The 45,587-nt window shown below is 55.9% G+C and carries 44 protein-coding genes and 1 tRNA gene; 28 read left to right on the forward strand and 17 right to left on the reverse strand.

Annotated features, from left to right (window positions below; all coding sequences use genetic code 11):
- The 7 genes from EOC06_RS02745 to EOC06_RS02775 all read left to right on the forward strand — a co-directional run.
- On the forward strand, nucleotides 1–676 hold a 676-nt coding region (locus EOC06_RS02745; RefSeq protein ID WP_128307010.1), incomplete at its 5' end, for a helix-turn-helix domain-containing protein.
- Between the two features lie 319 nt (nucleotides 677–995).
- A tRNA-Phe gene (locus EOC06_RS02750) sits at nucleotides 996–1,071 on the forward strand.
- Between the two features lie 98 nt (nucleotides 1,072–1,169).
- Nucleotides 1,170–2,879 carry a DUF6538 domain-containing protein gene (locus EOC06_RS02755; RefSeq protein ID WP_206631149.1) on the forward strand — a complete coding sequence of 570 codons (1,710 nt, stop codon included), beginning with the start codon at nucleotides 1,170–1,172 and terminating at the stop codon, nucleotides 2,877–2,879.
- A 424-nt stretch (nucleotides 2,880–3,303) separates the two neighbouring features.
- The gene (locus EOC06_RS02760; protein WP_128307012.1) at nucleotides 3,304–4,218 is read left to right on the forward strand and encodes a hypothetical protein; all 915 of its coding nucleotides are present in this window, start codon (nucleotides 3,304–3,306) and stop codon (nucleotides 4,216–4,218) included.
- 205 nt (nucleotides 4,219–4,423) lie between these two features.
- On the forward strand, nucleotides 4,424–4,882 hold the full coding sequence (locus EOC06_RS02765) for a hypothetical protein (protein WP_128307013.1): 459 nt from the start codon (nucleotides 4,424–4,426) through the stop codon (nucleotides 4,880–4,882).
- Nucleotides 4,883–4,968: 86 nt separating this feature from the next.
- Nucleotides 4,969–5,877 carry a hypothetical protein gene (locus tag EOC06_RS02770; RefSeq protein ID WP_128307014.1) on the forward strand — a complete coding sequence of 303 codons (909 nt, stop codon included), beginning with the start codon at nucleotides 4,969–4,971 and terminating at the stop codon, nucleotides 5,875–5,877.
- Nucleotides 5,878–5,931: 54 nt separating this feature from the next.
- A complete protein-coding gene (locus tag EOC06_RS02775; RefSeq protein WP_128307015.1) occupies nucleotides 5,932–7,623 on the forward strand; it encodes a DUF927 domain-containing protein in 1,692 nt (563 codons plus the stop codon).
- A 583-nt stretch (nucleotides 7,624–8,206) separates the two neighbouring features.
- Here the strand turns inward: EOC06_RS02775 and EOC06_RS02780 are convergent.
- Both EOC06_RS02780 and EOC06_RS02785 read right to left on the reverse strand, forming a co-directional pair.
- Nucleotides 8,207–9,238: a DUF4238 domain-containing protein gene (locus EOC06_RS02780; protein ID WP_128307016.1), complete on the reverse strand. Its 1,032-nt coding sequence runs from the start codon at nucleotides 9,236–9,238 to the stop codon at nucleotides 8,207–8,209.
- Between the two features lie 93 nt (nucleotides 9,239–9,331).
- Nucleotides 9,332–9,817: a hypothetical protein gene (locus EOC06_RS02785; protein ID WP_128307017.1), complete on the reverse strand. Its 486-nt coding sequence runs from the start codon at nucleotides 9,815–9,817 to the stop codon at nucleotides 9,332–9,334.
- Between the two features lie 192 nt (nucleotides 9,818–10,009).
- On the opposite strand from EOC06_RS02785, the gene EOC06_RS02790 reads away from it, so the two are divergent.
- The 12 genes from EOC06_RS02790 (at nucleotide 10,010) to EOC06_RS02845 (ending at nucleotide 21,270) form a co-directional block, all read left to right on the forward strand.
- Complete coding sequence (locus EOC06_RS02790; RefSeq protein ID WP_128307018.1) at nucleotides 10,010–11,674, forward strand: RecQ family ATP-dependent DNA helicase; 1,665 nt, start codon at nucleotides 10,010–10,012, stop codon at nucleotides 11,672–11,674.
- 154 nt (nucleotides 11,675–11,828) lie between these two features.
- Nucleotides 11,829–12,089: a hypothetical protein gene (locus EOC06_RS02795; protein WP_127218519.1), complete on the forward strand. Its 261-nt coding sequence runs from the start codon at nucleotides 11,829–11,831 to the stop codon at nucleotides 12,087–12,089.
- The gene (gene hxsD, locus EOC06_RS02800) at nucleotides 12,089–12,421 is read left to right on the forward strand and encodes a His-Xaa-Ser system protein HxsD (RefSeq protein WP_128307019.1); all 333 of its coding nucleotides are present in this window, start codon (nucleotides 12,089–12,091) and stop codon (nucleotides 12,419–12,421) included. The genes EOC06_RS02795 and hxsD overlap by 1 nt, the downstream gene beginning before the upstream one ends.
- Nucleotides 12,422–12,452: 31 nt before the next feature.
- Nucleotides 12,453–13,871 carry a His-Xaa-Ser system radical SAM maturase HxsB gene (gene hxsB, locus EOC06_RS02805; RefSeq protein WP_206631150.1) on the forward strand — a complete coding sequence of 473 codons (1,419 nt, stop codon included), beginning with the start codon at nucleotides 12,453–12,455 and terminating at the stop codon, nucleotides 13,869–13,871.
- 1 nt (nucleotide 13,872) lies between these two features.
- A complete protein-coding gene (gene hxsC, locus EOC06_RS02810; RefSeq protein ID WP_128307021.1) occupies nucleotides 13,873–15,033 on the forward strand; it encodes a His-Xaa-Ser system radical SAM maturase HxsC in 1,161 nt (386 codons plus the stop codon).
- Nucleotides 15,034–15,105: 72 nt separating this feature from the next.
- Entirely contained in the window at nucleotides 15,106–15,867 is a 762-nt protein-coding gene (locus EOC06_RS02815) for a hypothetical protein (RefSeq protein WP_128307022.1), read from the forward strand.
- Nucleotides 15,868–15,939: 72 nt separating this feature from the next.
- On the forward strand, nucleotides 15,940–16,449 hold the full coding sequence (locus tag EOC06_RS02820) for a hypothetical protein (protein WP_128307023.1): 510 nt from the start codon (nucleotides 15,940–15,942) through the stop codon (nucleotides 16,447–16,449).
- A 69-nt stretch (nucleotides 16,450–16,518) separates the two neighbouring features.
- Nucleotides 16,519–16,998, forward strand: coding sequence for a hypothetical protein (locus EOC06_RS02825; protein ID WP_128307024.1), 480 nt, complete (start codon nucleotides 16,519–16,521; stop codon nucleotides 16,996–16,998).
- A 22-nt stretch (nucleotides 16,999–17,020) separates the two neighbouring features.
- Nucleotides 17,021–18,043 carry a hypothetical protein gene (locus tag EOC06_RS02830; RefSeq protein ID WP_245469298.1) on the forward strand — a complete coding sequence of 341 codons (1,023 nt, stop codon included), beginning with the start codon at nucleotides 17,021–17,023 and terminating at the stop codon, nucleotides 18,041–18,043.
- A gap of 434 nt (nucleotides 18,044–18,477) precedes the next feature.
- Entirely contained in the window at nucleotides 18,478–19,479 is a 1,002-nt protein-coding gene (locus EOC06_RS02835) for a hypothetical protein (RefSeq protein WP_128307025.1), read from the forward strand.
- Nucleotides 19,469–20,596, forward strand: a complete 1,128-nt coding sequence (locus EOC06_RS02840) for a hypothetical protein (RefSeq protein ID WP_128307026.1) — start codon at nucleotides 19,469–19,471, stop codon at nucleotides 20,594–20,596. Before EOC06_RS02835 ends, EOC06_RS02840 begins: the two co-directional genes overlap by 11 nt.
- Entirely contained in the window at nucleotides 20,593–21,270 is a 678-nt protein-coding gene (locus EOC06_RS02845) for a hypothetical protein (RefSeq protein WP_206631151.1), read from the forward strand. The genes EOC06_RS02840 and EOC06_RS02845 overlap by 4 nt, the downstream gene beginning before the upstream one ends.
- A gap of 334 nt (nucleotides 21,271–21,604) precedes the next feature.
- Here the strand turns inward: EOC06_RS02845 and EOC06_RS02850 are convergent, their stop codons facing one another.
- Genes EOC06_RS02850 through EOC06_RS02860 form a run of 3 tightly spaced genes read right to left on the reverse strand, consistent with a single transcriptional unit; the run spans nucleotide 21,605 to nucleotide 24,066 of the window.
- Entirely contained in the window at nucleotides 21,605–22,408 is an 804-nt protein-coding gene (locus tag EOC06_RS02850; RefSeq protein ID WP_128307028.1) for a hypothetical protein, read from the reverse strand.
- A gap of 10 nt (nucleotides 22,409–22,418) precedes the next feature.
- Complete coding sequence (locus tag EOC06_RS02855; RefSeq protein ID WP_128307029.1) at nucleotides 22,419–23,426, reverse strand: radical SAM/SPASM domain-containing protein; 1,008 nt, start codon at nucleotides 23,424–23,426, stop codon at nucleotides 22,419–22,421.
- Nucleotides 23,416–24,066, reverse strand: a complete 651-nt coding sequence (locus EOC06_RS02860; protein WP_128307030.1) for a hypothetical protein — start codon at nucleotides 24,064–24,066, stop codon at nucleotides 23,416–23,418. The genes EOC06_RS02855 and EOC06_RS02860 overlap by 11 nt, the downstream gene beginning before the upstream one ends.
- A 717-nt stretch (nucleotides 24,067–24,783) precedes the next feature.
- Between EOC06_RS02860 and EOC06_RS02865 the strand changes: the two genes are divergently transcribed.
- Nucleotides 24,784–25,341 (forward strand): recombinase family protein, encoded by a 558-nt coding sequence (locus EOC06_RS02865; RefSeq protein ID WP_128307031.1) that lies wholly within the window; start codon nucleotides 24,784–24,786, stop codon nucleotides 25,339–25,341.
- Nucleotides 25,342–25,526: 185 nt separating this feature from the next.
- A complete protein-coding gene (locus EOC06_RS02870) occupies nucleotides 25,527–27,164 on the forward strand; it encodes a recombinase family protein (protein ID WP_128307032.1) in 1,638 nt (545 codons plus the stop codon).
- A 335-nt stretch (nucleotides 27,165–27,499) separates the two neighbouring features.
- Here the strand turns inward: EOC06_RS02870 and EOC06_RS02875 are convergent, their stop codons facing one another.
- Nucleotides 27,500–27,772, reverse strand: coding sequence for a hypothetical protein (locus EOC06_RS02875; RefSeq protein ID WP_128307033.1), 273 nt, complete (start codon nucleotides 27,770–27,772; stop codon nucleotides 27,500–27,502).
- A 304-nt stretch (nucleotides 27,773–28,076) separates the two neighbouring features.
- Between EOC06_RS02875 and EOC06_RS02880 the strand changes: the two genes are divergently transcribed.
- Nucleotides 28,077–29,522: a recombinase family protein gene (locus EOC06_RS02880; RefSeq protein WP_128307034.1), complete on the forward strand. Its 1,446-nt coding sequence runs from the start codon at nucleotides 28,077–28,079 to the stop codon at nucleotides 29,520–29,522.
- A gap of 48 nt (nucleotides 29,523–29,570) precedes the next feature.
- Nucleotides 29,571–29,882 (forward strand): helix-turn-helix domain-containing protein, encoded by a 312-nt coding sequence (locus tag EOC06_RS02885; protein WP_128307035.1) that lies wholly within the window; start codon nucleotides 29,571–29,573, stop codon nucleotides 29,880–29,882.
- A 1,262-nt stretch (nucleotides 29,883–31,144) separates the two neighbouring features.
- Here the strand turns inward: EOC06_RS02885 and EOC06_RS02895 are convergent.
- Entirely contained in the window at nucleotides 31,145–31,447 is a 303-nt protein-coding gene (locus EOC06_RS02895; protein ID WP_128307036.1) for a hypothetical protein, read from the reverse strand.
- Between the two features lie 458 nt (nucleotides 31,448–31,905).
- Nucleotides 31,906–32,268, reverse strand: a complete 363-nt coding sequence (locus EOC06_RS02900; protein WP_128307037.1) for a hypothetical protein — start codon at nucleotides 32,266–32,268, stop codon at nucleotides 31,906–31,908.
- Nucleotides 32,269–32,398: 130 nt separating this feature from the next.
- On the opposite strand from EOC06_RS02900, the gene EOC06_RS02905 reads away from it, so the two are divergent.
- On the forward strand, nucleotides 32,399–32,911 hold the full coding sequence (locus EOC06_RS02905; protein ID WP_128307050.1) for a DUF2243 domain-containing protein: 513 nt from the start codon (nucleotides 32,399–32,401) through the stop codon (nucleotides 32,909–32,911).
- Nucleotides 32,912–32,934: 23 nt separating this feature from the next.
- Here the strand turns inward: EOC06_RS02905 and EOC06_RS02910 are convergent, their stop codons facing one another.
- The 5 genes from EOC06_RS02910 to EOC06_RS02935 form a co-directional block, all read right to left on the reverse strand.
- Nucleotides 32,935–33,393, reverse strand: a complete 459-nt coding sequence (locus EOC06_RS02910) for a MucR family transcriptional regulator (RefSeq protein WP_128307038.1) — start codon at nucleotides 33,391–33,393, stop codon at nucleotides 32,935–32,937.
- 196 nt (nucleotides 33,394–33,589) lie between these two features.
- The gene (locus EOC06_RS02915) at nucleotides 33,590–33,799 is read right to left on the reverse strand and encodes a DUF3072 domain-containing protein (protein ID WP_128307039.1); all 210 of its coding nucleotides are present in this window, start codon (nucleotides 33,797–33,799) and stop codon (nucleotides 33,590–33,592) included.
- Nucleotides 33,800–34,796: 997 nt separating this feature from the next.
- On the reverse strand, nucleotides 34,797–35,033 hold the full coding sequence (locus tag EOC06_RS02920; RefSeq protein ID WP_128307040.1) for a hypothetical protein: 237 nt from the start codon (nucleotides 35,031–35,033) through the stop codon (nucleotides 34,797–34,799).
- A 285-nt stretch (nucleotides 35,034–35,318) separates the two neighbouring features.
- On the reverse strand, nucleotides 35,319–36,179 hold the full coding sequence (locus EOC06_RS02930; protein WP_128307041.1) for a hypothetical protein: 861 nt from the start codon (nucleotides 36,177–36,179) through the stop codon (nucleotides 35,319–35,321).
- Nucleotides 36,180–36,355: 176 nt separating this feature from the next.
- Nucleotides 36,356–36,715 (reverse strand): hypothetical protein, encoded by a 360-nt coding sequence (locus tag EOC06_RS02935; RefSeq protein ID WP_128307042.1) that lies wholly within the window; start codon nucleotides 36,713–36,715, stop codon nucleotides 36,356–36,358.
- A gap of 107 nt (nucleotides 36,716–36,822) precedes the next feature.
- Between EOC06_RS02935 and EOC06_RS02940 the strand changes: the two genes are divergently transcribed.
- A complete protein-coding gene (locus EOC06_RS02940; protein WP_128307051.1) occupies nucleotides 36,823–37,089 on the forward strand; it encodes a helix-turn-helix domain-containing protein in 267 nt (88 codons plus the stop codon).
- 44 nt (nucleotides 37,090–37,133) lie between these two features.
- On the opposite strand, the gene EOC06_RS02945 is transcribed toward EOC06_RS02940, so the two are convergent.
- Entirely contained in the window at nucleotides 37,134–37,499 is a 366-nt protein-coding gene (locus EOC06_RS02945) for a DUF3768 domain-containing protein (protein WP_128307043.1), read from the reverse strand.
- A 73-nt stretch (nucleotides 37,500–37,572) separates the two neighbouring features.
- Complete coding sequence (locus EOC06_RS02950; RefSeq protein ID WP_128307044.1) at nucleotides 37,573–38,187, reverse strand: hypothetical protein; 615 nt, start codon at nucleotides 38,185–38,187, stop codon at nucleotides 37,573–37,575.
- Between the two features lie 578 nt (nucleotides 38,188–38,765).
- Here EOC06_RS02950 and EOC06_RS02955 point away from each other — a divergent pair.
- From EOC06_RS02955 to EOC06_RS02965, 3 genes are all read left to right on the forward strand, one after another.
- Complete coding sequence (locus EOC06_RS02955) at nucleotides 38,766–40,466, forward strand: DUF262 domain-containing protein (protein WP_128307045.1); 1,701 nt, start codon at nucleotides 38,766–38,768, stop codon at nucleotides 40,464–40,466.
- A gap of 515 nt (nucleotides 40,467–40,981) precedes the next feature.
- The gene (locus EOC06_RS02960) at nucleotides 40,982–41,419 is read left to right on the forward strand and encodes a hypothetical protein (protein WP_128307046.1); all 438 of its coding nucleotides are present in this window, start codon (nucleotides 40,982–40,984) and stop codon (nucleotides 41,417–41,419) included.
- A gap of 175 nt (nucleotides 41,420–41,594) precedes the next feature.
- On the forward strand, nucleotides 41,595–42,704 hold the full coding sequence (locus tag EOC06_RS02965) for a DUF4432 family protein (RefSeq protein WP_128307047.1): 1,110 nt from the start codon (nucleotides 41,595–41,597) through the stop codon (nucleotides 42,702–42,704).
- Here the strand turns inward: EOC06_RS02965 and EOC06_RS02970 are convergent.
- The gene (locus EOC06_RS02970; RefSeq protein ID WP_128307048.1) at nucleotides 42,701–43,591 is read right to left on the reverse strand and encodes an alpha/beta hydrolase; all 891 of its coding nucleotides are present in this window, start codon (nucleotides 43,589–43,591) and stop codon (nucleotides 42,701–42,703) included. The two genes, EOC06_RS02965 and EOC06_RS02970, sit on opposite strands and share 4 nt — an antisense overlap.
- Before the next feature lie 23 nt (nucleotides 43,592–43,614).
- On the reverse strand, nucleotides 43,615–45,587 hold a 1,973-nt coding region (gene fhuB, locus EOC06_RS02975), incomplete at its 5' end, for a Fe(3+)-hydroxamate ABC transporter permease FhuB (RefSeq protein WP_245469299.1).

The raw sequence follows: 45,587 nt of genomic DNA on the forward strand, positions 1-45,587 counted from the left end.
GTGCCTGTTCTGGGGTGGCCTGCCGCACCAGATGGACGATTTGTCCGACGACGCCATCTATGCCGGGGCGCATCTGCCGCTGGTGCATTTCTTCCGGCTGCACCTGCCCACGGATATAAGGCACCGGCTGATGACCGGCGCGACACTGGTGACATCAGCCACCGACCAGTCCGACAACCATAATTTCGAGCGCTGGAACCGCTACGCCCGGTCCGGCGACCAGGCCAAGGCCGAACATGCCGTCAACGAATTGCTGCTGCGGCTGGAGCGGGTGCGGTTCGAGCCCTACCGGCTGGTATCCGCAACTCCGAACGACCAGGAAACAGGCAGCCCCTTCGACCAGCAATCGTCGCGCAATGTCGGTCGCATGTGCGATTTCATCGCCGAAAACTTCCTCTACGACATCGATTGCGTGAACATCGCGGCGGCCGCCGACATCCATCCCAAATATGCCATGAGCCTGTTCAAGAAATCCACCGGCATGACGCTCAACGAGTATGTGAACCTGTTGCGGCTGAGCTATGCGCAGGCGCTTTTGATGCATCAGGACGCCAATGTGCTGCGCGTCGCCATGGATTCGGGTTTCGGCTCGCTCAGCGCCTTCAACAAGTCGTTCCGCAAGCTCGCCGGCATGTCGCCCTCCGATTTTCGTAGAGGCGTGACCGGCGCCAGATAGGTAGCGGCGACCAATGCGGGTCTGAGCCGCGAAGCATTGTGCGCCTCGATCGCCGGCTAAAGGCAGTGCCACGGCATGTCAGCCGGCAACAGCGGCACGGACAGGGATGGCGAAGGCCGCATCGTGCCATGCCGTGCCCGATTCCGGCCCGCAAGCGGCATGGAAACCGGGGCACCGCACGGCGTCGCTTTTCCTGCCTGAAATCGCCCACTAGGCGCTGGACAGGCCGAATTCCCGTGCTATAACCCACGCGCTTTCAAGGGGCGCCCCACGGCGCCTCAATGAGTTCCGGTCTGCGAGTTTTCGTTTGCCGGAACAGGCCCAGATAGCTCAGTTGGTAGAGCAGCGGACTGAAAATCCGCGTGTCGGTGGTTCGAATCCGCCTCTGGGCACCATCACCCACCTAAAGTGTTGATGCAGCTGAAAAACCAGCAAAATTAAATGCTTAGGGCTACCCGAGTGCTACACACAGGTGTTACACATGGTCCTAGCTATGAGCCGTCCAACAAAACATCCTAAGACCGGCGTTTACTGGTTCCGAAAGCGAGTACCAGCGGACATAGCCGCGCTGACGGGTCGCAAGGAAGCCATCAAGACCCTTGGTACAAAAGACCCCGAGGAGGCCAAGCGGAAATTTATCGAGGTACTCGCTGAATTTGAGCGCGAGTGGGCGCGGATACGTCTCGGAGGCAGCCTCACACGAAGAGACGACCCGGACGGTGACATTGAGGGCACCCCACGTCTCATAACAGACCGTGAGGCGCATGTTTTTGCCCAGACCGTCCATGACGAATGGATTGCAAGGTTCCGCGACAATCCGAGCGAACAGCTTCACTGGCACACCGATCTCTACGAAGGCATGTGGACAAAGTATCCCCTGCCCTCAGTTGATCCTGTTCCGGGCGTGGAAGGTATCGCAGATCCCGTTCCGGGAAAGATGCCGATAGAAAACGTGCTCTGGAAGTCGATGCGGGCCGGTTGCGTCAGCCGGGCAAAGGACATTCTTGTTGGCAATAGCTTCAGCGACGATTCGTGGAGTATCGACAAGACGGCACGTGCAGTGGGGGCCGCGCTGCAGAGAGCCAGCTTAACGCTGCAAAGGCTTGAACGCGGCGAGTTTGAGCCCGGGGAGGAGCCCGAGTGGCTTCATCGCTCGGCAGATACTCAGTCAACCAACAATCGGTCGCGTAAGACGGCGGTGACAAAGGAGAGCACTGACACAGCGACTTTGACTGGGCTCGTGGACGGCTGGTGGAAGGAGAGCAAGGCAGCGGGCAGAAAACCGAGTACCTATGAGAGCTACAGAGATGCGTTTGCCTATCTTGCTCGGTTTCTGAAACACAACGATGCATCGACGGTTACGGCCAAGGATATCATTGCCTTCAAAGATCACCGACTGAGCACACCGTCGCCGAAAACCGGAAAGATAATTGCCGCCAAGACGTTTAAGGATAGCAATCTCTCGGCTCTGAAAGTCGTCTTCGGCTGGGGGGTCGCCAACGGTCTCGTGGGCCATAACCCGGCAGTCGGTGTGACCTTGAAGGTCGGAAAGCCTGCTCGCCATAGATCGAAGGGCTTTTCGGATGAAGAGGCCAAAACGATCCTTTCTGGCGCGCTATCTCATCAGCGAGGGCAGGAAAATCCGAAGACATTTGCGGCGAAGCGTTGGATTCCATGGTTGTGTGCGTTCACAGGAGCTCGTGTAGGCGAATTGGCCCAGTTGCGAAGGCAGGATGTATCCCTGCGCGGCGAAGTTTGGGTCATTCGCATTACACCCGAGGCCGGAACGGTGAAAACCAATGAAGCTCGAGAGGTACCTGTCCATCAGCAGGTGATAGACCTTGGATTCCCTACTTTTGTGCAAGAGGCTGCAAGCGGCCATCTTTTCTTGAACGTCGATTCGTCTGAAAACGTCCGAGGGGCTCTGCGAGGCTTGAAAAACCGACTCGCCGAGTTCGGGCGGGCCTTCGTGCCAGATCCGAACGTGGCGCCGAACCACGGCTGGCGTCACCGTTTCAAAACAGTCGGCATGGAAGCCGGTATTCCTCCGCGAATCCTTGACGCAATCCAAGGTCAGGCAGCTCGGACGGTTGCCGATACTTACGGCGAGGTCACGCTCAAAACGATGGCCGAGCAGCTTGCCAAGCTACCCTTCTATTCACTTGTTGACGCAAATCAGAATTTTGCGTCGCGGCCACAGTGATAAGCCACTTTCTTTCTGCGCGTAATTTGGCGCGATCGCTGCCCTTGTAGCAACTTCCAGCAGCCTTGCTCATTTCGTCGGCGGGTGTGAGGGGGCTGCCAATTGCGATTTTCCTTGTAGGCACCCTTGCGGATGACCAAGTGATTGCCTATTTCCCACCTTAGACGAATGGCAGCAGCCATCGGCCGAGCGCCGAGTTCTCCTTTGGAGAGCCAAGAAGCTCACGGACTTCGCCGCACGTTGCGGTTCAGCTCGGCCAAATCACCAGAAATAATCAATCTGGGATCGGTGCTGCTGGATTCGTTTCTCCCATCATCATCGGTCCCGCTTTTTGCGGAGTACGAAAATGCAACACAGCTTGCGCAATCTTGGACGATTTCGCGTCGTCCGAGCGACTTGTGGCCCTGAACGCCGGAGGTGCGAAATGAGCACTAACGGCAAAATCATGGCCCTCCTCGAACGCCAGTTTCCAGACCAAGAAGCCATTTTGTGGGCAGTCGATATTGCCGACAATTCCGGCCCCCGATTCACCGAGGACTGGCTGAACACAGCAGCCGAAAACCTGAGCTGTGTGTCCGAAACAGTTTGGCAGGCTTCTGATGACAGTGAGGGCCCCAACGGGGAAACAAAGCTGTCTCAAGCCGACGCCGAGCGATTGAAGCGAACGCTCGAGCTGCTCCTGAATGAAGAACAGCGACTCCGTTCTCTCCGTCCTTCCAGGTTAGACAACCTCCACGAGAGCCTTCTCGACGAAGGCAGGTTCTTCTCACAAAAAGCTGCTCGGCCCGACTACGCGCACTGGAGCCGTCTGCCGAAATGGACTGCAGCGGAAACAGTGGCGCTTTTGCTCGACAAGGACCCTCATTCTGTCAATGCCCGCAGCCTGAAGCCGTTCAGGAAATCGCCCTTTGCAAAAAACTTCCGTCGACTTCTGTCGATCGTGAACAGGGCGATCGAACTGGGCGAGATTCCGAAGGGGATAGAACGTGACAAGCTGAAGGCGCTTTGCAGTAGAATGACTATCGATTTCCCAAGCACTTTCGAGAACGAGTTGCTCCTTCCCGAAGGCGGTGAGGGCTTGGGTGGGAGACCCGCCCCTCGCGACAAGCCGACTTTGGACCGAATGATCCTCGTGATGGCCGTGAAGCATTATGGCTACGATCCTCACGTGTTGAAAAATGGGAGAGCTTTGAAATCGATCCTGGCCGACTTAGCGGCAGTCGGTTTGGAGATATCCCCGAGCAGCGTCCGCAACAACCTGCGCGACGCGTGGAACAGGATTAAGCTGCAACCGGGTCTCAAGGGGGTGTTTAAAAAACCTATCTCACCAGCCGCGTAATTACGCGGGTTTACGCGATCAAGTGGCCTCATCTCGTGCAATCGGTGCCCCGCACATCAACAAGGAGCACCGATGGCACAGACCCAGTAAACAGCGCTTCGGCCGGGGTATCCGGCTGTTTCTTACACACAGAACTGCACCGGCAAAAAGCCTCGCCTTGTAAAGGCTGGGTGAGGCGTAGCCATACCGAAAATTGGAGAATGCAATGAAAGCAATGACAGATACAGAGACGTGCCTCGATTTTTTGTTCATGCAATTCGACCACGTCATAATGGAGAGAGTCTACCTCACAGCTGCTGCGCGAGACGCGTTCACTTTGATGGAAATCAGCCTCTGCGACGATTACCGCTTTACAGTCCCAAGCGTTGATCAACTTCTCAAGAATCTTGTCTACCCGGAAAACGATGAACACGAAGTCATCGGATTCGTTTCGTACTCCAAGCAGCTTACGGACACCTTCCTTCAGGCAGTGGCTGCGATGGTCAGTGCAGGCGAACAGAGCATGTCGCTGTTGGAATTCCTGAGGGTGTTCGTTTCCGCCTCCGATGCCAATCACCTTCTCACAATCGAGCAGGAGCAAGATGGCTGGTTCTTAACCGGTTCGCCGGAGTTCGAGCGGCAGTACCGCACGGCGATGCGCTTCAGAATCCCTGAGGCCGCGTAGCTATTGCGACCGGCGATCTTTCGAGGTCGCCGGTCTTTTTGTTGACCCGCTGGGTCGTGAACTAACTCTCCCGCTCCGGATGCGAAATGAAGCTCTCCAAGTTCATTCATGATCATGAATTTGATATCCGTGACCGGCTAAAGGCCATCGTGACAGAGGCCGCTGCTGCGGCAGAGGCTGCCGGGCGCCGCCATAAGGGCAACGCATCCTCCGTTACCTTTTCCGTGAATGGGATGGCGACGAAGCAGGCCAACGCCGTCAAGGACGTTCGGGCCGCCGGTCTCGATGTCCGCACCTTTAAGGCTGCGATCCATGATGGCTTCGACAGTCTGCAGCGGGGTCCGGTAAAAAGTGCTGCCTGCGTCTATGAGCGCTTCCGCGCCCGGTTGACGGTGCTGACAAAGGTTATGCCCCTTTTCGCCGATGGCGAGAACGTGCACACGGTCGCCCTCGCGAAGATTCGCCACCGGCAGCCGGTAGGATCGCTCGACCAGTTTAGGCCTGCGGCCGCGTTGAGGATGGTCAAAACGATCCATCGACGGCTGGGGCAGCGTGGGGTCGCTTCCAAGGTCTTCGGCATCGTGGAGGTATCGCTGATCGAAGTGGACGGTAAGCTGCTCTTCGAGCCCCACGTCCATTTGATCATCAAAGGTCCGACCCGCGAGGAGCTGAAGGCGGTGGTCCCCCGTCATCCTCGTCACAATTCCCGAATTGATCCTGTCTACCATGCCGGGGGTTCCGGTTTGTATTTCACCAAGTTCCTGCCTGAGACGCGCTCTGGTTACGAAGATAGCCGCGGCAATCAAGGTCGGCAGCGCAACGTGATGCAAGCATCCCAGCGCGCAGAATGGCTTGCATGGTACGCGCAACGCGGCACGGCCGAACTGGTGATCATGGTGGGCTTTAAGCCCGGTTTGATGCGGCGGTTCCTTGCTGCCGATTTGCGCGAGTTGGTTCGCGAATTCCTCGGAATACGGCATCGGGGGCGTGGTTGATGGCCTCAACGGTCATGTTGGAGCTGTGCTCCACATAACTGCAGCTGGGGACGGGTGACGCCGAACGCCAATTTCGGCGAGGCGCACAAAACAGGTGGGAAAGGTGGGAAGGTGGGAAATCCAGCAGAAAAGATGCCAGCAGGTAGGGAAGAAACCGTGACTGAACAATTAGCAAACGGTCCGCGGATCCTCGACAAGGTGCGGGATCAAGAGGGGCACATCCACATCAAATACGGCACCGACGACGCGGCGGTATGGTTTTCGGCCGCCGATCTCGTCAGGAACGAAAAGGCCATTTTCGCCGATTTGGTGGATGCTGGATACGCCTTTCTTTCTTCCAAGCCTCGCAGTGTCCTCTTGGCCAAGGTGGATGAGTATCCGACCGTTCGTCATGCCCTTGTAGCCAGCAGGCCGGGGTGGGTGGGCGACAGTATCTACGTGTTTGGCGATGGTACGCTCGTCCGGGAGGACGGCCACGACGGCGAAATCCTGGTCACCTTCAAGCCCGACATCCGTTTCCAGCCGGTCGGGAAAATCAAAGAATGGAAGACGGGTATTGAAAGGATTGTCGGGGGTGAGCGGCTGGCAGCTTTCCTGCTAAGCTACGCTTTTGTCGGCCCTCTTTTGCGCTTTGCGCCTTCCTATGTGCTCAACCCGTTCGTCGAGCTTGTCGGGCCGCGAGAGTGTGGCAAAACCACATTCGCGATCATGGCGGCAAGCGTCTACGCAGGAGACCCTAGCAGCCATGTAGGAGGCGGCGACACACACAACTTCACCGAGATGTCGTTTGACGACCTACGCAGGCTCTCCCGTGACTCGATGCTTCTGCTTGATGAGCAGAACGAAATGGACACATCGCTGAAGTCGTCCGGCAAAATGGCATTCAAACAGTCGTCATCCTCGGGCCGACGTAGGTTAGGCCAGAACCCGGAAAAGGGCGTCAAGGTAGCCCTGTTAACCACGGCGAACGAGGCGTCGAAGGACGCGATGCAAGGTGCAGCCGACACTGTCGCCGCAGCGGGAAGCCGTACGTGTACTATCGCGTTTGAAGGGCCGATAATGACGGTATGCCCCGAGGGGTTCTCTGAACCTCTGGAGGCGATGCACAAACTAAGAAAGTTTTGCGATCAGCAGTACGGCACGGCGGGACGCAAGTTCATTCGGGCCGTAGCGAAACTCACGAAGAGCGGCGGGACAAAAGCTCTTCGTGAGAGAATCGAGCTGCTCATGAACGAGTTCCGCTCCCGAAATCGGAACAACGGCGGACCTGCTCGAGTCCTCAATACGTTTGCTCTGACCTACGCCGCCGGTCGATTGGCGCAGGAATGGGCCGCGCTGCCTGTTTTTGATCACACCGTTGCCGAGGCCGTGGAAACCATGTTCGGTTTGGCCAACCCGAGAAGCGCAACTTCCCGGTCTGGGGATATCGATTGGGCGATTGAACAAATTCGGCCTGTCTTGGCGAAGTATGCCGACCGGATTAAGGATCTGAGCCGTGGCGCGCCAGATCTCCTCTTCTGGAAACCTCCGTTCGCGTACGTGAAGAAGGACGATGGTGCGGAAACCTACTATGTGCCAACCGCGGTCCTTCGAGCTGAGTTGGGTCAAGACTGCGAAGTGATCTTGAGGCAACTAAAGGCGGCCAATCGGCTGAAATACGAAGGGGGGAAAAAGTCCAAGCTCTCCATCAAGGCGCCAAGCTTCGTACCGATCGATGGCCAGAGGGTCTACTGCATCACGTTGTGAGAACCGCACGAAGGAAAGCCCATGCGTTTGCGCTGCCGCAATTGCAAGCGGATGCTCTGTTACTATCCGTCGGGCTTCATCCGGTATTCGGAGAGGTCGAGGTGGATTCCCTGATGGATCGGACGCGCTGTGAGAACAACCGCAGCCACGGCAGGCTCGACGATCGACAACATGATCCAACGGACCGCCGAGCGGTCCAAGGGGGCTAAAAATTGGACAGAGCGGTGCCGATCGTCACGGTGTCTGGGCGTCTGTCCCCTTAGCCAGATCCTGGTCCACAACGGCCTTATTTTGGTCGATGCACTTCTGAACGTCAGGACTGTTCCGGCAGCTGGCGGCGATATCCTCCTGAGATGGACCGCAGCCCGTCAGAACGACGATTAAAGCGAGGTATGCGCAACGTGCTCTCATGACGGCAATCCAGTCCCACCACAGCTGTACGTTAACCTATTTTTGCGGTCTCGCGACTACCTAATTTCTCTTTGAACGGAACGACTGATTCGGGGCCTTCTTACGGCAACCTCGGGTATGGTGTTGGCAGCCATGCCCGACTTGGTTGGCCGCTCCTTACCCCCAGATGTCGCTATGCCACTTGAATTCTGCGCCCCCGCTTCAAGTCGGGGTTCTCGCTATTGAAACTTTTCGCCAACGCAAAATCCGCCTGCTGGCACACGACGTAGCGATAGGCATATGAGGTTTGGAGGGAGTTATAATAGTCCATATTGTCATCGTTCGACGAGACAGGGTGGCCGTCTGCAGCCGCCGAAAGCAGTTCCTCGACTGGCCTTGCTGTGGCCTTTGCCGCGTCTAGAAACTGCCTCATCCCGGCTGCGGAAAGCTGACCTTTCATTAGACGCGACACTGCCTCTGCCTGTCGAGCGTCCTTTCTTCGCTTGTGGGTTTCCCTCAACCCTTCGATGATGGATGGACAGAATGCGCAAAGCATGAGGTCCGATGCCAGCGGCATATAGATCTCGATGCCTTGGACGGCTAAGCCGAGATTGCCACGCGGACCAAAATCAAGGGCATTGGCAAGGCAAACCGGATTGTCACCTAGATAGAAGCTACGCCCCTGCGCGGGCTCGGCCAGCACGAAATCCTTTGCGGCGATGATTTGGGCATAGTCCTCGATGCTGCCCTGAATGCTCAGAAGGTGTTCTCTCTTGAGCCTATCCTCGGTCATAGGTTGCCAGTCTTCCCACCCTCGAACATCCTGCATTCTCCCGCCACTTTCTTCGACCTTCTTGACGAGCGCCTCCTCTATTGCCTGCCATTGATCGCGGGTGGCCTTTGTTCTTAGAAGTTGGAACGCCAGCATCATCGCCAACGCGGCTTTCTGCTCGGGGCTTTTGTCGAGTTGCCGATCGTTTAGCACTTTTCGATAGCTGGGTAGAACTTGGTCCTCTGCGGCGCAGGCGATAGGCTCAAACGAGGCGATCCATTCATCGTCGAAGGTGAAGTCGTTGAAGCGGCGTTCTGCCATCATGTTTCTGATGGACGTGGCGAATGTTCTCCCCGTGTGTTTGTCGAAGACTGAGACCTGCTCGCGCTTTTCGTCGGACAGAAACTGTCGCAGGATGAACTTAGGGACGTAGTGTTGATTCTCGGCCGCCATGCCTACAATCTAGCAAGCCGTTCTCCCGCTTGCCACAAACGCGCGAGTTCTAGTTGAAAGAGCAAGCCCTGAGACGCGCGACCCGATCCGTTGTCACTGGCCGCAAAACGAGAACGGTTTGATCAAGTACGTGGTCTCAGAGCTCTTCGTCAGATTCCCTGATCCGACATCGTAAAAGCGGCGAACGCAGGTGTCGTACTTGTCGTTGCTGGTGTCCATCCAGTCAGCCTGCAGGAGAGTGCTGTCGATGCCGTAGCGGAGTTGAAGCTGGTAGTTGTCCTCGCCGCCGAGTGGGAAATCGACCAGCCTCCCATGGCGGCCATCGATCAGAAACGCGAAAATGCAAGACGTGCCACAGCCGATTTCGATCACAGAGAAATGGCCGCCGTAATTCGGACCGGGCTTCATGCCGTTCCGAATCCTCGTCTTGAATTGAGCAGCGGACCCCGCGAACTTTGGCAGGGCTGACTTCCCTTTGAGGTACATTTTGGTTGGATAGTCGCCGAATTTAGGTTCTGCCCCTGCCGGTGAGACGGCGAGGAAAATGGCGGCCAATAACGCTGAAATCAGTTTTATCATGCTGCCCAAATCCCCTTATCGGCACGGCAATGCCTCCGGTCACTAAACCTGTCAAGAGTTTCCTACACCCGGTTTTAACTGAGACCTCTCACTATTCCGCGTAGACTTTCGATGCTTTCGAGGGACTACCCTGCCACCTGCAAACTACAATCGGGGAATTTTGATCTGAACGTGCCATCCAATAGCTGGTCCATGATCCGGCAGCAGGTTTTGCACCGTGACGGCTATTGCTGTGTGTCTTGCGGCACCAGACTCAAGTCAGCGGATGCGGACGTACACCATCTGCTCCCCCGCTCGATGGGCGGAACCGACGAAATGTCGAACTTGGTCACCCTCCGCGACGGCTGCCACGCGCGCCATCATCCCAACTTGGCTGGTGGTCTGGCAAGACGGGCGATTGAGAGATGGGCCGTGAGGCTCGCGAGATGGCTGGACCGCGAAGGAGTGGTGACCGGAGCCACAGGTAACTTTGGACCTGCTCTACGCCTATTTGGGCTGCAGCGATTTCGTCACGGTCAGTTGCCGATCATATTGGCGGCGCTTTCGGGAAAATCCGTGTTGGTCGTCAGTCCCACAGGTTCCGGCAAAACCCTATGTTTTCAGCTTCCCGCGGTGCTTAGGCGTGGCGTCGCCCTTGTTGTTTCTCCCTTGAAGGCGCTGATGTCCGAACAGGTGTCCGACCTCCTCGGGAAGAAGATACCGGCAACGTTCATCAACAGTGATCTCAGCCGCGAAGAGAAGGAAACCCGCTTTTCTCTGCTTGGCCTGAAGGCCATAAAGCTCCTCTATGTAGCGCCGGAGCGGTTTTTTGTTCGTAACGATGCCGAGCGCAACCAGCTTAAGCGGAGCGAACCGTCCTTTTTGATCATAGACGAGGCCCATTGCGTTGACCGCTGGGGTGAGGACTTTCGCCCCGAGTACGGCCGCTTACGCGAAGTTCGGGAAAAGCTCGGTGCTCCCCCGGTATTGGCCTTCACAGCCACCGCTGGAAAGGAAATGCAGGACCGGATTCTCGACTCGCTTGGCATCCCGGACGCAAAGGTGTTCGTTCGCGACGTGGATAGGCCAAACATCGCGATGTTGCGACGGCATTGCCGATCGGAACAGCGGCCGCAGGAAATAGCATCCATGCTGGCGCTGCCCCAGTTGAAGGGGCAGAAGGCAATGATTTTCGTCCCTACGGTAAAAGTGGGTAACGAACTGCGGACTGCTTTGTCGGCGATGGGGTTGGACATCCCATTCTATCATTCCAAGCTTGGAACTGCATGGGAACGACAGGAACTCGTGAAGCGCTTCTTGGGGCAGAGCCGCCCAGTGGTCAATCAGATTGTCTGCACCAACGCCTTTGGCATGGGCCTCGACGTTCCTAACGTGCGGTTGGTGGTGCACTGGCAACAATCAGCATCTGTTGAAGACCTGTTGCAAGAGTTTGGCCGCGCTGGAAGAGATGGAAAGCCGTCGGTCTCGGTCATGTTCCACGACGGTAAGGGCCGAGGTGATACAGGACGCCTCAAATTCATGGCCGAGATGACTGTCTCGAATGCACCGGGGAATGAACACCAAAGAGCGGTCATGCTGGAGCAGCGGACCCGGAACATCGATCAAGTGGCCGGAATGCTCCGCTCGACTTCTTGTTTTCGTAAGTCGTACCGCAGCTATTTCGGCGATAGCGAGGGACGGCACAAACTGAGCCTTGCAGAGCTGATCCTTGAATGGGTTTTTGGAACACGTGCGGCGAGAACCCACCACACCGCTTGCTGCGATAGCTGCGACGCTGCAACAATCAAAAAGCACGGCGCGATAGCTTATGTTGCGCGGGTTATGGGCGGTGAATTCCCGCGTTTAGGGCGAAAATGACAATCGATTGTGCTCAGAAGACGGCACCCCGTCATCACCACAATACAGTATTTGGTCTGAGCATTTAGTGATCTCTTAAGCACTTCTCCACAATCGGTACTTGCCCGGCTTGGCCCGTTTTGCTAATGAGTCCGTACAAACGGGGGTTTGGATAATGTCGAAGCGCAATTTCCTGTCACCAATGGCCTTGTCGGCCACGATGATTCTCGGCGGCCAAGTTCAGGCTGCAGTCCTTGTCGAATCGGCAAATCAGCCTTCGGCCAAGCTCGCCGAAGCTGGCACTGTTCCGGCGGACCTCGGCTACGGTGAGGTGCTCGACCGCTCAAATGGTACCGACGTTATCATGGCGTACCACACCAGCCATTCGAGCCATGCTAGTCACGGGTCTCACTGCTCTGGCTACAGCTATTGTTGATGGCGGACACTTCTCGCGATAGCGAGCTCGTCCAGACTGCCCAAGTCAAGTTTGATCTGTCAGTCTTCAGCCTCGACTGTGTGAAGCGCGCAGCGTATCGGATAACCGGCAACGCTGCGGTTGAGATCACGATCGAAGGCGGCTTCGCGGTATGCACGATCAACTTCAGCAAGGCGGCCGGGCGAACTTCGGCCGACGCAGCGGTAGAAAGACTGCGGCTAGAGGTCTTGGATCAGGACCTGCGTAGCAGCATCGCCGCCGAAACCGCCACGGTTAGAAACGCGATACTGGCGCTGGCGTTTTCCAGATCGGGCCTGCAGTCCGATGACTAAGTTTGCTCCGGCAGCTGAGTTCCAACGACCGTTGGACGACACATATCAGCTCGCGTACCTCCGTTTTTCGCAGTTGGACGACGACCGATATGTGCTGACCAACCAAGCGGGCGAATATCTGGTATTGCCCCGCGCCGTGCTGGCTTCGTTTGTCAAGCACGAGCTTCCCAGCACACACCCTGCCTACTCCCGCCTGCGCAGCAGGCAGTTCCTCTTTGATGCATCCTCCAATATCGGCAAGGAGCTGCTGGCGCTGAAGGTTCGGACCAAGGCAAAAAGGCTGGAGAACTTCACCTCGCTTCACATAATGGTCGTATCGCTGCGTTGCGAGCACTCCTGCCCCTACTGTCAGGTATCTCGCCAAAGCGAAGATCGTTCAGCCTTCGATATGTCAGAGGAGACTGCCGAGAAGGCGTTGGCGCTCATTTTCCAGTCTCCAAGTCCAGCTATCAAGGTCGAGTTCCAAGGCGGCGAGCCGCTTCTGAACTTCCCGTTGATCCAACACGTCGTGCATCGGGCTGAAGCGATCAACAAGGTCGCCGGGCGGTCGCTGCAATTCGTAATCACGACGAATCTCGCTGTCGTTACGGACGAAATCTTGGAGTTTTGCCGCGAGCACAGCGTCCTAATCTCTACGTCGCTTGATGGTCCGGCCACTCTTCACAATGCCAATCGACCGCGCCCGGGAAAGAACAGCTATGAATTGGCTGTAGCAGGTATCCACAAGGCCAGACTGGCTCTGGGCCATGAACGCGTCAGCGCACTTATGACGACGACCAAAGCCAGCCTTCCACTGGTGCGCGAGATCATTGACGAATACGTGCGGCTAGATTTCCCCGGAATATTCCTTCGGCCGCTTTCCCCTTACGGCTTCGCGGTCAAGACGAAATCGTACGCTGCCTATGACGTGGACCGCTGGCTCGACTTCTACTTCGACGGGCTGAATTACATCCTGGAACTGAATCGGAACGGCATTCCTTTCAAGGAGTTTTACGCGGCCACCATCCTTACAAAAATGCTCACGCCTTTCGAGCCGGGATATGTGGATCTAATGAGCCCGGCAGGTATCGGTATCTCTGCGGTCGTCTACAACTATGACGCCAGCGTCTACGCGTCCGACGAAGCGCGCATGTTGGCTGAGATGGGCGACAAGACATTTCTGCTCGGGAACGTCCACGAAAACACGTACGCGGAGATTTTCGGGTCTGACGCTCTCCTCGACCCAATTGAGCAGTCCTTTGCCGGGTCCGCTCCGATGTGCGCCGAATGCGCCTACGAGCCTTTTTGTGGGTCTGATCCCGTATTCCACACTGCAACGCAGGGCGACTTTGTTGGCCTCAAAACGCGGTCGGGATTCTGCAATCGCAACATGTCGATCTTCAAGAGGCTGATCGACCTCATGGAGAGGGACGTTACCGCCCGAGAACTCTTTCTAAGTTGGGCGAATTAGCATGTTGCGACTGAGTGGCTTCGCTGCGTCAGCAAGCGTCGGTGATTTCTCACAGCGAGTGGCACTTAGGCTCGTGACGGGTCAAGCTGATCAAGCGCCTAACCCGGAGCATGATGCGTATTTTTTCAAGGGGCAGGCGTTTCATTCTGATTGCAAGTGGGTTGTCACCTTTGAGGAGCACCGGCTGGACGCTGAGCGACTGTTTTCAGACCGACGACTAGTCATTCTGCCCCGCGAGTTCGACTACCTCAGCGAGGGAGACGTTATTCGCTTTGTCCCGGATCGGAAGGCAGTGCGTGTCCTGTTCAGAAAGGATGCCAACGCGAACTATTTCCTCGTAACGGAGCGGTGCAACCACCTGTGCTTGATGTGCTCCCAGCCACCCAAAGACGTTGACGATCGCTGGTTGGCGCGGGAGATTTTGGATGTGCTGCCCTTGCTGCCCGCAACGACCCCGTTTCTAGGGATCACTGGCGGTGAGCCGACGCTGGTGGGTGAGGACTTTTTTGACATTTTGTCATCAGCTCGTGACCACCTTCCTTCAACACCGGTTCATATTCTTTCCAATGGCCGGACATTTAAGGACAAGGCCTTCTCGCATCGCTATCAAGCAATCGGGCATCCTCGTCTTTCCGTTGGCATACCGATCTACTCAGCGGACCCGGAAGTGCACGATTATGTCGTTCAATCCAAAGGCGCTTTCGATGAGACCATCCGCGGGATCATGAACCTGAAGTCCGTCGGGGCTGAGGTTGAGATACGAGTTGTCGTGCACAAGCAGACCTATGAAGGTCTCGCCGACCTGTCAGATTTCATTTTTAGAAACCTCACCTTCGTAGACCACGTGACGTTCATGGGGCTGGAGATCACTGGCTTCACAAGGGCAAATATGGATAAGCTCTGGATGGACCCGTACGACTATCGAAGTGAGTTGCGGGCGGCTGTGCAATATCTGGCTGCGGCTAGGATCAATGTTTCAGTCTACAATCACCAGCTCTGTCTACTTGATGGCTCCATCCATCAGTACGCAAAACGCTCGATCAGCGATTGGAAAAATGAATACGCCGATGAGTGCAGCGGCTGCTCCCTACGCAATAAGTGTGGCGGCTTCTTTTCATCCAGCAGCCTCGCAAAAAGCTCTCACATCGCGGCGTTCCAATAATAGAACACCGATGTGCATCGGGACTTTCACGAAACCCGATTCAAAAGCTAAGGCCGTCCAATGCGAAGCTACTTGAGAAACGTTCTGGCGCCAATTGTCATCCTCAGCTTCACGACAGCGTCAATCGCAGATGATTTCAATGCCAGTCTATTCGGTCATTCAGTCGAAATTTACGGCGAGGCCGAGGAGACGATGCACCTTGACGGAAAGCCGACCATTACAGACGGTAGACTCACAATCGACGAAATCACAATTGTGAACGGAATTCCAACATTGGTCGGCAACAGCCTGTCCGGCGGCAACGCTTGCGAAGGCTCACCCTTCATTATTTCGTTCCCCCCTAGCGGCCAGCCTCGCATTGACGGGCCGATCGAGGGAGCCGACTGCGCGTTGGTAACCCGCAAGGTTGAAGACACTGCGATTACTTTTTCCACAGCTCCAAGTGCCGGAAGGGTAGGCAAGATATGGGTCTGGACGCCCTCCGCTGGCCTTGCTGAGCAGGCGTCCGTTGAAATGCAGCCTGATTTGACTGAGGGCTTCGCGACCTTGCGAGAGCGCGCTGTCAAACACCCGTCTGACCTTTTCAGCTACGGGGAAATTAGCAGTGCAATCAGCGACCTCCTCGGCCCCGACCTCGGTGCCTACCGGGAAACGCTTGATGGGACGGGCTCCGGCAAATTCGTCGGCGACGACTATGTCGGAACGGCTTGCACCCCGCACATGTGCGGCCTTCGGGAGGCATTGGTTTTCGTGTCCGCAAAAGAACATCGCGTCTACGCGGCGTGGAAACCGGATCAAAAGAAGATAGAAGTCCGGCCGCCTCTAGATGATTAGCCGGACAAGGCTCGGGTCGAACTGGCAACGTGGGCGCGAAAATGGATGTAGCTCGGATTTGAGGTGATAATCTTGCCGCTGAGATATCCGTTAGCCTTTACAATCGCGGCCTGCGTCGTTTGCGGTCCGGTGGCCCAATCAGCCATGGAACACCACCTCTGGCAAGATAAGCGTAAATTTGATCCCTATAGTCGTACGGCAGAGTCAATAACTGGCGCTATACGGCTGTCGGGAAATCCAGATTTCGCCACTCCGGGCAGCAAGATGGCTATTACATTCGGAAACGGCAAAAACGTTGGTTTGACTTCAGTGGGTGCATCTTGGCGACAGTGGGAGGAAACGAGCGATAAGAAAGCGACTGCGGAGGTTTTCAAATTGTCGCGGGATCCGGGTGCTCTCAGAAACGGCAACACGCTTTGCGGTGATCCGAAATCTGACCCGGCCCAGTACGTCGTGTTTTTCGAAAGACCGTCGTCTGGTGCTCCCCCGTTGCTTGGGATGGCGGTCTTTGGATCGAAAGACGCTCCGCACGACATCAATAGCCCAAACCTCTGCAGCACTTTCAATTATTCTTCAGACTGAACCGGCCGTCTGGCCGATTGGGGCTGCTGCGAGTGACAAGGGTACTTTGGAGTATCATTGGGGACGACTATGAAGTTTTTCAGGTACGTATCTGCAGTCTTGGCCATCGCTATCTCCGCTTCAGCAGGATGGGCCGATGACCAAGATCCCATCTACTACGGAAGTCGGGCCGGTATGCAGCTTACGACAGTGTCGACGGAAGGCATCGGCACGGCAAACGCCAAAATTCACGTACGGCACACGCCCAAGGATGCCAAAGCCTTCTGTGTCCAATATAACTCGGACTACTCGATGGCTTGCGTCAAGCAGACAATGGCTTTGGTCAAAATCGACGATTATGTGACCGGGAATTGCGTCAAACGGACTTGGTTGGATCTATCGAACGAGAAGTTCGCCTTCCTCGGCCGCGCCAAGAAGTCAGACGAAATGATCGCTGATTACGCTATAAAGCGCGTTAAAACGGGCGAGATTCTCGACGGCACAACGGCTTCGGGATACTGGGTCGAGCTCGGCATTTTTCAGCACCTTTGCCCCGGAATTGCGAAGTAATATGTGTTGGAGGCTTCGCACGTTGCTTTCCCTCGGCATCGGTCTCAGTCTGGCTGGGATGGTGCAGGCTGCCGAGGTGACGTTTGTAGGGAAGGTCGAGCACAAGGGAAGCGAGGCAGTGGGTTTTCGCCTTGACGGCGAGATTGCTGATACCGACTCCACTAGCGTCAAGGCCGCACTTGCGAAAGCTGCGATCTCATATGATGGTGAGGTCTGGCCAAGAATTGTCGTCGAGTTGAACAGTTCGGGTGGATCCTATCAGTCTGGCCTCGACTTAGCGTTGCTCTTCCGCCGGTTAGGATTGGCGACAGTTGTCAAATCGGGCGATCATTGTTTTTCGGCCTGTGCGTTGGCGTTTCTTGGCGGTACCCAGCAGGCTACGGACCCGACACCTGCGCCTGAGGATGGACCTATCCCGGACCAACTTCCGGATCGTTCAATCGAACGTGACGCCTTGCTTGGTTTTCACGCTCCATATCTTGCCCTGAGCGGGTCTTCATACACTGCTGACAATGTCTCAGAGGCGTATACCGCTGCTGTCTTGGGAATTTCGCGGTTTATCGCAATTGCCGACCATTTGTATGTGTCAACCGCCGAATTGCCGAAGCTTCTCAAACCGACGCGAGATGATCTCTATATGGCCGACAACGTTGATGCGGTCAGATTTCTAGGAATCGACTACACTGACTATACCCTCCAAATTCGCGACCTTAAGGACATCACGCCATCGATGGTTCTGAACGGTTGCGTGAATCGATACTACCATCTTCGAGGGCGAAGCAGCCTCTCCGGTTACGGGGCGGCCGCCGCTGTTAGAGAGGAATTTATCGAAGGCTCGAAACTACTGGAGAATGGTGAGGAGAAGCAGGTCTTTGGCGTCCAGCGCATCAAGTACGGCGAGCGTTCAACAAATGTCGTGTTCACACCGATAGCGAAACCGATGATGGTAGAAGTTTTGTCTGGTGCCTGTTTGGCCCGGTTGGACCTGATGCCACGACGCTCTACAAGCCCGCCGGTACGGTTGAGGAGCTTTTTGCAGAACTGAACGGTGAGCGCGGACAATGGTGGGAGTTCTCCAGCTCACAGACGACTATAAAGATTGGCCATACCGACACGATTGAAACAATGATGCGGGTCCTCGACATGGTACCGCCCGAGACAAAATTAGATGACGTTGGCAAGATTGTGGGGCAATACCAAGCAGATGAGATGAATATCCCGTCGCCCTAAACGGCGGCAAGGGATAGCCATCTTTCACCTCCAGTGGCGGGTTGTAAGGGCAAGCGAATAAATGTTCCGACATTGCGTATACCAGCGAATTACGACCCGGCCCAACACTTCGATCGAATAGTTAAAGAGGTATTCTCCGCTCGATATGATAGGTGCTCGGTAACGACCACACTCAACAAGACAGGAAACCTATAATATTGGTTCGGAGATTGCTAACAACGGAGATTCGCATGTGGGAGCAGGATAGGCATGGGTGAGACTGCCGGTATAGCGCAAATTGCAGAGATAATTTCCGACCAGATTTTTGCCGAGTTTCTCTGGACAAAAATTGGACCAGTCAACGCTGATTTCAAATGCGATAATTACGAGAGCCACAAGGTGGCTACGCATCCCACCGACGTCGTCTTCTATTACGATGAGCCTTATGACGACGTTACTACCTATGTACAATGCGATCTCAAAAGCTATGCTGCCGCTTCGATCGCGCGGTCACAAATCGAGAAAGCCATTGTTAGCCTTTCAGCTCAGGTTGCCTGCGCGGAGATAAGTGCCGAGTGGCAAAAACGATATGTACACAAGCACAAGGACTTTTCAATCTCCGGTCTCCTATTCATTTACAATCATGACGGAGGGTATGATCGGAATTTTAGTGATAACCTTGAGAAATTAGACTTTGACGACCTATACACTCCTAAGAATGGAAAATTGGTCGTTCTTGGTCCGGCCGACATTCATTGGCTCAATAATGTCAGCCAAGAAATATTACGAATGAGAGGGAGATCAGGGGCAGCGCGACTACCAGATCGAGGAGCTTGCTCTTTTTTTTACCCGCAGACGGTGCGCCGTGCACAGCTCCGCGGAAAACAGCGATGCGCCGCGTCGTTGGAAATGCTTACCGGTCCTTGGATTATTTTGCAATATGACGGAAACAGCGCGAGAAAAGCAGGGTTGGTGGTCTTTTACAGATCACCCGGGGAAACGGTTGATGAGTTCCTCTACCTACTGGATTATATGCGCCAGCATGGATTGTTCGACCTTGAACGACAAATATTCATTCGCTCCATAGACAAAACGGGCACGTCGCTACAAAATTTCCAAAAGGCTCGGCTTCATTATATAGAAGCTATGGGCGCGACCGATGAAGGTGAGAATAGCCTATTGGACGTTATGAATAGCATAATGTTCGAGTTGATAAACAATGTAATTCCGACATTCTCCGAGATCCAGATTGGAATGTCATATGACGGATAAATTACCCTTTTTGGCAGCTACAGACAAAGATATATTTGACTTACTCATGTCATCCAAAGGGAGAATGAGCGAAGGTGTTCTGCGTGGAATCGCACTAACCCGTGGAATTATCTATTCTCCCAAAACTGACCGAGAGCGGCTTGCCAGCGATATTTCCATCTTGCCTCATGATTTTGCTTCGTTGACCAAACTGATCGAGAGACGCGAGTATCAGAATAGAAATGAGAAAAGGGCTTACGTCGACGTGCCTGTGTCTCTCACCCATGACGAGATTAATGAAGTCGTGCGAAATTATAAGGATGAGTTTGCAGGTGAGGATGAGTTGACCACCCAGCAACGGAGATTGAGAGAAGTCCAGCTGAATGTCGCATACGATGAAATTGACTATTCGAAGACAAGGTTGATACAGAGACAGCGGAGAGACGCCAACATCGAGTTTATCTTGGATAATGACCGAACTACAATAAGGATGCCTGCGACCGAAAAGGCGAGAGGTGTCGTTGATCGATTAATCAAGAAGATTAGCCAGCTTAAGCTTCAGTCTCTTACACCTAAAGATTTGTCACTTGACGGTCTGACGGCGGATCAACGGACTACTTTCTTTATGAGTATGCTTCGAAACATTCCCGGATACCAGTTGCAGACGGTTGTTACCATAAAGTGTGCATCGGGCGATGATGACGTCGGCGAAGACCTTGAGATGGATATCGAAGAGAAGGAGCGCGCGGTCGAGAGCGAAATTGTCGGCAAAATAAACAGCGTCGCTCTAAGCGGTATGAACCTCTTGCAGTCTGAGGAATATCAGTCGCTCAAAAAGAATGGGTTTTTCATTACAGCGGTAACTTGGAGGGCTCTTCAAACAGAGAGGCCTAATGATCTCATGCAGTTCGACGTTTCATTTGACGAGCCTCGCCAAGGCAAAGGTTTCAAATTTGGGGTCAGGATCGCTCGGCGACTGACTGACGGAACTCCCACCTCCGACTTCAAATCCCTTGAACCAAATAGGCAGCCCGCGCTTTGGAGTCTGGTGGAGCGCGCGTCGGCAAACGCACTCGACGAGATCATTGCGTCAGGAGCTTCCGTTCAAGAACCCGCTAAGAGAGTGACAGCGGCATGACCCGGCGTAGATGGCTCCGTGTCCGCTGGCCTTTCGATATGAGAACATTGGCGGAGAGGCTGAGGGCAATACCTTTCACAGCTGCAACACAAAACGGCTTCATTTTAGATCGGGTGCGGCCCAACTCTCTGGAAGGGCGGTTTATCGAGCGCCAAGATATCCGTCAGATTGTGGAGAGTCCCTTAGGAGAGAGAGTTGTTTATGAAAGAACCGAGTTTTGCGACGTTGGCTTTGCGGTTAATCCATCATATTCGGACCTTGAAATCATAAATCCGCCTAGAAGTACGAGTTTATTTTTGTCGCGCCTTGGGGAAGCTTGCAATTTCGAAGTGTCTGTTAGCGAAATTAAGGTAGATGTTATTAGGTGGTGCGAACGTTTTTCAAAGGAAACAAACAGGGAGGCAAAAGTTGTTAGCTGCCAGATGCGAGATATCAAGCTCACTGAGAGTGTTATGGCAACGGCGATTTTAAAAAGTGCCACTGACGTTCGTCTAGCCGTTGAAAAATTGACGAATGGCGCTTCATATACGAACGACAAAATCAGAGTTCAGATCGAGGGCTCACCGATTAACACACTCATCCTTACCAGACAGGGTTCGGCGAGCATTGATAAGGGCGCGTCTGAACCCCTGCTCGAAGCACTGCGGAAATCCCTACACTATTCATTAGATTGAGAAGGTTGGTAGGCCCATAGACGACTGAACACCGCTTCAACGAGCAGATGCTGTTCGGCCAGCACCGCTCAAGGCCAGTCAACCACGAGAGACGAAAACATGTCACATTGGGGTGTGCCCTGAGGTGACGTAACTCTTTGCGCTGCAAATGGCGTAACATGTAATTGGGTTCATCCCCGTTTGTTACAACGCGGCGCGAGCCCTAAAGGCTGATGTTACAGAGAATGACTGCGTTGATGATTGCTGCCAATGCGACCCCGAAAATGTGCGCACCTCGTAGCAAGAGTCAATTGCTCCCATCTCCCGTCAACTTACAACGCCATGAAACGGTCATTCAGGCCGAGTTCAAGATTTCGCGATGCAAAAGACAGATAGCGGGCATTCCGTTCTGAACGTTTTTTGCTTCGACGGGGCCCTCGATCGGGCCAAATTGATAAAGCCTATCCTGATCGCTATCCTTCATACCCCGTAGGTATCGAACATTTTCAAAAGCGTCGTAAATCGACCCAATTACAAAGCCGCCATATCCAACCAATCCTGCACATGGATAGATGAGGCCATCAGACGTAACAACCACTCGGAATCGATCCTTGCAAGGACTAGGTGTCAACATCTGCCAACCTATTGGTAGCTCGCGTTGTTTGGGATAAATAACAAGATTAAGAGTTCGAGCTGAGTTCAATATGCCTGAGGTTGAAATCGTTGTGTAGTCACCGATCAAATTAATCTGGGGCCGCCCCTCCTCAAGAGCTTCGACCATCTCGGTCCAGTCCGTTGCCGCGAACATTCCGTTTTGAACCGAGACGCCAATCGTCGTAATACCCTCATGACCCGCCATCTCCGCAACAGATTTTGCTGGGAGGCGACGAAGGTAAGAGGCATCTACAATCAGACTTAAATTCATGCATCGGCTTTGGCCGAGATCGGCCAGAGCCGTCACAAGTTCCAACTCCTTCCAGATATCGGAGACAGATATAGTGAGAGAGAAGCGAGTTCCCACATCGTCATCTCGATTGGTCAGCCAAAGTTCGTAATAGGACTCGAGCCACGTAATAAATGCAGTCACACGACAAGCGTCCGAGCCCAAAGGCGCGCTCGAATTCAAAAGAACATCGACGACTGATACAACCTCGGCCATCCTAGAGCCTTTACTGCAGTCTCAATAGCGATTTTTCGCCCTCAGCCCAATTCGCTATCTTCACTGCCAACTCCTCGTACCTGTCACGGGACCCAAATATTGACCAGCACAACTCGCAGATGTTACGGGCGACCTGCTTCCTATCGGGTTCCATTAAATTGGCTGCAAGAAATTTCGGGCCAAGAAAAACCAACATGCGAAGAATAGTATCCGAATTCATCCTCTCATAAAGGTCTCTCACCGTCGCAGTCTTTATGTTGCCAAGATCGTGAACTGATCGTTGGTCGAACCCGGCGCAGCACGGGGAAACTGCGCCATTCGGGCTAATGGTAAAGTTCAGTTGTTCGAAGCAGGCACCGTCGATGCGCTCAATGCCCGTGAATTCATCTTCCGGCATGGTCTTTTCAGCGCGACCGGTTCGAAAGACCGGACCACAGATAACCTTGTGAGCGAGGCTTACTACGTCCGAAGAGAGTTCATCGAGAGCCTCTCCATAACTATGGGATTTCGTGCCGAGTATTCGGAGGTTGACGTCTATTCCAGCCTGCGAGCAAGCGCGTATGCAGTTATCGACAGCCGTCGCCTTAATGAATGGAGAGTGCCAATAGTCCCAGCTGATCTCAACGCCCGTGAGGCCCGCGTCCTTCATCTTTCTGCATACCAGATCGGCCTTTTTCGGGCTGGATGCCCAATAACCATTAGTTGTGGCGGTTATCTGAAAATATCTCAGCTGTTTTGCAATAGAAACAATTTCTTCGCATCTGCCAATATCAGTGAAGGCTTCACCTCCTGCAAAGTGGAATCTCGGAAAGATAGCACGGCACTCGCGCGCTTCCATCATGCATATTGCAATCTCATCAACCTCCAAGCGGTAGTCCCCAAGCAAATCCGAACCTTTTGGCCCCGCCGCTTGGTAACACATTGCACATTTCGCGTTGCAACGGCTTGTAACTTCCATAACCAAGGCATTGAAGGTGAGGTCGGCGTCGAGAAATCGTTGAATCTGCTCAGCGTTCATCAGGACGCTCGTCGAAATTTCCTCCACTAGGCAACAAATGCCTGTTGCTCCGAAGGATCTCCTCAAAATGATCGCGATGACTCGTCATGGTGTAGGCGTTGTAGGCGAGCACACCGGCCACAGCGACGGCAGCCACGGCCACCGCGGCCACCGCAACCGTATTTGCGGTCGGCGTGGCCTGAATCCTGTTGTAGGCCGATGTCAACCTATCCCCTCCCGTCAGACCTTCCAGCAGGAAAGCTCTTCCGAGGGGACTGTCGACGGTGACAGGGCGAAACAGGACTGTGGCATCGACAAGCTCACGGATTAGATATGGATCTAACGTAATACCTCGCGCCCGGGTGTATTCAATTGGGTCAGCAAGGAAGTCGTTACGCTCATGCTCAAGTTGTTGTAGATCTGCAAGAAAGGTGAGCTGAAATAGTCGTGACGATGAGCGCTGACTGACGTAGTTCATAGCATCCAAAATATCGCTGCTTTGAGCGCTAGCTTGATTTGGATTTAGAAGATTAAGAGCTGCGGGGATGCCTATATTCAACGCTATCAGGCGTTTGAATGCCGTACGACGATCAATACGGCTTTTCTTGATCTCATCAGCGATTGCTTCGGCCTCGGGTGGCACGTCGAGAGGCGGTTTCATTCTAAGCCTCGTTCGCTATAGCAGTACGTGAGGATATGCTAAATTTAAGGCAGTATCAATGGAGGGGATTTGGCGATAGTTTCTCAGTTTGAGATTCGAGCGGACGACTTATTTTCGCACACGCCGTTCTAGCAACTCGGAACGACATTCTCGCTTTTGCGGATCAAAAGCGCGGTTTCGGCTCGCCATGTGTTTCGGCGATATTGCCTTGGACGACTGTTTTGAGGAACGTGCTGAATAGAATATCGCCGTCGAAGGCCGATACAGGGTCCTGCTGGTACATGACGTTAACTCCCATCAGGTAGCTTAGCTCCCAAGCGTCATTTCTATCTAAAAGCTGCTCTTAGTGTGTCAAAGCACTGATGTGCCCCATACTTGCTGCTATGCATTTAGGAGATTGCGGCTGATGTGCCAGACGCCTTATTCCATGCGGCATATTCCAAACAGAGGCGCTACCGAGTTCGCTCATTCCGCGAGTAGAACGAAAGAACGAACTCTGCTGCAGTGGTACTCGGGCAAGCCGGTCTCCCGCGAGTCAAGTCCTGAGTATTTGGGCCAATTTGACCCGCAACTTCTGAACGACGGTAGAACCTCTCTGCTGGTGGCCCGTAACTCGTTTGGGGCCGTGCTCGCAGGGCCGCCCAACTGCCCCATCTACCTTGACAACGACTATTTGCATTAGTGTAGCCTCGGGCCTACACCTTGAGGTGACAGGCTATGGCTCGCATTGGTTACGCACGCGTCAGCACCGCTGACCAAGATCTCGAAACCCAACTGGCAAAGCTAAAGGCCGAGGGGTGCGAGGTCATTCGTTCGGAGAAGGTATCGGGTGGTAGCCGAGACGGCCGGGCCGAACTGGCAACCGTCTTAGACTTCCTACGACCCGGCGATGAGCTGGTGGTGACCCGCCTTGACCGGTTGGGCCGCGATACCCGCGACGTTCTCAACTTGATTTATGAATGCGAGCAGAAAAGCGCATTTGTCACTGTAATCGACCCGCACGTGTCAACGCGCGGCGAGATGGGTCATATCGTCCTGACCGTGCTTGGAATGGTCGCCCAAATGGAGCGCAGGTTCATCAAGGAACGGCAGCGTGATGGCATTGAGCAGGCCAAACGGGAAGGCGTCTATAAGGGTGGGAAACCGCGGTTGGACAGAACGAAGGTAATGGCGCTTCATGATGAAGGCCAAACACCCACACAGATCGCGAAGACGGTGGGTTGCTCAAGGATGCAAATTTATCGGATTCTGAGCGAAAATCGGGCAACAATATAGGCCGCTCTCTCGACTACTCTGCAACTTGATTTGCGGCATTTCTCGGGGATGTCCATGCAAGCTTTGTGCACTACAGTGAACAAAAGCTTGATCGCTCGATGCTCTCCTGCAGTCTATTGGATTCAGTACGTATTAAGTGTGCTATCCTCGTTAACGGCTATCGTTGCTAACTAGGAGAGACCGAGGTGACTGAACTCTCGACTGCTCTTCGCGTCCCGGCCGCGCAGTACATTCGCATGTCGACCGAACATCAGCGCTATTCGCTGGAAAACCAAATTACGGCGATTGAGGAATATGCTGAGGCAAGAGGCTTTGCCGTCGTCCGGACGTATGCCGACGCGGGTAAGAGCGGGCTAAGCCTAAAAGGACGAGACGGGCTTCAGGGGCTTCTCGCCGATGTCGTGACTGGCCAGCGGAATTTTTCTGCGGTCCTCGTATTGGATGTCAGCAGGTGGGGACGGTTTCCGGATGCGGACCAGTCCGCTCATTACGAATTTCTCTGTCGGTCCTCAGGGGTGCGAGTGGTGTACTGCGGCGAGCCATTCGAAAACGACGGAAGCATGATTTCAACCATCGTCAAAAATCTGAAGCGAGTCATGGCCAGCGAATATAGTCGTGAACTGTCAGTCAAAATTGCCAGAGCGAAGATACAGCAGGCGCAACTTGGATTTCATCAGGGTGCAAAGATACCCTTTGGAGTAAGGCGCGTGTTGATTAGCAACGACGGCCAGAGGCGATTTCTGCTCAGGTCGGGAGAAGCGAAGGGTCTGAATACGGACCGCGTGGTTTTTGCACCGGGTCCCCCTGAGGAGTTGAAAACGGTGCGCCGGATTTTTCAAATGTTTGTCGATCAAAAGCGGAGCATGATGGGCATCGCAAGGACGCTGAACGTTGAGGAGGTGCCTTCAACCGACGGACTATGGAGTGAGAGGCGTATAAGGGCCGTCCTACAAAGTGAGTTGATGATCGGATATTATGTCTACAATCAAACGAGTAAGCCACTTAGTGGACCTTGTAAGCGCAATCCGCCAAACCAGTGGATCAGAACGCGAGTAATGAACCCTATTGTAGATCCCAAGCGGTTTGCGAAGGCGCAGCGCGAAATGGGATTCCACCGGAACTACTTTTATGCGAAAGCGGACATATTAAAGCGGCTTAGACGGCTTTTTCGAGAGACGAGAAAGCTCAGTCAGGGCATCATCAACAATTGCCCGTACACGCCGTGTGCTGAAGTATATAGAGTTCGCTTTGGAAGCCTTCACGCTGCTTACGCGGCGGCCGGGTACAAGTGTCGCCCCGCTCCCAGACGGGGGCGAGAATACACCGATGAAGAGCTTATTGCTGGCGTTCGCAGACTACATGCTAAATTCGGATTCGTAACCATTGCGTTGATCAATGCAGACCGTGAGTTGCCCTCGTCAAGGATGCTTGTTGAGCGCTTTGGCTCGATCATGGAAGCATACAGGTTGGCTGGCTTCCCGACCACCAAGGAGGGAGCGGTTTTAGCGGCATGGGATAGAGGGAGGAAAAAAGGGCGAGAGAAATACTCCGACGCCGAGCTTCTAGAAGGGATCCAGACGCTTTGTGCCAAGTTCGGCTACGTCACAGTCGCTCTGATAGAGGCAGCCCCGGACCTTCCTAGTCGCAGGGTCTTTAGGCAACGGTTCGGCTCCCTTACGAGAGCATACGCGCTGGCAGGCGTTCCCATTGGCAAACCAGCAGCAGTGCGTGATGGAAAGAAAAGGCGGTGGTGTCGGTTTCACGAAGCTTTGCGGTGCGATCCGACGAGGCCAAGGGGTGAGAGAGGGTCGAGGACGACCTAACTTAGTATGGCGGCTTTCGGTTCGACATGACCCACAGTTCGCAATCGCCGAGATCGATACAATCTCTCGACGTGGTCCTGAATGGCCGGAAGATTGGCGCTATTTTGCGCAGTCTGGTTTATGCTCTCTCGTTCGAGCAGGACTATCGCGAAAGGGGCGGTTTCCCGGTTTTGAGCCTTTCATTTCGCTCAGCAACTGGCGAACTGCGAATGGAGCGTAAGCCGTTCGCAGGTATTCTTTCGGCGTTCTTCGCGAGCCTTACCGACGGGTAAGCTGCGCGAAGCAATGGAAAGGTGTCACCAAGGTAGTGTGCGCGGCGCAATGATTTCGATCTCCTAACGGTTCTCGGTGCTGATCTGCCCGGCGCGGCGCAGGTTTTCCCACTGGTGATCCTTTGAGCGAAAGGCCCGAGGCTCGTTTCTCACTTGCCTGTGTCCAGATGAAGCTGTCCGTTCTGAAGAAAAGAGGGAGAGGCTGGCAGCCTCCTGCTGCCGAAAGATGGCGAACAGGGCCTGTAGACCGCTCGCCCCTTGGATCTCCTTGGCCGGTCGGTATTCAGCGCCCAGCCCTTTGCTGAACGCCTCCCAAATTGGTGGCTTGTCGTCCATGTCATCCTCGCGGAATCGGTCGGCTCGTGACTTGTTCTTGCCTAACCAGCATTGCAGTGCCACGATTTGAGATACCATGGTCCAAGCATGGTGCGACCAGTCGTACCCTCAACGTGTGAATGCTCGTGCCTTTCCGTTTTCAACGACCAGCTGCGTCCTTATGCATGCACTCAGTACTCCCGATGCGGGACGTGCCAATCGGCTCCCAAGAACATTGCGCAAGCATGTGGCGGATGTATTATGCGCCTTCGTCATCAGCGTCGTTCCTGCGCACTAGAAAATTCAGCTCGCGCGGAGGCCTTTCGTGACTGAGCTCACAAGCGATCTTCGTGTTCCGGCAGCGCAGTACATTCGCATGTCAACAGAACACCAGCGCTATTCGCTGGAGAACCAGACCGCTGCCATCGCGGAGTATGCCGAAGCACGGGGTCTCGCGGTGGTTCGGACCTACGCCGATTCCGGTAAAAGCGGGCTAAGCCTGAAAGGGAGAGACGGTCTCAAGCAGCTGTTGACCGATGTCGTGACAGGCCAACATGCCTATTCGGCGGTTCTAGTCCTGGACGTGAGCCGGTGGGGTCGATTTCAAGACACAGACCAAGCAGCACATTACGAATTTATTTGCCGAGACGCCGGGGTAGCGGTGGAATACTGCGGCGAGCCCTTCGAAAACGACGGCAGCATGGTCTCGAGCATCGTCAAGAATCTCAAGCGAGTTATGGCAGGAGAGTACAGCCGAGAACTGTCGGCAAAAATTTCAAGGGCGCAAATCCAGCAGGCGCGCCTTGGGTTCAAGCAAGGCGGTCCTGTGCCTTACGGTGTGCGACGGCTCTTGGTCACCAAAGATGGAACGCCCCGATTTTTGCTTGGACCCGGCGAGCAGAAAGGTCTGAGCACTGATCGTGTGGTGGTGGTACCCGGCCCTCCGGAAGAAATTAGAACGGTTCGGCGCATCTTTCGCATGTTCGTCGATCAAAAGCGGAGCATGCTGAGCATTGTCAAAATACTTAATAGTGAGCTTGTGCCTTCAACAGATGGCCTCGATTGGGCCACAAGTCGCGTCCGAACCGTGCTCGGTAGTGAGTTGATGATTGGATATTATGTCTATAATCGCACGACGCAGAAAATGATGGGAACGCTGAAGCACAACCCTTCCCATCTGTGGACCCGAACAAAAGTGATGGATCCGATTGTCGATCCTAAGTTGTTTGCGAGGGCGCAGCGGGAACTGGCATATAAGCGCGGCTACGGTTTCACGAAGCCCGACATGATCAGGAAACTAAAACGGCTCCTTAGGGAGCGGAAAAAACTTTCTTCGCTCATCATCGATGACTGTCCGCACACTCCCAGCGCAGCATCTTATTATGAGCATTTTGGGAGCCTGCGAGCTGCTTACGCGGTGATCGGATACAAGTGCCGGGCTGTAGCTAAGCGTAGTCGATACTACTCCGACGATGAGCTGCTCGATGGAATCCGACGGCTACACGCTACCTTTGGGTACGTTGCGATTGCGCTGATCAATGCGGATCGAGAGCTTCCGGCGTGTCGCGTGTTCACAGATCGGTTTGGATCGATGGTTACTGCCTACGGATTGGCAGGCTTTCCCACCACCAGAGGACAACTAGTCGAGGCCGCGAGAGAAAGAGCTAGGCTACGTATTTTGGACGGCGGACACGATGGTGTTTTGCGGAAACAGAGACGCCCCGGCCGAAGCGACGCCGCGCATGAATCCGCTTCTTCTTGTGAGGAGTGATATGCTAAAGTATATCAGACGTTGAACCTGATATGCAGAGACATATTGATGCGCTACGCAACCGAAGAAATTGTTCAAACTCTCCGTGGTGCCCGCAAAGACAAGGGGCTAAGCCAGCGCAAGCTCAGCGCACGGATCGGTCTGCCGCAAAGCCATATCTCCAAAATCGAAAGCGGAGCCACTAATCCAAGGCTTTCCAGCTTGGTTGAGCTTGCTCGCGCACTCGATCACGAAGTGGTTATCGTGCCGCGCAAGACCCTAGTTGCAGTCAGGGCAATTGTCGCTGCCTCGTTCGCAGCACATCAGGCGATCTACCAACCCCGCGCAGCCTACGAACTCGACGACGACGAGGACGCGTGACCTTTCGTTCTGGCGCGAGGCAACCCAGCGCTTGCATCAAGCAAGCCAAGCGCAATGGCGTCTACAAGGGTGGCCAGCAGCGCTTAGATTACCGACGTGTGATCCAACTCCACGGTGACGGGGTCAAACCCGCCGAAATCGCGAAAGCTGTTGGCTGTTCTTGAATGCAGGTTTATCGTGTCCTGGCTGAGCACGAGACAGCATGATGGGCTACTTCCATTACATCTTGCTGAATCTTGCAATTTGAAGAGTTTCTCTGAATTTTTCGCAACCAGCCTAGGATATGTTTCGGCTGCGATTGGACTGGGTGCACATCACGATGGCTAATACTCTGGTTGACCGATTCTTTTTTCGGCTGTCCGAATCTCGGATGGTTGAGGGGGGTCCTCGTCGCGGGGAGATTGAGGCGGCGCGGGTTGCAGGCATCCCAGACTGGATAATACGGGTCGCGCTTCAAGTTCGGCATATCCGCACCAAATTGGCGACAAGGGGCACCGAGGCTCGTCCGTGAAAACTGTTCAACTCGATGTCTCAAGGATTGGACATCAGACGATCTACAAGGTCACCGCCGAGGGCTCTGGCACCGGCCAAGTCGCAAGGGATTCCGGCTGGCTCGTTGGCAAGCGCCCGGATAAGGCAGGAGTCATACCGGATGAGGCGCACGCACTAGCCGCGGAATGGTGCGGACAATTCGGCCAAACGTTCTATAATCTGCTCGACCATCGCAGTTACTAGGTTCGCCCCGAACTCAAAGCGCATGGCATTGCCGGTCAGCACCACGCGGGATCAATTCGACTACTCGAGTCGTCACCTTGTTGTAAAAGTGCGCGGCGCTCTACTCGCCTAAAAGCTGGCCTACCATCAGGTGAAAACCGGCTGGCCGGTGAACACGTCGAACACGGTCCACGTCCCATCTGGGTCCGGCTTAGATCGTACCTCTGCTGTGCCATGGGGTCATTCGTTCAGCTTCCGATCTAACTCGTCAAGCATGGACCGATGCTGCTCGGTCATATCCCAATCTACTGGGAGGTCCAGCAGTTGGCGAATTTGGTGGCGCAGTGTCTCTGAAGTAATCCACGTCCGAATGAGACGCGATGTAGCCTGCTGTTGCTCGGGAGAAAGCTCTTGCATGGTTGGCCCGCACGGTTAGACCGAGCCCAACCCTTTGGTGACCTTAATGGTTCCCGATGGGTTGCCTGAAGAGATTAGAGCCGCCGCTACTCCGGCGCGGCCTGAAAAACACCACGCGCTGTCCCTAATGCCTAGCGCACGCTGAAGAAATCGCTTTCACGCGCTGCATCAAAGCATAACTTGCTTGGCCGAGGGCCTTTTTTAAACGCGGCCTCGAAGGCGGCAAAGCCGCGATTATAATCTTTTGAGCCTTGGTATTTGATAAATTTGCTCATAGAGCCAAATATCGCCGTAACAGGGCACGAGCCAAAAGCCGCCATTATGTATCCGCCTTCATACGCGGCCGATTTGCCGTCAGCGGTTGCTGACATGGGCAAACTAACGGTTAGTGCTACTACCGTAACAACACTTAAAATAGTTGTTCCGATTCTCACTTTTTTATCCCCCGGTTCACCCTCCAACTACTGCACATTCTTTTACGCTGCCGGTAAAGTTCTCTTGGCGCAAAAGCACGTATACGCTCAGGCCAGCTATGACCGTCATCCCGATCATGTCGCCCTGCCGTGGTGCCAAATAGCGCTTGCCCTGGACTTAAGCGTGAGCTCTGAATCGTTATGCGTCGAAGCCCTTAAAGGCTCCGAGCATCGTTCCTCATGGCCACGCACGAAAGGTGTTGCCGGAACGGCGCTTACATTGCTTCAAACGCAAACGACCTAAGCGATGCTTAAGGGTCACTTCAGGTCACGCTTGATCGATCCTTTAGCTCCGCGCGTAACGCCTAGCGCCATCGGGGCGCTCGGTCCTGACGTGGCGGGAGCGTTGAACCGATGGAGAACCATGAGCGCTATTCCGGCCATCAACGACAAAGGAAGGTCCAAAGAGGTCGCCACCATCAAACCTTGGCTTTCCGCCAACCGGCCCACCATGCTTCCCATTGAGAACAGAACCAGCGCTCGCCTCGGGCTGGGTTCACGCGCGTCGCCAGATAATATTCTTGGCCGGGCATGTGATAAATATGCTCGCCGCGCTCATTGATATTCCCCTTGATGTCGCAGCCCGCCTTGCGAAAGACAATCTTGCTTGATGAACCTCCCCCGGTATGGACCCGCGGGAGTTGGTGCTGATCGTTGGTCGCAACATAGGCGACGGACGTAAATCCAAGCAGCGCTAAAACCAGCGAGAGGCGAGCGGCAACAAGCGACCGCCACCAAGGCCTTCTCGCTCCCGCCCACTTGGGATGAACTATTCTGCCCATCGCCCTCTCCCAAGAGGGAGAATGCGTCCATCAGAAGCGAAAGTCTATAAGCGCAGATCGCGGGTAGTGGGTCAGTTTGAAATCCAGCCTTGATCGGCGAACAAAGCTGGCTTTCGTCGGTTTGAGGGCCATGGCTACAAATTCGGAAGACCGACATTTCCCCACCGCCGCAGGCATTCTGCTTGGCCTTGGCCTAGGCGGTTTCTTCGACGGCATCGTTCTGCACCAAATTCTCCAATGGCATCATATGGCGACGAGTGCCGGTTATCCTGCTGATTCCTTGGAGAACTTAAAGCTGAACACATTGCTGGACGGTCTTTTCCACGCCAGCACCTACATATTCACGGCAATCGGGTTGCTCATCCTGTGGCGGACAGTGCGGAAACCTCACTTCTGGTGGTCGCCTAAACTTCTCTTCGCAACCATCCTTATGGGCTTCGGTATCTTCAACGTGGTGGAGGGGATCGTTGATCACCACCTTCTTGGGCTGCACCACGTCAACGAAACAGTGCCCCAGGATCAATGGATCTATTGGGACGTTGCGTTCCTGATCTGGGGTGCTGCCATGCTGATCGGCGGCTGGCTTCTCTGGAAACAGGGCAAGCGCGAAACCCGCGCCGCAGCACGCTACATTTCAAACTGACCCACGACCAGATAGCGCGGTGGTTACGCCTTAGCTTTGCGCTTCGCCGGTGCCTTCTTTGGCGCGGTTTTGGCGGGGGTCGCCTTGCGGCCGAGACCAATAGATTTTGCAAGGACGGACCGTTGAGCCGCGTAGCTCGGCGCCACCATAGGATAGTCTTTCGCGAGGCCCCACTTGGCTCTGTACTCATCGGGCGTCATGCCCAGCAAACCAAGGTGGCGCTTCATAGACTTGAACTTGCGTCCGTCCTCTAGGCTGACGATGTAATCGGGAAACACCGACTTCTTTGGATTGACTGCCGGAACAAGCTCGCGCGGCGGCGCTTCCACCGGCTGACCCAATCCCGACAAGGCAGAATTGACGCTGGCGATCAATCCGGGAAGACCGGCCGTCGGAATCGCATTCTTCTGAACATATGCCGCCACTATGTCAGCAGTAAGCTGCAACAACTGGACCTGCTGTGCTTCAGCGTCATTCTGCATGTAATTTTCCCATTTGATTTGCCTTTGTGTCTATTGCGGAAATGCATAACCTGCAACGGCCCGCAGATCGTGAATGGGACTCCAACGTAAAGAAACTTGTCTATCTAAGCGCGGGCACCTCGTGACCTATATGGCATCCTTTCTGTCCGGAACGACGCGAGAGCGAGCAGCCATCTGCAAACCGCTCCCACCGCCTTCAAAGCTTCAGCTTCGCCCTTAGCGCATCAATGCGCTTCGATGCCTCGGCTTTGCTGAGATCTTCGGCGTAGCTTTTGTCGTCGTTCGCCTGCTCACACAATGTTTTCAGGTAGGAAGCCTGCGACGGAGTCATTGGCTCGTCACCAGTCGTCCAATCGTCAGGATCCTTGTTGATGTTATCGCTCTTTTCTCGGGCCGAAGCTTGCATTTCGTTCTCCATACGCAGAACGGCAAAACACGTTTGATCTCCTTTTGTTCCCAATATTCAGCCGCGATTATATATTGGAGAAGCAGATTAGGAGATAACCTGCGAGGCGTGCTATATGGGGGATGAAGATTTCTCCAATGGCCGTTTTCCCGGCCATGCTTGCCGCCCCCCCCCAGCCTTCAATGAGATCGTGCTCGCTCGCGCCCTGCGGTCAAGCCTAGCGCAGCAGCGGGCGCTAACGCGTGCTTTGCTTGAGGAACTGGCCCGTGTTCGCATGGAGGTCAGGGACGCATCTGCGGTCCGCTACCATGTACGGGCAGGCTTTCTCAACAGCTTGGCTTCGCGGGCACGACAGGCCGGGCCTCCTTCATTTGGTAAAGAACGCACTTTGAATAATTTCGAAACGCGCTTCCAAACAGTGTAGCAATTACCCTTCGCTGGAAGGGACGCCGCGATGGTTTCAACGCATACAGACATCGCCCGCGCGGCTATCGAAGCCAGCTTCCTGTCGCGACACAATTCCTTGGTCGGAGCCGCCGCATTCCGCCGGGATATGGATCGAACCAGACGGACGATTGCGGTATCACGAGAACTGCTGAAAAGGCTTCGCCAGCGCCAGCGCGATGATGCTCACAAAGCGAGGGCGGATGCAGAACCGGCCCCCACAACCGTGTCCGCATTCGACGCCGACATTTGTTAGTGTGAATCGTCGATTCCCAGTCTGCGCGCCCTTTGGCTGCTATTGGTCCCGCCAATCTGACCCTGAGAAAGAAGAGCGGCAAGGTGATCGTCCAGTCGCTGAAACCGCGCACCACCAACAGTCCCAAAATGCGCGACCCGCCGATTAGGCCATCTTGGCGTATCGAGGTGCGCAAGCCGAAACCAGCTCATTGGTTGCGGCGCAAAGGCCCCGGCGGCCTGTCGGCAGGCCCCGACGATGCGTACGGCCGGTTCACACGCCGGAGCTCCTGCACGACTTAGACCGGAACCCGTAAGCTCAAAGCCCACTAAGCTTCTTCTGAAGGGTGATGTTCAAGCTCAGCAGCCGTTCACCAGTCTCGGCCCTGACATAGATCGCTAGCTGCTGGCGATCATCATTGAGGAACTGTCGCGCTAAATCTCTGAGCCCCTCTATGCCCTCACGACATGCACCCTCGATGCCGTCACATTCAATTCCCACCTCGTCTTTCACGAGCTCGTCACGGTCAGCGCTGTCAAAGAAATATCTCGCCATGGAACACCTCTATTGCCCCAACGGTTCAGCGGCCTTTTTGATGCAGATAGGTAGGGTCAAAATCTCCGGCGCGAATGAGCCCTGCCCAGTCGATTGCATGAAAACGCGGGCCCACGGTGGATATCAAACCGTCGTTTCTAAGATAAGCGCTGTCTTGCGGTGCTATCACACTCCTGTGATGACCCATATCAAGGGCAACAGAAGCATCCGCTCTTCATGACAGCCGTATGCTACGGCAACGCACACCAATCCGTCGTCGGATCGCAGTCTCTCTGGCCTAGTCGCTTACTTAAAATTCGCTTGCGGGACGCCTTCGACCGTCAATGTCAAATTGTTGTCCATCTGATGGAGTGAGGCCGTAAACCGCTCCGAGGTGGCCTGCCTGATGCCAACGTACTCTGTGTACTTGAACTGGTACGCTCCATCGCCGCGCATTTCCCAATGGCCAGACATGCCGTCCTCAAGCTCGTAGGTCTCGGTGATCTGTTGCGCAAAATCGCCGATCGACATTCCATCGCCGATGTCGAAATAGCACTGATAGAGGCGAAGGCGAGCGGCACGGCCGCCATGCATGACGATCTGGCCACAAGCCTGTTGGCCTTTGACGATGAACAGCGACGGCTTGGGCTGCCCGTTCATACTCTCGAAAAGGGTTGTCAGTGCTTGCGTTTCCGTGCCCGCTGGCGTGGAAGTCAAAGTAAACGATCGATCCAACGCTTGCGTCAATTGTGCCTCAGTCATCCCCAGTTCGATCCCTCGAAACGAGGAGACGTCGCCGATAGGCTCGTTGGCACCATGTTCTGCGCTGGTCGCATTTTCTTGCAGGGGCTGCATTCCCGCCGCCTCGATAGCCCGCAGCTTTTTTTTGATCACCAGTTCCAGCCGGTTTGACACCGAAGAGTCCCTGACCTGCCGTGACAAAGAGCGCGCTTGTTCTCTCAAACGCATGAGCTCGTTCAAAGCGGCCACCGACGTTGGAGCGACCGGAAGAGCCTCAGCTTCCCCCAGCAGTTTCACGAATTGCGCCTCCGCGTAAAACGTCGCTGCTTGGACACGAGCTGCTTCCAGTTCGGAGACGAAATGGTCCAAAGCCTCTTGGGTGACATCAAATCTGCCGGGTTTGCACTCGCGAACCGATTGCAGCATGGCATCGAGGTCTTCAAGGCTAAAGAACTCTAGGCTCGGGGTGCCTTCCCACCGCCCAGAAGATACTGAGCTGCAAGGCAATGATACTGCTGAAGCCGAGCCCGCCCAACAGATTAACATCGCGGCCACCCAAAGAGCCCATGAGCGATTTGCCACTTTGGGCCATCCAAACCATTTCATTTTATCTTGGCCTCCGTTGCCGATCCGGCACGACCACGCCGTGCGCTTCTCCATGCAAAGAATGCCATGACGGCGAGGATCAGGTCGGCGAAGGCCCAAATCTTCATGTCGGTGAATGAGCTGGCCGCGATGAAAGCAAACAAGCTGCCGACGACGAAAATAATAGCCGAGACCAGCGGCAGGCCGAAGGCAAAGGCACCGCCGACAAAGAACAGCAAACCCACAAACACGCCAACCGATCCAGCGCCCGCTAGGTCATGGTTTGCCGCGATGCTTCCGCCGGTCGCCACCGCGCAGGACTGCAGCATCGAAATCAAGCCAAGCAGAATTCCGATAATTCCAACTGCGATTTTCATTTCACTCCCCCAAGCAAGCACATGAATCGTGCAATCCCCTGAATTTGGAAATAGGGGACTGTTGGTCCGTCGATTGTCAAGCCGTTTGTATTGCCTTCTTGCCCACGATGAACGTGCGCAAGATCATTGGTTGGAATCTCCGCAAGCTGCGTGTCGAACGCGGGCTGTCGCAAGAGCGGCTGGCGCTGGCGGCTGAGATCGATCGTTCGTATGTCGGTCGCGTCGAACGCGGTTCTGAAAACGTAACGACCGATACGCTCGAAGCTTTGGCGAAGGCACTTGCCGTTCCGGCCGCGGCTCTTCTGACCGAACCTCCGAAGGGGGCTCGTGAGCCGTCGCCGCTTTCGTCGGGCAGAAAGCCCAAGGCAGGTTAGACGAGCGGGGAACTGGGCCCATGTGCCCTGTGCAGAGGAAAACATCAGTACTCTTCCGGCAGCATGACGGTCATCACGCGAATGGTGACGGCCGGGTCGGAGGCATCGGGAGACAGGTTCACCAGCGCCCGGTCATAGTAGTCTATTTTGAAGAACAGCTGCCGATCGCCGACGTGCAGCAGAGCGCAGTCGTGCTGGCCCCATGGATCGTTGTTCTGGTCGAACGCGTCGAAGTTGGCGATGGCCAGCAAAATGGCGCCGATCTCTTGGGCAGGCAGTGCGGCGACACCGGCGGTCATCACCATGCGCCCGCCAGCACCCGTCTGGCGTAGTTGGTCGTTGAGGGTCCGAATGCGCGCGGTTCGATCAGCCGCCGACTGCCGACCGACGCGCTCTGTTGAGCATGTCATGAGTGGTTCCTTCGAATGGATGAGTGATTGAGGGTGACGGGCCAGGACGAACCCGGCCCGTTTGCAAGGCCGCTTATTTCTTGGCCAGCTGGCGGGGGTGGATCAGGCCAAGCTGGTAGTAGCTGCGGTCGACTTGCGGGGCTTCCGGATAGTCCCTGAACTTCAGGGTGTAGATTCCCTTGGCTTTCGCCTTCATAATCCTGGCTTCGAAATATCCCTCGTCGGGTCCTTCCGATGCTAGTACCATGTCGCCGACCGCCAGCTTGCCCCATGGGTCGGGCGAACCGCCATCGCCCGAACCAGCACCTTGGTCACCATCGCCATGGCCCGCCACCGGCGCAGGCGAGCCCGCTGAGGCGTTTTCAGGGCTGTCGGCTGCCTTGTCGTCGCCCGACCCGCCGTCGCGCTCGTCAGCGATCCCCGCTAGGGTCGCAATGCGGGTATACAGATCGCCCTTGACGAACGGCACGAAAGCCCTGCCGCTGTCGAAAAGCTTGCCAGCCGGAAGGCGCATGACGATCTCGGGTGCTTCGCCGGGCTCAACGCGATGCGAGTGCATCCCCATGAGCCTTGCCGCGCTTTCTGCCGCTTCGACTTCGGGTAGCAGGAACACCGACGCGTGGGGCTTGCGTGTCTCGTCGCGGCCGAACACGATCAGCGAGCGAGTGGTTTCGGAGGCGACGTTCATTGGCCTGCCTCCAGATATGACAAAGGGGCCAGAAGGCCCCCTACGGTGTGATTTGAGTGGTGCCGACACGGCGCGTCCGGTCGATCTGTCAAAGGCATGTTTGTGCTCCTGTTAGGGTCTGGCCCAGCCCCGTCGGGCGACGCAGCTTGCCGCAATCAGTATAATCGGAATATATTCCTATTGTCAAGAATCGAATTAAAAATCAGTCGTTTAACTCTGGCAAATGGCGTGCAAGGGAGGCACTGTTTCCGAGACATTCTTGCCCCAGACCGAGCGAGAAACGACCGTGCTTACCGGTTCGGCAGACGAAGTCTTCGGTGTCGAACCCCAAGCCGCGTGTGTCGAGTACAATCACGAAAGGCAGACGTGCCAGCTGTAAGCCTCTGGCGTTGCCATGGATGCCGCTGCCAGTTACCGTTGACCGAATTTCGATTCCAATTTTCTATCCGTGTCTCTGACATCTTCGCGGCGGCGCGGAGGAAGTGTTTTTCTTTGCGAGCATCGTTCGGCGCAAGATCGCGCTGCTTTCCTTTTTAGCGTAGACAAGCTCGGCAAATGTTGGGCATGGGGGGACAAGTATGGAATATATACCAGTTCGCGTAAGCGACCTTATCCGAAAATTGAATCGTGATCTGTACCTGCCTGCAATCCAACGGGAATTTGTATGGAGGCCTGAACGGATCGAACGCTTGTTTGATTCTATCATGTCAGACTTCCCCATCGGTTCGTTTTTATATTGGAGGCTGGAGCAGAAGAACAAGGACGAGTGGCCGGTCTACGAATTTATCCGGGACTTCGACGACGAAGACCCGCACAATCCGGCAGCCAACATGGCAGGAATCACGAAGGACGTTACGCTTGTTCTTGATGGTCAGCAAAGAATAACGTCACTATTCATTGGACTTCGCGGTTCCTATAGGTATTTCCACTACCGGTGGCGCAAACTAAAACTATACCTGAACCTTCTCAAAGCCCCGACGCCCAATGAGGAGAACCCCGAAGAACTCACCTATAGCTTCGCCTTCCGCGAGAACGAAGAGCCGAAAGGCGACAAACCCCAACTATGGTACCCGGTTGGTCGAATTTTGGATTTCGAAGACGCGGAAGACGCCAAAGCGGATATGAAAACCCGCCTTGCCGATGTTGGCGAGGAGCAACGCGACAACGCCCAAAGGCTGATCGGACGCCTGCATAACCGCGTCCACACAACTCTCATAGGAAACTACTATGAGGAGCGGTCTCAAGATTATGATAAGGTCTTGCAGGTGTTCGTCAGGGCAAATTCCGGCGGTCAGCCCCTCGAATATTCCGACCTTCTCCTTGCAACCGCCACGGCCAAATGGGAATCGCTTGATGCACGAAGTGAGATCCATGACTTCACCGATTCTCTTAATGAAATTGGAACGGGATATAATTTCGGCAAAGACTTTGTTCTTAAGGCAAGCCTCTACCTAACAGATGGTCTTCCAATTCAGTACAAAGTGAAGAACTTCACGAGGCAGAACCTTCGCCTAATCGAAGCCAATTGGGACAACATCAAGCAGGCGCTTTCCACAACGGTCAGGCTGATTTCTCGGTTCGGCTTCAACAGCAAGAACGTGGTGGCTCCTTTGGCTCTGCTGCCTATCGCGCTCTACATCAGGAAGCTGGGCAATTGCTCATTTGACACGTCATCAAGTGTAAAGGACGCCGAAGCCCAAGTGACAATCCGCAAATGGTTTGTGCTTACGACGCTCAAGAATGCGTTTGGTTCATCGACGGATACGACACTGAGCCGCTTGCGGGAGTTGCTGAAGGATTGCAACGCGACGACGCCTTTTCCGGCTATTTCGCTCTACAAATCGCTGGGCATCGAACCAAGCTTGAGTGAAACGGAGATCGCCCGCGTTTTGGAGTACGGCTACCAAGGCAGGTACACAAATCTCGCCCTTTCCCTGTTGTACCCTGATCGCGACTGGAAGGATGCGATCTTCCACGAAGACCACGTCTTCCCGAAAACCGAGTTCCAGACGAGCAAGCTGAAGAGTAGAGGATATGACGATTCTCAGGTTCAACTCTACCTGAGCAAATTCAACACGCTCGTGAACCTCCAGCTTCTGACAGAATCGGAAAACCTTTCGAAGAACGCGACGCCATTTGATGAGTGGCTCGAAACCCGGGAAGCGGGATTTCGAGCGCAGCATCTAGTACCGGACCTTTCGGCATATGGATTCGATGCCTTTGGAGAGTTTCAGAAGAAGCGAGCCGATCTGATCGCGGCTGCATTGAGCAAACTGTAATGTGACAGTCCCACCCTGTGCTCAACCTCGATCTTCAAAACCACAGTGCTTCTCCGGATCGAGCGAACATATTTTTAGCCCTGTGACTGGACTGAGATACCAAACCATTTGAGATCGAAATCCGCCTCGGCAAGGGCAGCTAGGCAAGGGAGGAAGGCGACAAGACGCACAAAAGTTGCTCGAGTCAGCGAAGCAGGGCCGAAAAACGTAGATGACAGCGGCCAGAACAAAGTTGTTGGCAACTACATCGATTCGACTTTACACCACATCGGTGTTACACAGGCCGCGAAATCAGGGCTGCCCACGCGTTGATTTTGCTAGGTTTTTTCTGCATTCTGCCTTTTCCGCCTCTGGGCACCATTTTCCCAAGGTCCGTTTTGGACACACCCCATCGCGTCGCCGCCTGCATCGCCAAGTGGAATCACTTTGCGCACATTAGCCCGCAGACGGATTTAATTTGCTTGGCCACCCCTCAACCCTAGGGCAAACTGCCTGCCGGGGCTGCAGGAGGTGAAATGAGAGCACGCGCAGCGACGCTTGGGGATCTGGAGGATGTCTTTCGCGGTCTGTCCAAGCGGATGTCGGACGAATACGTGGCGGCCGGCAAGGACAGCAAGATCGCCTACGACAATCTGATGATGAATTTGAAGGAGGGCCGCGCGCACGCGCTTGTCGAGGGCGACAAGGCCGTGGCGATCATCGCCTGGCACGAGAACAGCGACGCCGCCGACACGCTGTTCGCCGCACGGGAGGACTTCTTCCGCGCCGCGACCGTTCGCTTCTGCAGGCGGCATATCAGGCACATCCAGGCGCTCGCCGGCAACCTCGCCATCCACTCGCGCAGCTGGCTCCAGGGGCCGGATGTCGCAAGATGGTTCGGCGTTATCGGCTATGTCGAGCGCGGCCGGGAGAACGGCGCCACTTTGTTCGAGCTGCCGCCGGCTCGCGGATAGGCAATCGCGGGATATTGCCTGGCAAGCTTGCAGTTTCGAGCGCTCTCCCAGGAGGGCGCGAAGAGACTCTGCCACCAGCCGTCCTGGCAGAAGCTGTGAGACGTGCTGCCGTTGATTTCCAGATGTTTCCTGCGACTATCGGCACGCACGCTTGCGGTGGATAGAGGTCGAAACAATGCATCTGGACTACTCCGATCACGTCTTCGTCGACCTCCTGCCCGAGCAGTTCGGCGCGTCGGAAACCATCGTCGCGCGTTATCGCGGGCTTGTCGCCACCGCCTTTCGCTACCGATCCGGCGTTGCCGGGCTTCGGATCAGCAACGCGAAGGGCGAAATCGTCATGCTGCCGTTCCAAGGACAGCAGATCTGGGACGCGACCTTCCTCGGCCGCTCCCTGACCATGCGCTCGATGTTCGATGAGCCGGTCGCGACCCGCGACTATCTTTCCAACTACGGCGCGTTCTTCATCCACTGCGGCGCCACCGCAATGGGAAATCCGGGGCCGGATGACCGCCACCCGCTTCACGGCGACCTGCCCAATGCGCCTTATCAGGATGTGCAACTGATCGCCGGCAGCAATTCCGAAGGGCCTTTCATGGCGCTGACGGGGCGCTGTCGACAGACCGTCGCTTTCAGCCATGACTATGTGATGGAGCCCACCGTACGGCTGCAACTCGACGCCAGCAGCCTCGCCGTCGACATCGTGATCGAGAACCTGAAACGCTCGGCCATGGAGTTGATGTACCTGGCGCACATCAATTTCAAACCGGCCGATGGCGGGCGCCTGGTCGACACCGTAGCGGATGATTCCGCGGACATTGTCGTGCGCCAGACGCTGCCGCCCTTTTTCACGCCGAGCGAAAGCTACCTTGCCTACCGCGATGCCGTTGTCGCCGATCCTTCGCGGCATCGCCTGCTGACCAAGGGCGAGCCGATCGACCCAGAACTCGTGCTGACGATGAGGGCTAAGGCCGACCCCCAGGGCTGGGCGCACGCCTTGCAGGTCCATCCGGACCGTACTGCGGATTTCGTCAGCTTTCGCCCCGACGAGCTCAATTATGCCGTCCGCTGGATCACACGCGGCGCCGACCAGGACGCGCTTGGCCTCGTGCTGCCGGCCACCGCCGAACCAGACGGCTATCTTGCGGCCAAGGAAAGAGGCCGCCTGGTTCGCGTCGCACCCGGGGAAAAATTCCGCTGTGCCCTGCGTTTTGGCGCTATGGACGCGGACGCAGCCACACAACGAGAACAAGCCATTGCAGCGTTGAGAGGTGAAGGCCGTTAGTCGCAAGCCCTCACCGCAAACGCCGCCTGAACCGCACGATTGACTGTGACCGGCAGGATCGACATGTGGTTCTCGCCGGCATGCAGTTCGAAGCTGGCGCGCACTCCCGGGAGAGCATCAAGCCGCTGCGCCATTGCCCGCGCGAATTCGTCGGTGCGTGTTATCTTCTTCTGCTGCAGGCGCTTTTCCTCGTCCTCGGCGCCAATCTGGAACGGCGCCAGCTTCTCGGTCTCGTACTCGCCGGCCGACAGGATCACGGTCGTCGCCAAACCATCGGGAATGGCGACCTCGAAGGTTTCGAGAAAGCGGTCGATGGCACGCTCTTCCCAATAGATGGCGGGGCTCGCCGCGATCCAGGTCTGGAAGGCAGACGGCCGCGTGAACAGGGCATAGAGCGCAAACAGACCACCGAAAGAATGGCCGTAAAGCGCCTGGCGGCTAGCGTCGACCGTGATCCGACTGGCGACCCACGGCTTCAACTCGTCCTCGATGAAGGCAAGGAACTCCGCTGCCCCACCCGTCCGGACTTCGGGCGTGCCCTCGTAGAAGGGCGGATAGGTCTTCCCCGGCGGCGGGCCGAGATTCCATGAGCGGCGCAGCGGGTCGTAGGCGCCGTCGACGGGATAGCCGATGGCGACGATGACGCCCCAGCCGACATTGGTGCCCGTTGGATAGAAGGCCTGCGCGCGCATGGCGTCGACCGCCGTGCCGATGACGGCGTTGCCGTCGGTCATGTAGAGCACAGGCCAGCCGGCCTCGGGCACCGGCCCGGACGGCACATGCAGGAATATCCGCCAGGGGGCGCCGCCCTGCGCCGGAACAAGATCGTGGACCGTCGTGTCGGCTATCAGGGTTGGCGTCGCGCTGGACATGGATATCTTGGACATGGATATCTCCACGGGCAAAACGGTCAGCGGCGGCGCAGCAACCACATCAGCACCGGGCCGCCGATGAGTGTGGCAACGAGACCGGCCGGGATCTGGCGCGGGAAGATGGCGGTGCGGCCGACCCAGTCGGCGGCGACCATGATCAGCGCGCCGGCAAGCACCGCGCCAATGGCCTGCGGCAGCGCACGGGAAAGGCCGATGCGACGGGCAAGGTGCGGTGCCATGAGGCCGATGAAGGTCAGCGGACCGACGATCAGGGTAGAAGCCGCGGTAAGTGCCGCGACCGTCAGCAGCACGAGAAGCCGCGTCCTCTTCAGGTCAATGCCAAGGCCCTGCACAGCGGCGGGGCCAAGCGGCAGGATGTCGAGCCAACGCATGAAGAAAGGCGCGAGCGCGAAGAGGCAGACGGCGATGCCACCGGTGAGCAAGGCGTCACCGACATCGACGCCATAGGTCGAACCGGTCAGCCAGTTGAGCAGCAGCATGGCACGCGGATCGCCGGTGGCGGTGAGCACCAGGATCAGCGCGTCGAACAAGGCCGTCAGAGCAACGCCGGCGAGCAGCAGCCGCTCCGGCGCATAGGCGGCACGGCGGCCGATCGCCAGCGTCACCAGCAAAGCGGCGAAGGCGCCGATGGTTGCCGCCGCCGTCTGAACCGGGCGTCCGGCATCCGAGAGCGCAAACAGCGCCACCATCATGCCGAGCGCAGCACCGGCGCTGATGCCAAGCACTTCGGGGCTGGCCATCGGATTGCCGGTCAGCCGCTGCATCATCAGCCCGGCAAGCGCCAGCATCGCCCCGGCGCTCAGCGCGGCAAGCACGCGGGGCCACCGCCACGACAGCAAAGGCTGCAGCTCGTCGCCGAAGGCGAAGGTCCAGCCATGCGGGCCCGGTCCATAGAGCAGGGCCAGCCCGAGCAGCAAAAGCAAGGCCAGGCCGATCGCCGTCAGCATAAGGCCGGGCCGGCTTGCGCGCGGCAGGCGCGCGGCCATCAAGGTCGGGGCTTCCGAGCCCAGAGCAAGGCGCGGCAGCAGCCAGAGAAGCAGCGGCGCGCCGAGAAGTGCTGTAATCGCTCCGGTCGGCAGCAGGTCGCCTTGCGGCCCGGTGGCGATCTGCACGGCCTGGTCGGCAGCCCACAACAGCGCCCCGCCGATCAGCGGCGCCATCACCAGTTGCTGGCCCAGCCGCCGGGCACTGCCGATGCGCGCGAGCGTCGCCGCGGCCAGGCCGACGAAACCGATGACGCCGACAGCGGCAACGACAAACGCGATCAGCGCGACGGCGGCCGCCAGTCCGGCGAAGCGATAGGCGCCGAGCGGCACGCCAAGGCTGCGCGCGCCTTCATCGTCGAGGCCAAGCAAGGTCAGTGGCCGCACCATGAAGAAGATCGCAAGCGCAGCAGTGCCGATGCGCGGCAACAGCCACAGCGTCGTCGACCAGTCCTGCTGGCCGAGCGAACCGGCGCCCCAGATGAACAGGCTGGCCAGCCATTCATGCCGCAGCACAATGAGAGCGGCACCGATGGCGCCGGCATAAAGGCTGACCACAAGCCCCGCCAGCACCACCGAAAGCGGCGACAGGCCCTTGTGCCAGGACAGAGCGAAAACGGCGGCAAGGGCGACGAATGCGCCAGCCAGCGCCACCCATTCGCGGCCGAAGGCAAGCAGCGAAGGCGACAGAAGCGTCGCCAGCGCCAGCGCCAGATAGGCACCGGCCGAGACGCCGACCGTTTCGGGCGAGGCAAGCGGGTTGCGCAGAACCTGCTGCAGGACGGTTCCGGCAAGCCCGAGTGCCGCACCGCACAGAAGGCTGACGGCAAGCCGAGGCAGGAAGGCATAGTGGACGAGCACCTGCCGCATGTCGGCGATGTCGGGGGCGGCGACCGATTGGAGCCAGAGCGCCGATGGTAGCTGCACGGTTAGGTTTGAGACGGTTGCCGCTGACGCTGCCGCGAGCAGCACCGCGCAAAGCAGGATCGCGCCTACCGGCTGATTGC

Source organism: Mesorhizobium sp. M7A.F.Ca.MR.362.00.0.0 (assembly GCF_004023175.1).
Classification (GTDB): Bacteria; Pseudomonadota; Alphaproteobacteria; order Rhizobiales; family Rhizobiaceae; genus Mesorhizobium.

Coding starts and splice junctions, on each gene's coding strand:
- EOC06_RS02875 (WP_128307033.1), bottom strand. CDS start 27,772: ATGGACGACAAGCCACCAATTTGGGAGGCGTTCAGCAAAGGGCTGGGC.
- EOC06_RS02965 (WP_128307047.1), top strand. CDS start 41,595: ATGCATCTGGACTACTCCGATCACGTCTTCGTCGACCTCCTGCCCGAG.
- EOC06_RS02850 (WP_128307028.1), bottom strand. CDS start 22,408: ATGGCCGAGGTTGTATCAGTCGTCGATGTTCTTTTGAATTCGAGCGCG.
- EOC06_RS02865 (WP_128307031.1), top strand. CDS start 24,784: ATGGCTCGCATTGGTTACGCACGCGTCAGCACCGCTGACCAAGATCTC.
- EOC06_RS02860 (WP_128307030.1), bottom strand. CDS start 24,066: ATGAAACCGCCTCTCGACGTGCCACCCGAGGCCGAAGCAATCGCTGAT.
- EOC06_RS02905 (WP_128307050.1), top strand. CDS start 32,399: ATGGCTACAAATTCGGAAGACCGACATTTCCCCACCGCCGCAGGCATT.
- EOC06_RS02960 (WP_128307046.1), top strand. CDS start 40,982: ATGAGAGCACGCGCAGCGACGCTTGGGGATCTGGAGGATGTCTTTCGC.
- EOC06_RS02915 (WP_128307039.1), bottom strand. CDS start 33,799: ATGCAAGCTTCGGCCCGAGAAAAGAGCGATAACATCAACAAGGATCCT.
- EOC06_RS02930 (WP_128307041.1), bottom strand. CDS start 36,179: ATGCTGCAATCGGTTCGCGAGTGCAAACCCGGCAGATTTGATGTCACC.
- EOC06_RS02900 (WP_128307037.1), bottom strand. CDS start 32,268: ATGGGCAGAATAGTTCATCCCAAGTGGGCGGGAGCGAGAAGGCCTTGG.
- EOC06_RS02780 (WP_128307016.1), bottom strand. CDS start 9,238: ATGGCGGCCGAGAATCAACACTACGTCCCTAAGTTCATCCTGCGACAG.
- EOC06_RS02910 (WP_128307038.1), bottom strand. CDS start 33,393: ATGCAGAATGACGCTGAAGCACAGCAGGTCCAGTTGTTGCAGCTTACT.
- EOC06_RS02855 (WP_128307029.1), bottom strand. CDS start 23,426: ATGAACGCTGAGCAGATTCAACGATTTCTCGACGCCGACCTCACCTTC.
- EOC06_RS02835 (WP_128307025.1), top strand. CDS start 18,478: ATGGGTGAGACTGCCGGTATAGCGCAAATTGCAGAGATAATTTCCGAC.
- EOC06_RS02765 (WP_128307013.1), top strand. CDS start 4,424: ATGAAAGCAATGACAGATACAGAGACGTGCCTCGATTTTTTGTTCATG.
- EOC06_RS02970 (WP_128307048.1), bottom strand. CDS start 43,591: ATGTCCAAGATATCCATGTCCAGCGCGACGCCAACCCTGATAGCCGAC.
- EOC06_RS02885 (WP_128307035.1), top strand. CDS start 29,571: ATGCGCTACGCAACCGAAGAAATTGTTCAAACTCTCCGTGGTGCCCGC.
- EOC06_RS02920 (WP_128307040.1), bottom strand. CDS start 35,033: ATGGCGAGATATTTCTTTGACAGCGCTGACCGTGACGAGCTCGTGAAA.
- EOC06_RS02940 (WP_128307051.1), top strand. CDS start 36,823: ATGAACGTGCGCAAGATCATTGGTTGGAATCTCCGCAAGCTGCGTGTC.
- EOC06_RS02935 (WP_128307042.1), bottom strand. CDS start 36,715: ATGAAAATCGCAGTTGGAATTATCGGAATTCTGCTTGGCTTGATTTCG.
- EOC06_RS02845 (WP_206631151.1), top strand. CDS start 20,593: ATGACCCGGCGTAGATGGCTCCGTGTCCGCTGGCCTTTCGATATGAGA.
- EOC06_RS02955 (WP_128307045.1), top strand. CDS start 38,766: ATGGAATATATACCAGTTCGCGTAAGCGACCTTATCCGAAAATTGAAT.
- EOC06_RS02755 (WP_206631149.1), top strand. CDS start 1,170: ATGAGCCGTCCAACAAAACATCCTAAGACCGGCGTTTACTGGTTCCGA.
- EOC06_RS02945 (WP_128307043.1), bottom strand. CDS start 37,499: ATGACATGCTCAACAGAGCGCGTCGGTCGGCAGTCGGCGGCTGATCGA.
- EOC06_RS02785 (WP_128307017.1), bottom strand. CDS start 9,817: ATGATAAAACTGATTTCAGCGTTATTGGCCGCCATTTTCCTCGCCGTC.
- EOC06_RS02950 (WP_128307044.1), bottom strand. CDS start 38,187: ATGAACGTCGCCTCCGAAACCACTCGCTCGCTGATCGTGTTCGGCCGC.
- hxsD (WP_128307019.1), top strand. CDS start 12,089: ATGGCGGACACTTCTCGCGATAGCGAGCTCGTCCAGACTGCCCAAGTC.
- EOC06_RS02790 (WP_128307018.1), top strand. CDS start 10,010: ATGATCCGGCAGCAGGTTTTGCACCGTGACGGCTATTGCTGTGTGTCT.
- EOC06_RS02760 (WP_128307012.1), top strand. CDS start 3,304: ATGAGCACTAACGGCAAAATCATGGCCCTCCTCGAACGCCAGTTTCCA.
- EOC06_RS02795 (WP_127218519.1), top strand. CDS start 11,829: ATGTCGAAGCGCAATTTCCTGTCACCAATGGCCTTGTCGGCCACGATG.
- EOC06_RS02825 (WP_128307024.1), top strand. CDS start 16,519: ATGAAGTTTTTCAGGTACGTATCTGCAGTCTTGGCCATCGCTATCTCC.
- EOC06_RS02840 (WP_128307026.1), top strand. CDS start 19,469: ATGACGGATAAATTACCCTTTTTGGCAGCTACAGACAAAGATATATTT.
- hxsC (WP_128307021.1), top strand. CDS start 13,873: ATGTTGCGACTGAGTGGCTTCGCTGCGTCAGCAAGCGTCGGTGATTTC.
- EOC06_RS02770 (WP_128307014.1), top strand. CDS start 4,969: ATGAAGCTCTCCAAGTTCATTCATGATCATGAATTTGATATCCGTGAC.